At 40.1% G+C, this 42,971-nt stretch carries 40 protein-coding genes, 1 tRNA gene and 2 pseudogenes; 7 read left to right on the forward strand and 36 right to left on the reverse strand.

Going from position 1 to position 42,971, the window contains the following annotated elements; all coding sequences use genetic code 11:
- The 7 genes from M1R56_RS06465 to M1R56_RS06495 all read right to left on the reverse strand — a co-directional run.
- Positions 1–3,865 (reverse strand): SIALI-17 repeat-containing surface protein (locus M1R56_RS06465; RefSeq protein WP_248035147.1); only part of this gene is annotated, 3,865 nt, incomplete at its 3' end.
- Positions 3,866–4,233: 368 nt separating this feature from the next.
- Complete coding sequence (locus M1R56_RS06470; protein ID WP_248035149.1) at positions 4,234–5,217, reverse strand: acetylxylan esterase; 984 nt, start codon at positions 5,215–5,217, stop codon at positions 4,234–4,236.
- Between the two features lie 469 nt (positions 5,218–5,686).
- Positions 5,687–6,613 carry an ATP-binding cassette domain-containing protein gene (locus M1R56_RS06475; RefSeq protein WP_001291283.1) on the reverse strand — a complete coding sequence of 309 codons (927 nt, stop codon included), beginning with the start codon at positions 6,611–6,613 and terminating at the stop codon, positions 5,687–5,689.
- A 10-nt stretch (positions 6,614–6,623) separates the two neighbouring features.
- Positions 6,624–7,691, reverse strand: a complete 1,068-nt coding sequence (locus M1R56_RS06480; RefSeq protein ID WP_248035151.1) for an ABC transporter ATP-binding protein — start codon at positions 7,689–7,691, stop codon at positions 6,624–6,626.
- 8 nt (positions 7,692–7,699) lie between these two features.
- Entirely contained in the window at positions 7,700–8,626 is a 927-nt protein-coding gene (gene oppC, locus M1R56_RS06485) for an oligopeptide ABC transporter permease OppC (protein ID WP_248035153.1), read from the reverse strand.
- Positions 8,626–10,122, reverse strand: a complete 1,497-nt coding sequence (locus M1R56_RS06490; RefSeq protein ID WP_049502738.1) for an ABC transporter permease — start codon at positions 10,120–10,122, stop codon at positions 8,626–8,628. Before M1R56_RS06490 ends, oppC begins: the two co-directional genes overlap by 1 nt.
- Before the next feature lie 65 nt (positions 10,123–10,187).
- On the reverse strand, positions 10,188–12,167 hold the full coding sequence (locus M1R56_RS06495; protein ID WP_248035155.1) for a peptide ABC transporter substrate-binding protein: 1,980 nt from the start codon (positions 12,165–12,167) through the stop codon (positions 10,188–10,190).
- Between the two features lie 182 nt (positions 12,168–12,349).
- On the opposite strand from M1R56_RS06495, the gene M1R56_RS06500 reads away from it, so the two are divergent.
- A tRNA-Cys gene (locus M1R56_RS06500) sits at positions 12,350–12,420 on the forward strand.
- 86 nt (positions 12,421–12,506) lie between these two features.
- Here M1R56_RS06500 and M1R56_RS06505 read toward each other — a convergent pair.
- The 11 genes from M1R56_RS06505 to M1R56_RS06555 all read right to left on the reverse strand — a co-directional run bounded on the left by M1R56_RS06505 (position 12,507) and on the right by M1R56_RS06555 (position 21,573).
- On the reverse strand, positions 12,507–13,838 hold the full coding sequence (locus M1R56_RS06505; protein ID WP_248035156.1) for a hemolysin family protein: 1,332 nt from the start codon (positions 13,836–13,838) through the stop codon (positions 12,507–12,509).
- 252 nt (positions 13,839–14,090) lie between these two features.
- On the reverse strand, positions 14,091–14,921 hold the full coding sequence (locus M1R56_RS06510) for a DNA/RNA non-specific endonuclease (RefSeq protein WP_248035159.1): 831 nt from the start codon (positions 14,919–14,921) through the stop codon (positions 14,091–14,093).
- A gap of 206 nt (positions 14,922–15,127) precedes the next feature.
- A complete protein-coding gene (locus M1R56_RS06515; RefSeq protein WP_282434683.1) occupies positions 15,128–15,316 on the reverse strand; it encodes a DNA-directed RNA polymerase subunit beta in 189 nt (62 codons plus the stop codon).
- A complete protein-coding gene (murA, locus tag M1R56_RS06520) occupies positions 15,309–16,595 on the reverse strand; it encodes a UDP-N-acetylglucosamine 1-carboxyvinyltransferase (protein ID WP_248035163.1) in 1,287 nt (428 codons plus the stop codon). The genes M1R56_RS06515 and murA overlap by 8 nt, the downstream gene beginning before the upstream one ends.
- 25 nt (positions 16,596–16,620) lie before the next feature.
- Positions 16,621–16,851, reverse strand: coding sequence for a DUF1146 family protein (locus tag M1R56_RS06525; protein WP_248035165.1), 231 nt, complete (start codon positions 16,849–16,851; stop codon positions 16,621–16,623).
- 56 nt (positions 16,852–16,907) lie between these two features.
- Positions 16,908–17,945: a SepM family pheromone-processing serine protease gene (locus M1R56_RS06530; protein ID WP_248035167.1), complete on the reverse strand. Its 1,038-nt coding sequence runs from the start codon at positions 17,943–17,945 to the stop codon at positions 16,908–16,910.
- Positions 17,929–18,417, reverse strand: coding sequence for a pantetheine-phosphate adenylyltransferase (gene coaD / locus M1R56_RS06535; RefSeq protein WP_248035169.1), 489 nt, complete (start codon positions 18,415–18,417; stop codon positions 17,929–17,931). Before coaD ends, M1R56_RS06530 begins: the two co-directional genes overlap by 17 nt.
- A complete protein-coding gene (gene rsmD, locus M1R56_RS06540; protein ID WP_248035171.1) occupies positions 18,407–18,946 on the reverse strand; it encodes a 16S rRNA (guanine(966)-N(2))-methyltransferase RsmD in 540 nt (179 codons plus the stop codon). The genes coaD and rsmD overlap by 11 nt, the downstream gene beginning before the upstream one ends.
- Before the next feature lie 60 nt (positions 18,947–19,006).
- The gene (gene asnA, locus M1R56_RS06545; protein WP_248035173.1) at positions 19,007–19,999 is read right to left on the reverse strand and encodes an aspartate--ammonia ligase; all 993 of its coding nucleotides are present in this window, start codon (positions 19,997–19,999) and stop codon (positions 19,007–19,009) included.
- Positions 20,000–20,095: 96 nt separating this feature from the next.
- Entirely contained in the window at positions 20,096–20,779 is a 684-nt protein-coding gene (locus M1R56_RS06550; RefSeq protein WP_248035175.1) for a Bax inhibitor-1/YccA family protein, read from the reverse strand.
- A 53-nt stretch (positions 20,780–20,832) separates the two neighbouring features.
- Positions 20,833–21,573, reverse strand: coding sequence for an RNA methyltransferase (locus tag M1R56_RS06555; RefSeq protein WP_248035177.1), 741 nt, complete (start codon positions 21,571–21,573; stop codon positions 20,833–20,835).
- A 33-nt stretch (positions 21,574–21,606) separates the two neighbouring features.
- Here M1R56_RS06555 and M1R56_RS06560 point away from each other — a divergent pair, with 33 nt between their 5' ends.
- Together M1R56_RS06560 and yidC are read left to right on the forward strand one after the other, a co-directional pair.
- Positions 21,607–21,885 carry an acylphosphatase gene (locus M1R56_RS06560; protein ID WP_248035179.1) on the forward strand — a complete coding sequence of 93 codons (279 nt, stop codon included), beginning with the start codon at positions 21,607–21,609 and terminating at the stop codon, positions 21,883–21,885.
- 77 nt (positions 21,886–21,962) lie between these two features.
- Positions 21,963–22,889, forward strand: coding sequence for a membrane protein insertase YidC (gene yidC, locus M1R56_RS06565; protein WP_248035181.1), 927 nt, complete (start codon positions 21,963–21,965; stop codon positions 22,887–22,889).
- A gap of 83 nt (positions 22,890–22,972) precedes the next feature.
- Here yidC and pflA read toward each other — a convergent pair whose 3' ends face one another.
- The 14 genes and pseudogenes from pflA to M1R56_RS06640 form a co-directional block, all read right to left on the reverse strand.
- The gene (gene pflA / locus M1R56_RS06570) at positions 22,973–23,767 is read right to left on the reverse strand and encodes a pyruvate formate-lyase-activating protein (RefSeq protein WP_001287990.1); all 795 of its coding nucleotides are present in this window, start codon (positions 23,765–23,767) and stop codon (positions 22,973–22,975) included.
- A 133-nt stretch (positions 23,768–23,900) separates the two neighbouring features.
- On the reverse strand, positions 23,901–25,154 hold the full coding sequence (locus tag M1R56_RS06575) for a diaminopimelate decarboxylase (RefSeq protein WP_153225131.1): 1,254 nt from the start codon (positions 25,152–25,154) through the stop codon (positions 23,901–23,903).
- A 72-nt stretch (positions 25,155–25,226) separates the two neighbouring features.
- Entirely contained in the window at positions 25,227–26,051 is an 825-nt protein-coding gene (purR, locus tag M1R56_RS06580) for a pur operon repressor (protein ID WP_045762704.1), read from the reverse strand.
- A gap of 102 nt (positions 26,052–26,153) precedes the next feature.
- A complete protein-coding gene (locus M1R56_RS06585) occupies positions 26,154–27,095 on the reverse strand; it encodes a 3'-5' exoribonuclease YhaM family protein (protein WP_248035183.1) in 942 nt (313 codons plus the stop codon).
- On the reverse strand, positions 27,085–28,341 hold the full coding sequence (locus M1R56_RS06590) for a DNA recombination protein RmuC (protein WP_248035185.1): 1,257 nt from the start codon (positions 28,339–28,341) through the stop codon (positions 27,085–27,087). The genes M1R56_RS06585 and M1R56_RS06590 overlap by 11 nt, the downstream gene beginning before the upstream one ends.
- Position 28,342: 1 nt before the next feature.
- A complete protein-coding gene (locus M1R56_RS06595; RefSeq protein WP_248035187.1) occupies positions 28,343–29,005 on the reverse strand; it encodes a thiamine diphosphokinase in 663 nt (220 codons plus the stop codon).
- Positions 28,968–29,624 carry a ribulose-phosphate 3-epimerase gene (rpe, locus tag M1R56_RS06600; RefSeq protein WP_248035189.1) on the reverse strand — a complete coding sequence of 219 codons (657 nt, stop codon included), beginning with the start codon at positions 29,622–29,624 and terminating at the stop codon, positions 28,968–28,970. Before rpe ends, M1R56_RS06595 begins: the two co-directional genes overlap by 38 nt.
- Positions 29,625–29,634: 10 nt before the next feature.
- Positions 29,635–30,513, reverse strand: a complete 879-nt coding sequence (gene rsgA / locus M1R56_RS06605) for a ribosome small subunit-dependent GTPase A (protein WP_248035191.1) — start codon at positions 30,511–30,513, stop codon at positions 29,635–29,637.
- 1 nt (position 30,514) lies between these two features.
- Positions 30,515–31,387: a 16S rRNA (adenine(1518)-N(6)/adenine(1519)-N(6))-dimethyltransferase RsmA gene (rsmA, locus tag M1R56_RS06610; RefSeq protein ID WP_248035193.1), complete on the reverse strand. Its 873-nt coding sequence runs from the start codon at positions 31,385–31,387 to the stop codon at positions 30,515–30,517.
- Positions 31,388–31,418: 31 nt separating this feature from the next.
- The gene (locus M1R56_RS06615; RefSeq protein WP_248035195.1) at positions 31,419–32,846 is read right to left on the reverse strand and encodes an SseB family protein; all 1,428 of its coding nucleotides are present in this window, start codon (positions 32,844–32,846) and stop codon (positions 31,419–31,421) included.
- Positions 32,847–33,372: 526 nt separating this feature from the next.
- Positions 33,373–33,852 carry a hypothetical protein gene (locus tag M1R56_RS06620; protein WP_223338769.1) on the reverse strand — a complete coding sequence of 160 codons (480 nt, stop codon included), beginning with the start codon at positions 33,850–33,852 and terminating at the stop codon, positions 33,373–33,375.
- 319 nt (positions 33,853–34,171) lie between these two features.
- Positions 34,172–35,084, reverse strand: a pseudogene (locus tag M1R56_RS06630) (XRE family transcriptional regulator).
- Positions 35,085–35,156: 72 nt separating this feature from the next.
- On the reverse strand, positions 35,157–35,717 hold the full coding sequence (gene rnmV / locus M1R56_RS06635) for a ribonuclease M5 (RefSeq protein ID WP_248035199.1): 561 nt from the start codon (positions 35,715–35,717) through the stop codon (positions 35,157–35,159).
- Positions 35,714–36,490 (reverse strand): TatD family hydrolase, encoded by a 777-nt coding sequence (locus M1R56_RS06640; RefSeq protein WP_248035201.1) that lies wholly within the window; start codon positions 36,488–36,490, stop codon positions 35,714–35,716. The genes rnmV and M1R56_RS06640 overlap by 4 nt, the downstream gene beginning before the upstream one ends.
- A gap of 154 nt (positions 36,491–36,644) precedes the next feature.
- Here M1R56_RS06640 and M1R56_RS06645 point away from each other — a divergent pair, with 154 nt between their 5' ends.
- Together M1R56_RS06645 and M1R56_RS06650 are read left to right on the forward strand one after the other, a co-directional pair.
- Positions 36,645–38,489, forward strand: a complete 1,845-nt coding sequence (locus tag M1R56_RS06645; RefSeq protein WP_248035202.1) for an APC family permease — start codon at positions 36,645–36,647, stop codon at positions 38,487–38,489.
- 81 nt (positions 38,490–38,570) lie between these two features.
- A complete protein-coding gene (locus tag M1R56_RS06650) occupies positions 38,571–38,741 on the forward strand; it encodes a hypothetical protein (protein WP_248035205.1) in 171 nt (56 codons plus the stop codon).
- 43 nt (positions 38,742–38,784) lie between these two features.
- On the opposite strand, the pseudogene M1R56_RS06655 reads toward M1R56_RS06650, so the two are convergent.
- From M1R56_RS06655 to M1R56_RS06670, 4 genes and pseudogenes are all read right to left on the reverse strand, one after another.
- Positions 38,785–40,753, reverse strand: a pseudogene (locus M1R56_RS06655) (peptide ABC transporter substrate-binding protein).
- 143 nt (positions 40,754–40,896) lie between these two features.
- Positions 40,897–41,031 carry a 50S ribosomal protein L34 gene (gene rpmH / locus M1R56_RS06660; RefSeq protein ID WP_000831905.1) on the reverse strand — a complete coding sequence of 45 codons (135 nt, stop codon included), beginning with the start codon at positions 41,029–41,031 and terminating at the stop codon, positions 40,897–40,899.
- A gap of 505 nt (positions 41,032–41,536) precedes the next feature.
- On the reverse strand, positions 41,537–41,875 hold the full coding sequence (gene cadX / locus M1R56_RS06665; protein ID WP_049549049.1) for a Cd(II)/Zn(II)-sensing metalloregulatory transcriptional regulator CadX: 339 nt from the start codon (positions 41,873–41,875) through the stop codon (positions 41,537–41,539).
- Positions 41,876–41,886: 11 nt separating this feature from the next.
- Positions 41,887–42,501 carry a CadD family cadmium resistance transporter gene (locus M1R56_RS06670; protein ID WP_348982768.1) on the reverse strand — a complete coding sequence of 205 codons (615 nt, stop codon included), beginning with the start codon at positions 42,499–42,501 and terminating at the stop codon, positions 41,887–41,889.
- Between the two features lie 28 nt (positions 42,502–42,529).
- Here M1R56_RS06670 and M1R56_RS06675 point away from each other — a divergent pair, with 28 nt between their 5' ends.
- Together M1R56_RS06675 and M1R56_RS06680 are read left to right on the forward strand one after the other, a co-directional pair.
- A complete protein-coding gene (locus M1R56_RS06675; protein ID WP_248035209.1) occupies positions 42,530–42,658 on the forward strand; it encodes a FanG protein in 129 nt (42 codons plus the stop codon).
- A 143-nt stretch (positions 42,659–42,801) separates the two neighbouring features.
- Positions 42,802–42,971 (forward strand): transposase (locus M1R56_RS06680; RefSeq protein ID WP_142352860.1); only part of this gene is annotated, 170 nt, incomplete at its 3' end.

Below are 42,971 nucleotides of genomic sequence, written 5' to 3' on the forward strand. Positions count from 1 at the left end.
GACTCTCTGACTTAGCTCCTTCTTCGCCATTGACACCACCTTCAAAGTCTGATGTGTCTGACTTAGCTGCTTCTACTCCGTTCACACCGCCTTCGAACTCTGGGCTCTCTGACTTAGCTCCTTCCTCGCCATTGACTCCGCCTTCGAACTCTGATGTGTCTAACTTAGCAGCCTCTACTCCGTTCACACCGCCTTCGAACTCTGGACTCTCTGACTTAGCTCCTTCTTCGCCATTGACACCACCTTCAAAGTCTGATGTGTCTGACTTAGCTGCTTCTACTGCATTGACTCCGCCTTCGAACTCTGAAGTGTCTGACTTAGCTGCTTCTACTGCATTGACTCCGCCTTCGAACTCTGAAGTGTCTGACTTGGCTGCTTCTACTGCATTAACACCGCCTTCGAACTCTGAAGTGTCTGACTTGGCTGCTTCTACTGCATTGACTCCGCCTTCGAACTCTGAAGTGTCTGACTTGACTGCTTCTACTGCATTAACACCGCCTTCGAACTCTGGAACTTCTAACTTAGCGGACTCTACTCCATTCACACTGCCTTCGAACTCTGGACTTTCTGCCTTAGCCCCTTCTTCGCCATTGACACCACCTTCAAAGGTTGAAATTTCATGAACTGCAGCTTCCCCTTTTGAAGTTTCCACTGGAATATATTCTGGAACTTCATGGACCGCGGCTTCTTCGCCGTTCACACCACCTTCAAAGGCTGGCACATCATGAACGGCTGCTTCGGCACCATTGACTCCACCTTCAAAGGCTGGAACTTCATGAACGGCAGACTCTCCTTTTGAGCTTTCTACTAGACTACCTTCTGGAACTTCATGGATCGCGGCTTCCTCACCGTTCACACCACCTTCGAAATCCAGAATCTCATGAATGGCTGCTTCAGCACCATTGACTCCACCTTCGAATTCTGGGACTTCATGAATAGTTCCCGGTGGATTTTCTTCAACCTCTATTTCTGGAACTTCATGAACAGCGGCTTCTTCGCCGTTCACACCACCTTCAAAGGCTGGCACATCATGAACGGATGCTTCCTCTCCGTTAACGCCACCATCAAAGGCTGGATCCTCCTGAACTGTACCTTCACCATTGACTGCACCTGTAAATTCTGGGACTTCATGAATTTCCGCTTTTGCACCATTTTTCCCACCAGGGACTCCTGCACCTTCAAGACTTACAGGTAAATTATGCATGCTCTCAATTGCACCATCAATGATTTCTGTAATTTCTTGACCAATATCTTCCTTGTTAACTGCAAATAGCAATGTTTTGGTATCGTATTGCGTCAAGAAAGCAGCAAAATTCCCATTTGCCAGTTTAAGAACTGGTGGCTGATTCACCAATACTTCAGAATCAAATTCTAGAGCAATGACATTTTTGCTCATCTCCACAGCATTTTTTACAGTTGCTTTTGTTGGAGCAATTCTATCCTTGCTTAAGAAATCCCAGTTGAATTTCTTATAAGACAAGGTGTATTCATTTTGAGTGGCAGTCGCATGCTCATAAAGCAAGCCAAATTCGCCATTTCCAAGATCTTGCAATGAGTTATAAGCAAATTTACCACTTTGAATTGGATTATGTTTTAGCCAAGTTAGGTCTCCATTAGCTTCCACACGTGCTAAGTGTACCAAACCATTGTAACGTCCTGGCCCACCTGCATTACTGAGGATGATATATTCCTTACCATCTTGTACGGTATGAATGGCAGACATTTGAACGTAGACATCTTTGACATCTGAATAGCGTTTTACATCTTTTTCCCAAGTTGCTCCACCGTCTTTACTCGTTGCAACTTGCAAATCCCCTGTCAATCCACGCATGAAGAGTTTGAGATCTCCATTATTCAACTGCACAACAGTTGACTCAGTATTTTGAGCACCTGGATTATTCATAGTTGAAGAGTGAATTGTTTGGTTGCCTACTGGGCGGTTATCATTGACCGCTTCACCAGCGTGCCAAGTTTCACCATGGTCATCTGAGTAAATGACGCGTGAAGACTGGGATCCACTTAGGTAGGATACGTTATTTGTTGTGTAGGCAGGAATAACCAGACGCCCTTTATGAGGTCCTGAATGTAAGGCAATACCTGTACCAGGACCTGTTCCTAAGAAATGCATCCAATCCTTACGAATACCGTATGTAATATCTTTTGGTGCAGACCAAGTTTTTCCATCGTCATCGCTATAAGACATCCAGAGATAGTTGGTGTTTGAAACTCTAAAGATATTCTTGTCGCTATAATCGAAGTAGACATTACCAATCAGTTCTTCACCTTTATACAAATCACCCTTATCACTATAGGCTGGTTTCTTAGGATCAACTACAACACGGTATTCTGTCTTTCTATTTTCAGGATCAAAGACTTCACCATTTTCACGGATTGTATATCGTCCTGCTTCACCTTTTTTGTATAGAACCTGATAAACCTTATCTCCAATTTGCTCATAGGCTTGTGGTGCTTTTCCTGGTAAATCTCTGACAGCTTCACCTTCTACGAACATATCAAAAATAGAGAAGATTCTCTTAGTTTTCGGATCTTGGACTAGGGCCATGTCAATGTTGACTGGTGATCCCGCATGAGCTCTTCTGGCATTCTCATTATCACGAGGATTTGAGATGACAATTCTATCTCCCCACGTTTTGCCCTTATCATCACTACGACGAACAACCATACCGATGTCGCCCCAGTCAGAGTGATGCAAACGTCTCTCGTCTGCTCCAGCAATCAAGGTTCCCTTATCAGTTTTCAGCAGAGCTGGAATGCGGTAGCTTGCGATACCATCTTTATTTGGCTTGCGGTTCTCACCACCTTCAAAAACATCCAGTTTATCAGTAACTTCTGCTCCTTCAGGAAGTTTCTTCTCCAACTCTCCTCTTTCAAAAAGTTGGCTACGTTTTTTAACTTCTTCTGGAGAAAGAGTACGATCATAAACCGTTAGATTACGGACTTTTAGATTAGCACCCCAGAAGTTTTTGCCTGTACGTTTTGTTGTACCGATTTGTACATGGTTGACATCTGGCATGTCTTGGATGAAGCGACCAGACTGAGGACTTGTTCGCGACAATACACCATTTACATAGACGCGAACCTGACCTTTTGGTTGGTCTGCATTTGGTCTTTCAACTGTAAAGGTTACAGAGTTCCACTCACCTGGCTTAATTTTCAAAGGAGCAGTTTTATAATCACCATAGAATTGGTTTCCATTTGCATCACGACCTTCAACGATAGCTGTGTTATCAAGGATGGCCATAGTGAAATACTCATTTACTTTGGTATCACTAGAAACTGAGAAAAGGTTGTAAAAACGTGGAGCAGATGCATCTGGCTTAAACTCCATATGAATGGTCGCATTTTGAAGTTTTTTAAGCTTGTCGAGCTCCTCCTTCATGTCAACTCTTTGACCGTTTGAAGGATTGGTTTCAACATCTTCCTTCTCTATAACAGTATTGGCATTTTCCAACTCTCTGGCATAAAAGTCACGGGGAATGTTTCCAACTTCTTCTTCGTCTTCACTCTCTGTAGCTGGAGTTTCGTTTGATGCTTCTGTTTCTGTTGGTTTTTCAGAGCCTGGGTTTGCTTGCAACTCTTCACGGCTCACTTCTGTTCCACTATTATTTACTGTGGTTACTTGACCTGCAAGCTCCTTATCTAAATTAGCTAGACTTCCTGTCTCTACTTCCTTAGGCAATTCTGGCAAAGATTGCCCCGCTGTTTCACCATTCGCTGATGGTACCTCTTGAGCCAAAGCAGGGGCAGCACCAAAAACAACCGCTCCAATCACTACTGAAGCTGCTCCAACTGCAAATTTCCGAATTCCATATCGCTGTTTTCTATCAAAATGTCTCTGTTTCATGTGTTCTCTTCCGTTATTTTAAAAAATAAAGCGCTTTCTTTTTTGCTTAAAATTTTTAGCCTTTCAGACTAGCTGCAAATAAGAAACTGTATTATTGAATGGAATTGCCATTCTTTGTAAATGAAATGCTGTTGCTCTTTTATAAATTCCAAGTTAAAAGATTCGCAACTAGCTATACTCCTTTCACTTTTTATCTTAACCATATTATATAATAAATATTCTAAATTTTAGACTTTATAATCCATAATAGATTCTACTTTCAAAGATATTTAGAAGTTTCAAACTACCTGAAACTACTTTCTCATTATCTGAGTCACATAAAGAAAAGACTGTAGTTCATTCGAAACTACAGAGCTTTTTTTCAATTTTTAGTGACCAAGATAGGTAAAAGGAATCTCACTACCACACAACCAATTGTAAACTTGATCATTGACATGAACATTCATGGCCTCATGAGCGTATTCAGGCATGATACGATAACTCTTTTCACAAGTCAGACGGTTGTAAATAGCAAACTGGGTGATTGGATAGCAGACATCATCATCAAGCCCAGTAATCATTCGAACTTCCCCCTTAATGCGATGGGCAAGATTTTTTACATCGATATAAGCGAGCGTCTCCATAATCTGCTCTTCTGTCTCATGGAATGGATCATGGAACTTAAAGTAACGAAAGAGTTCATCATAGGCTTCGCTGGTATTCCCAATCTCTAATACTCGTCTAAAGTCTGATAAGAATGGATAAATAGCAACTGTACGCTTGATACGTGGATTTAACCCCGCAGCCACTAGAGCTAGTGCCCCTCCTTGAGAAGCTCCATAGCTTGCTAATTGCCCCTCATCCACTTGTGGGAAGCTAGCTACAATCTCAACTAATTGATAAATATCAAGATAAACATCTTTATAGAAGAGTTGCTCTTTTCCTTCTACTGCACCACGAATGATTTGGCCCTTAACTGTATTGCCGAGTGGCGAGCGCAAGCCATCTTGCGAATAACCAGACTGACCACGGACATCCATAGATACGACACCATAACCAGCGACTGTAAAGGCTAACATATCTGTCCAATCCCAACAACGTCCCATATAGCCATGGAAGTGAAAAATAACTGGTACTTTATGTTCAGATTTTGGTAAGACCACGCGTGCATAAACAAGGCCTTCCCGAGTGCCCTTAAAGGTGAGTTCATAACACTTCACATTTGGAATACGAAAATCACGTTCCTCTAATTGATAGTCTGGTAACACTGACAATTTCTCAATTTCACCATCCCAAAAAGCATCAAAATCTTGTGGAACCTCATCTCTCCCTCTGTAAGTTTTCATTTCTTCAATCAATGCTGGATTTCTCATAAAACCCTCCTTAATTTTGTAACCGTTACCATAACTCTAGCACATAAAGGAAAGCAATGCAAGACTGATATTTTAAATAGAAAGTGATTTTAATTTTGAAGATTCATAAAAGCTTATCTGAAAGTAGTTTTATCCATTCCATTTTGTATTGATTCAATACACTTTCAAAGAAAACAGCTTCTTTGGTCTCTCATCCAATTGTCATTGAAGACTAGTCTTATACTCTTCGAAAATCTCTTCAAATTACGTCAGCTTTATCTGCAACCTCAAAGCCGTGCTTTGAGCAACCTGCGGCTGGCTTCCTAGTTTGCTCTTTGATTTTCATTGAGTATTAGCATGTTCTCGGGTATATATAGTAGATTGAATCTAGAACAGTACACTATAGTTGTCTATCTTTAAACTAGTTTTTTTACAAAAAAAGCTTCATAACCTTAATAGAATTGTTCTACCAAGATTACAAAACTCTTTCTTATTTCAAATCTTTTTTATAGCGTTCCAACTCTGCTTGGTTTGCCCAAACATAGTGACCTGGACGAATTTCTACCATAGAAGGCTTATCAGTTTCATAGTCATGTTGATCTGGATCATAGACTTTCAAAACTTTTTTACGTTCCAAGATTGGGTCTGGAATAGGAACAGCTGATAGAAGTGCTTGCGTATATGGATGAACTGGATTATTAAACAATTCTTCAGTTTCAGCCACTTCAACAATAACACCCTTATAAATTACCGCGATACGATCAGAGATGAAACGAACCACTGACAAATCGTGGGCGATAAAGAGATAAGTCAAGCCTAATTCCTTTTGGAATTTCTTGAGCAAGTTCAAAACTTGGGCACGTACTGAAACGTCCAAGGCTGAAATCGGCTCATCCGCAATAACGAAGTCAGGTTGCATAACCAAGGCACGGGCAATCCCGATACGTTGACGTTGTCCACCTGAAAACTCATGTGGGTAACGTGTCAAGTGTTCAGCCAAAAGTCCCACTTCACGAATGATATTTTGAACTTTTTCTTTTCTTTCTTCTTCATCTTTAAATAAATGGTGGTTATAAAGACCTTCAGAAATGATATAGTCAACCGTTGCACGTTCATTCAAACTTGCAGCAGGGTCTTGGAAAATCATTTGGATACGACGGATTAATTCCGAAGCTTGTTCACGTGATTTTTTACCATTAATTTTTTGACCTTCAAAGATAATATCACCTTTGCTGGTATCATTAAGACCGATAATAGCACGACCAATTGTTGTCTTACCACTACCAGACTCTCCAACAAGTGAGAAAGTTTCTCCTTTGTTGATAAAGAAGTTCGCATTTTTAACAGCGACAAACTTTTTGCTTCCTTCACCGAAGGAAATTTCTAAGTCTTTAATTTCTACTAATTTTTCAGACATTTCCTTCCTCCTAGTCCTCAAGATGTGTAAAGCCCATCTTTTCACGAATCTTGTCGTGTAAATCTGCAATCACCGATGGTTTTTCAACTTTTGGAGCTTGTTCATGAAGCAACCATGTCTTAGCCCAATGAGTATCAGATACTGCAAACTGAGGTGCTTTTTCCTCGAAGTCAATCTTCATAGCATAATCTGAACGAAGAGCAAAAGCATCTCCCTTCAATTCAGTATAAAGCGATGGAGGTGTTCCAGGGATTGAGTATAATTCACCTTTGTCATCCGCAAGTTGAGGCAAGCTTGACAAGAGGCTCCATGTATATGGATGACGTGGGTCGTAGAAGATTTCTTCAACAGTACCATACTCAACGATTTCACCAGCATACATAACCGCTACTTTATCAGCGATACTTGCTACGACACCTAGGTCGTGGGTGATAAAGATTGTTGTAAAGTGGTATTCGTGTTGAAGTGACTTCAACAAATCAATAATCTGTGCCTGAATGGTCACGTCAAGAGCTGTTGTCGGCTCATCACAGATAAGAATGTCTGGACGACAAGCAAGAGCAATCGCGATAACAATACGTTGACGCATTCCCCCAGAATATTGGAAAGGATACTCGTCAAAACGTTTCTCAGAATCTGGAATACCAACTTTATTCATATAGTCAATAGCCATCTCTTTAGCTTCTTGAGCAGTCTTACCTTGGTGTTTAACAATAACTTCTGTGATTTGACTTCCGATTGTCTTGATAGGGTCTAGACTGGTCATCGGATCTTGGAAGATAGTTGCAATCTTGGCACCACGAATACTTTCCCATTCTTTATGAGAAGATAAGGTTGTCAAATCTTGTCCACGGTAATTAATACTACCTTGTGCAATACGACCATTTTCTTCCAACATTCCTGTGAATGTTTTTGTCAAAACTGATTTACCTGAACCTGACTCCCCAACTAACGCGAGGACCTCTCCCTCAATCAAATCGATGGAGACACCTCGAATAGCTGTCAAAATCTTGTCACGAACATCAAATTCCACGACAATATCTTGAGCAGTCAAAATTACATTTTTTTCTTTTGTCATTTCTACTCCTATCTATGTGTACGTGGATCACTAGCATCTGCTAGGTTTTGACCTACTACGAAAAGGGACAAGGATACCAAGACCAAAGTTGTCAATGGAATCCAGAAGAGGTATGCATTGGTTGTTACGTTCTGAGAATAATCTGAAATCAAGCGTCCCAAACTAGGAACTGTAATCGGCAATCCTAGACCAAAGAATGAAAGGAAAGCTTCATATGAGATAAAAGATGGAAGCATTTGCGACGTACTCGTAACAATAACAGATACCAATTGGGGCATAATGTTTTTCATAATAATTTTGTAGCTTGGTGTTCCCAAAGTACGTGAAGCAAGGTTGTACTCTAAATCACGGTAACGTAACATTTGGATACGAATTGAATGGGCAACACTAATCCAAGTGGTTACACTCATGGCAAAGATCAAATTCCAGAAACCTGCACCGATAGAGTAAGTCAAAACAATAACGATCAAAAGTGATGGAATATTGTTGATAACGTTGTAGACTTCCATCATGATGCGGTCAACTGATTTTGAGATCCCCCAAATTCCACCAATAACAACACCGATAAAAAGGTTGACAAAGGTCGCAATGACAGAAATCAAGATAGAGTTACGAGCTCCAAACCAGACACCATCAAAGAGAGATTTACCATTACTGTCTGTTCCGAACCAATGCTCAGCATTTGGCTTAATGTAACGAGCGCTAAAATCATTTACCTTACTTACATCATTGAAGTCAAAATCAGAGAACATTGGATAAATGAAACTCATCAAAACAATCGCAATCAAGATACCTAGCATGATTACTGTTGATTTTTTCTTCAAAAACTGTCTAAAAACAGAACCCCAGTATGAATAGGCAGGAGCATCAATTGCTTCAGAGGCATAATCATCACGTTTTACAAACTGAAATTTTTCATTACTAATTGTAGACATTATTTGCCTCCTTTCTCTGTCAATTTAATACGTGGGTCAATAATGGTCATCCAAATATCTCCGATAAGGTTTGAGAAGATTGAAACACAAGTGAAGATAAAGACAAGACCAACTACCATATTATTGTTTGAAGCTTTTACAGAGTCGATCAACATTTTACCCATACCTGGGAAGGCGAAGACTGTTTCAGTAAGAGTTGCTCCACCAATAACACCAATAATTGAGCCTGGGATACCAGAAACGAGTGGCACCATAGCATTTTTAAAGATGTGCTTATCAGAAATCTCTTTCTCAGACAAACCTTTAGCACGAGCAAAACGAACGAAATCTTGTGATTGCAAGTCAATCATATAACGGCGAATCCAAATTGCCATAGTAGGTGCTCCTAGCAAGCCCAGAATCACTGCAGGAAGGACATAAGAACGCCAATCACCAGCACCCAAGATTGGGAATGAGTCTGGGAAGCCGATTGAAGAACCAATCAAACGAATAATATAAACTAGGGCAATCGTTGGAAGAGCCAACAAGAACGTTAGAGTCCCTGTTGCGAAACTATCGATCCAAGTGTTTTTGAAACGAGCCATTGCTGAACCAAGAGGAATCGCAATCGCATATGAAATCGCAAGACCAATCAAACCAGTGATAGCAGAACTTGCAATCATAGATGGGTACTGATAGTTGCTTTCAGTAGCTGTATATGGATCATCTTTACCGTAGTTGGCTACTTCACGAGCATCAGCTTGACTCGGAGATTTATAAGTTCTTGAGTAAATGTTAACTGATGATGTTTTCTTACCAGTTGGGAATTGAACTTCAGAAGTCTTCGTTTGTCCTTGTCCTTGTGTAATAACTTGAAGAACAGGAGTATTGGCATAAGTTGGATAAGAATCTCCTAGGTTCAAGTTGACAAAGTTTTGGTGAACAAATGGGAACTGACTATTGAAGTACAAGAGGTATTTGTGTTTAGTACCTGAACCCACAAGAGACCAACCGATAGCAGGGTCATTCTCAAAGCGCAAATAACGCTCTAAGTTAGGATTCTCAGGGTCTTGGATCTTGTTTGTATGGTCAATATCAAGCAAGTTTGCATAGAATTTGAACACACGCTCAAAAATAGGAATTTCACGTGTAGCGTAGAATTGTCCACTCTCTGTAAACTCACCTAGAGTCCAACCATTCCCAAGTTGTTGGATATATTTTTCATAGATTGCTTTATTTGTATCATTTGCATCTACTGTAACAGAAGAGTCAATGCTACTAGCTTTTTCCTGCAACTCTTTCGTATCGTAATATTCGATATAACCCATACGTTCAAAGACGGTATTTTCATAGTTATCACGTTTATCAGCTGTGGTTGCAATTTTATTGTAGTTAGTATCTTGTTTGAAGATCAACTTCCGTGGAACCATCGTATAGATGATTGTGTAAATCAAGGTCGTTACTAAGAAAATAGAAACCAACGACCGCAAGATACGCATAAAAACATATTTTTTCATATTATTTCCTTTTAAATCCCAAAAGAACCTTCTCCTTTAGGAGAGAAAGTTCTGATGAGCATTATTTATTTCACATGACTCGCTAACTCTTTTTGAGCTTTTTCGTTTGATTCAGCTTTTTCTTTGAGCCATTTTTCACGAGCTTCTTTGTACTCTTTGGTTGTTACAGTGTTAGCTTGCAATTTAAGGTACTTGAAGTATACATCTGAACTTTTATCACCAGATTGAGTGTAAGAGGCTGAGAATGGTACTACACGAGAAATAACTGGTGCTGCTCCTGAAGATGACATAGCTGGAAGGAAGAGTGAGCTATCTGTCAACCAAGCTTGAGCTGCTGCATATTTCTCATAACGTTTGTTAAGGTCACTTGTTTCATTACCAGCTTCTTCAAGCAACTTGTCGTAGTCTTTCAAACCAACTTGGGTAACTGCTGGATTTGATGGATTGTCATAACCCATGTAAGTCTTTGTTTGCTCGCTGTTACTTGTTTGCAAGATATCAAGGTAAGTTGATGGGTCTTGATAGTCTGGGTTCCATCCAACGGCACCTGAAAGATCCCAATCCTCAGCTGCTGCATTTGGAGCATAGTAAGTGATGTTAAATAATTCATCTTTTGTTACTTGTTGGATATCGATGACTACATTTTCTTCACCAAGAACTTTTTCAACAGATTGTTTGAAGGACTGAATACGAGCAATGTAGCTCTTAGCAGTTTGGTCAACTGGAATATCCAAGTGAATTGGGAATTTCACGCCATCTGCTTCCAAAGTCTTCTTAGCTTTAGCTAATTCTGCTTTTGCTTTATCAGCATTATAAAGACCATCTTGACCATCTGCAAAGTTTACATCTTTCCACTCATCACCATAAGAAACAACTTTCTCAGTAACCAAGTCACCAAATGTTTTCTCACCTGCAGAAACAAAGTCTGGTTTTACAAATAGGTTACGAACAGCAAGGGCTGCTCCATCTTCACCATTCAGCTGAGCAGAGTATGATGTACGGTCAAATGCAAAGTTCAAAGCTTGACGGAAGTCTTTGTTAAGAAGTGCTTTCTTAGTAGAAGTCTTTTCTTCATCAGTTGTTTTTGATGTATATTTATAGCTTTGACGGTCAATATTAACACCCAAACCAGCAATACCGGCTCCTTGTGGAGTATAGTAAATATTGTCTTTGTATGTTTCTGCGATTTTAGAATAATTTGAACTTGTTGGGAAGAGACGGGCGTAGCTGTATGCACCACTTGTAAAGTTACGTTCGATTGATTCTTGATCTGAACCATCATAGAATGCAAGCGTCACAGTGTCTAAGTGAACATTATCTTTATCCCAATATTGCTCATTCTTCACAAACTCAACAGAAGACTTAGCAGTTAATCCTTTAAGCAAGAAAGGACCATTGTAAAGCAATGATGTTGGATCTGTTGACTTACCAAAGTCTGAACCTTTTGATTTTTCAAACTCTGCATTCAAAGGCCAGAAGATTGCGTAAGACATTTTAGAATTCCAATATGGCTCTGGTTTGTTCAAAGTGTATTGAAGAGTGTAGTCATCAACAGCTTTTACACCAACAGTTGAAAAGTCAGTTGAGTTCCCAGCCACATAATCTGCCAAACCTTTTACAGAATCTTGAGCAAGATACAATGCTTCTGATTTCTTATCAGCTGCGTGTTTCAAACCTGTAACAAAGTCATTAGCAGTTACTTCTGCATATTCTTCACCATCAGCTGTGAGCCATTTTACACCTTTACGAATTTTATAAGTGTATGTCAATCCATCTTGAGACACTGACCAGTCTTCAGCGACTGCTGGAGTCAAGTTGCCATATTGGTCATTTGTAAAGAGTCCATCAATACCATTTGAAGTGACAACTTTTGTACTTTGTTTCCCAGAGGTAAGGTAGTCCAATGTTTCTGGATCAGCAGTGTATACATAACCATATGCTTTTGGCGCTTCAGCATTTGATGATTTTGAAGAGCCACAAGCTGCGAGAACACCTGTTGCAAGTAGGGCAACCCCTGCTACCGCAAAAATCCGACTTTTTTTCATGTTTAGTTAACTCCTCTATTAAAATTAATGAGATACTGTTGATTATACCATAATCCCTTTCAAAAGTAAACGAATTTTCAGAATATTTTGTCGCATACCATCTGATAAGCAGGAAAACTTACATTTTCAGAAAAGAAACTATTGACGAGATTTAATTTAAAAGGTATAATAATAAAAGTTAAGGCGGTATAGCCAAGTGGTAAGGCACGGCTCTGCAAAAGCTTGATCGTCGGTTCAAATCCGTCTACCGCCTCTATATTATCCAAGGCTCCTACAGGAGTCTTTTCTTTTTTACTACTAAAAAAGCTTTATCAGTTCTACTCTGATAAAGCTTTTGTTTTATTCTGTTTCTTCTTCTGATTCGAGTGCTTGGATTTGAACCTTAAGCTTGGTTACACGTCCATTTTTGACTTTGTCATTAGTCAATGTAATATGTTTGTTGGTACTTTCCAATTCATAGCTAAGTTTTTCAGTTGTTGGAATAGTCCCGACACCCGTCAAATAATAACCAGCGATTGTATCTACATCATCACTTTCAAGTTCAACATCGAAATAACTATTGAAGTCGTTCAAGTTCATCGTACCTTGAACAATGTAGGTATTCTCACCAATAGTGTGAACATAAACCTCAGCACGGTCAGTTTCGTCGTCAATCTCTCCGACAATCTCCTCAAGGAGATCTTCTAGTGTAACTAGACCAGCCATACCACCATACTCATCCAAAAGGATTGCCATCTGTCTTTGAGTGTTTCTGAACTCTTTTAATAAATCATCCACAAAAATCGTTTCAGGTACAAAGAGTGGATCTTGCAAAATTCGCTTCCAGACGATATTGTCAAACCCACTGACAAAGGCTTCTTTAAGGAGGCTCTTGGTGTGAACCAAACCAATGACATTATCCTTGTCTCCATCATAAACAGGAATACGAGAAAAGTTCTGTTTCAAGATACTTTGGATAATGGTTTGAGTATCATCCTGAATATCTACCATAAAGGCATCTGTTCGGGGAACCATGACTTCACGTGCCATGAGCTCGTCTAGCGAGAAAATCCCTTGTAACATTTCAATTTCATCAGCATCCAAGGTTTCTTCACTCTTAGACAACATGTACTCAATCTCATCACGAGTCATTTTTTCATCTGCATCGTCAAATGTCATCGGTGTCAATTGACTCAAGAGATTAGTTGATGCTGAGAGCATCCAAACGAAGGGACTCACAATCTTACCAAGTCCAATAATAAACGGTACTGTTCGGATAGCCAAGGCATCCTTAAGATTTAGAGCAATTCGCTTAGGATAAAGCTCACCAAAAACAATAGAAATATAGGTCAAGAAAGCTAATGATAAGAAGCTAGCTACCGCATAGGCAGTTTCGCTATTTCCCATCCAAGAGGCGATCAACTCTCCAAGTGAATCTGCTAGTTTAGCCCCTGACAAGATCGTAATTAAGGTGATACCAACTTGAATGGTTGATAAAAAGTGATTAGGGTTTTCAAGCACCTTTAGCAAACGGATATAGCGTTTATCTCCCTCTTCAGCTTTTTGCTCAACACGTGAACGACTAAGTGAAACCATGGCCATTTCTGTTGCAGAGAAAAAGGCATTTAAAAAGGTCAAAACAACTAATAAAACAAATTGCAGTAACAAATCCTGACTGCTCGGGTCTTCCATTTTCCTTCTCCTAAAAAGTATAATTGAAACCATTATACCATATTTTCCAATTTTTACACATTAATTTTCAATTTCTATGATAAAGGGGCGCTGAATAGAGAGCTGCAATCCAAGTCCTGACACCCTAGCTCAAGCCTTGTGAATCTTCAAAAAGGCTCTTTAAAATCAGAAGAGCAAAAAACAAGCAATCGTTTCTACAGTTCATGACTAATAAAAAACGAGGTTGGGATTTTTCCTCAACCTCTTGATCAATTAGCTATTTTTTGTGACTGTGACCTCACCTGTTCGGTAATCTAACTGAATTCCCTTTTGGACATTTGGAATAACGACATTAAACTCCAACTCCCCATCAGAGGACTTGGCTTCAATATGAGAAGCTGACGGCACCAAATCTTGCTCAGTAGCATAGAGTAATGTTACGCGGTAACGCACTCGTTTGTTTTGATCTAGAGCTTTTCGAACCAGACTTTCATAATAGTTTTGGCCTGTAGAATCTTCTGCACGCGCTTGGTTGGCCCAAGCTGTCTGTACGGCAATGTTTTTAGGATTGCTAGTAGAAGCATCAAAGCCATCTAACCCACCGATTAAGGCATAGCCCAACAAATGCCCTCTATCGACCGCATGGTTGTAACTTCCCTTTAGATTCTTAACCTGATGCCAACCCGCAGGCGTCCAAGATGTTGAACCATTCCCAGTCTCTTCACGATCTTTGTACTGTCTTGTCGCTTTTGACATGAGGGCGTTAGCGACAGTTGGAACCGTCTCCCCACCTACAGTTTTTGTCTTGTTATCGGCATAGGGTTTACCTGAAACCTTTGCGTCTAGATTAGTCTTATTCCCATTGACGATAAAGGCTCCCGCTCCATTCCATTCAAGAGAACCCTTAATTTGTTTTTTGATAGAATCTGTCAGGACACTTTCAGCTAATTCTTGACTTGGAGCATCCGATGCTTGCGACTTCTGCTTTACTTGCGTCTGAGGGGCAGAGTTGGAAGCTTGCATCTCCTTGATATAATAACTTCCTGCTGACAAGAGCAGAAAAAGCAAGAGACCTACTAGAGTCTGTCTAGTTTTTTTATTCATATTTTCTCCTTATACTCTTCGAAAATCTCTTCAAACCACGTCAGCGTCCATCTGCAACCTCAAAGCAGTGCTTTGAGCTGACTTCGTCAGTTCTATCCACAACCTCAAAACTGTGTTTTGAGCAGCCTGCGGCTAGCTTCCTAGTTTGCTCTTTGATTTTCATTGAGTATTACATTCACTTCCTAGAAAAAGACTGGTCTCCCAGCCTATTTTCCTGTAAATTTTGTGATGAGTTCTTGCCATTTTGCTGGCGCCAAAATAGCCCAAGGGTCTTCCCCTTTTCCTAGTATGCCATAGCCAATCATCAAACCAATAGCAAGAGCTAAGACTCCTAGTAGTAATACTACAATTACTAGGATAAAGCGACGTAAGACATATTTGGATTGTTTATTCATCTTCATCAGCTTCCACACTTACCCGTTCAATCTTAGCTCCTAACTGGGCTAATTTTTCATGAAAACGGTAGTAACCTCTATCTAAATGGACAAGCTTTCCTACAACTGTTTCGCCTTCAGCTACCAAGCCTGTCAAAATCAAGGCTGCACTGGCACGTAAGTCTGTCGATAGAACTTCTGCACCTTGGAGTCGCTGTCCGCCGATAATACGGGCTGTATCACGGATGATTTCAGAGTGCAAACCCATACGACGCATTTCCTCTAAATGTTGAAAACGATTCTCAAATACAGTTTCTACCATAGTTGACTCACCTTGAGCAACGGTCATTAGAGCAGTGAACTGCGCTTGCATATCTGTCGGAAATCCTGGATGTGGAAGTGTCTTAACGTGAACAGCCTTTAATTTTCCACGTTGAGAACGAATACGAATTCCTTCGTCCTCATCAATGACTTCAACACCCATTTCCTGTAATTTAGCAATCAAGGGGCGATTGTGTTCCCAGATAGCATCCAGAATCAAGACATCTCCACCTGTAATGGCAGCTGCTACCATGAAGGTCCCTGCTTCAATACGGTCTTGCACAACATTGTGGGTTGCACCGTGTAGTTGCTCAACACCAGTAACGGTAATAGTTTCTGTTCCTGCCCCCTTGACTTTGGCACCCATTTTATTTAGGAGAACAGCCAAGTCGACAATCTCAGGTTCACGCGCAGCATTTTCAATGACAGTTACGCCGTTGGCAAGAGTTGCTGCCATCATCAAGTTTTGAGTAGCACCTACACTTGGAAAGTCCATGTAGATATGTGCACCGTGCAAGCGTTCCGCCTTAGCTTCAATATAACCTGCCGTCTGAGTAATCTCAGCCCCCATTGCTTCGAGTCCTTTTAGGTGAAGGTCTATCGGACGACTACCGATAGTACAGCCACCTGGCATCGAAACTTTAGCATGTCCCACACGAGCCAAGATTGGCCCCAATACTACAATTGAAGCACGCATCTTGCTGACATACTTATAGGGAGCTTCTTCTGTGATATCTCCAGTCGCATCAACTTCGACAATATGGGCATCCTGATCAAAGTCAACTTGAGCATGCAATCCACGAACCACTTGATTCATGGTAAAGACATCTGATAAGATTGGAACATTTTTTAAAACAGTTTTTCCTTCACTTGCTAAAATAGTTGCCGCTAGCAGAGGCAAAACTGCATTTTTTGCGCCCTCGATGGTGACACTTCCAACCAAGCGATTATCGCCACCTCGAACTACAATTTTTTCCATAAAATATTTTCCTTTACTTACAATTTTAGAATAGCGCTCTAATTGCTTCTTGCCAGAGTTGGTAGAGATTTAGGAAAAAGGAACTAATTAGATATCCTAAACCGATACTACACAATACTACCAAGAGTCGAATCTTCCCCGCATTGTCCTTGGTCACCTTCAAAATCCGATCCCATTTAACCAGGTCTTTCAAAAGTTGAAAGACTAGATAGATAAAAAACATATGACTACTAAGGGTAAAAAACAATTGAATCATTTGCCTATTATACCATCTTCTTTTTTTCTACGCTAGTTTAGGGATTTGCCTACTGTTTAGGGATTGTTTTTCAAATAGTCAATCGCATCTTGAAGCGTTTTGACTGGAACGATTTTCATGTCTGTTTTAATCATTTGAGCTGCTTCTAGAGCTGTGTCATAATTACTCTTAGCATTTGGATTTGCTTTTTTAGTTTCTTCAGTTACTGGATTGTTAGGAGCAAAGAATACAGTTGCTCCTTTCTTAGCTGCGGCCACAACCTTTTTATCAATTCCACCAATATCACCAACATTCCCATCTCTGTCGATACTTCCTGTACCAGCAATGATGCGTCCATTTCGAAGAGTGGGATCTGCAATTTGCGTATAGATGGATAGACTAAACATCATCCCAGCACTAGGACCACCAATGCCAGCCGTTGAAAACTTGATTGGAATATCACTAGATACTTCAGTACGGTCAATCAAGCCGATTCCGATACCATTTTTCCCATTTTCCAGAGTAATGATCTTTCCTTCGGCAGTCTTAACTTTCCCATCCTCCTCATAAGTAACCTTAACCTTATCTCCCAGGGTTTGAGAATTGACATACTCAACTAAATCCTTAGAACTCTCAAAAGTCTTGTCATTCACAGCTGTTACGGTGTCAGCAATATTAAGAATTCCCTTGAAAGTCGAGTTATCTGTTACAGTCAAAACATAGACACCTAAGTATTTAAGCTCAATTTCCTTACCGGCCGTTTTCAAGCCTTGATATTTGGCCATGTTTTGCGAAGTTTCCATGTAAAACTGGTTGATTCTCATAAATTCCGCATCTGATGAACCACCAGTCATCTCTTTGGCACTATGTATGTCCGTGAAAGGTGTTAGCCAAGCATAGACTAAGTCCACCAGTCTAGCGTGCTTAACTCCAACTGTCACAAATTGATAGGAACCTTCCTCTTGGTCAGGTTGGTTATTAACTTGTAAAACCTTTCGAATATCTTCAGAAGTTCCTGGCACCTCGATATAATAAGGCAGGGGCACTGTAAAAGCGATAAAAGTGATAATGAGCCCAATAATGAGATATAAGGGCCATCTAGTTTTTTTCTTCATTGTTTAACTCCTCTAGGACAGCATTTGGTACATACCCGCTGATATCTTGACCAAATTTCAATAGTTCTCTCACAGCTGAAGAGCTGATGTATACATGCTCTGGGCGACTGTGGAGATAGATTGTCTCCATTTCTCCTGCTAGTTGATGGTTGTAAAAATCAAAACTGGCTTCATACTGAAGATCTGTTGCATTACGCAAGCCACGCACCAAGACCTCTGCACCTAATTTTCTAGCAACATCAACGACTAATTCATCGTGAGAAGCTATGACTTTGACATTATTCAGATGGGCCACTGCTTTTTCAACAGTTTTCTTTCGGCTCTCTATCGCCAAAAATCCTGTTTTATGAGGATTATAAAAAATTCCCACATACAATTGATCAAAGAGCTTACTTGCACGCTCAATGAGATCCAAATGTCCATTGGTCATCGGATCAAAGGAACCTGTAAATAGCCCAATCTTATCTGACATAAACCGTCACCTTACTAATCCCATATATTTTTTCCTTCCAGATGCCCAAACAAGCGATTTCTTCTGGAAGTTCTACTGATTTATCGGTCTCACATACCACCATGACATCTTCTGAAAAAAGATTTCTCTCTGCCATTCTTTCAATATCTGACACGATTTGCTCCTTGGCATAGGGAGGATCTAAAAAAATTAGATCAAAGACACCATCAACCTGTTCTAATGCACGACTGGATTCCATTTTCAATAATTGAAATTTAGAGGTTTCCTTAGTCATCCGAATATTTTCTGCGACAATACTCTGGGCCCTGCGATCTTTCTCAACCAGTACTGCACTGGACATTCCCCTTGAGACAGCCTCGAGGGATAAACCGCCACTACCAGCATAAAGATCTAACACACGTCCACCTTCAAAGTAGGGACCAATCATATTAAAAATAGCGCCCCTAACCTTGTCTGATGTTGGCCTTGTCGTTTTACCGTCCAGCGTCTTTAACGGACGCCCTCCGTAGATTCCTGATACGATTTTCATACCGTATATTATACCAAATTCTTATCAAAAAAAGAAAATCGAACCTTACGGCTCGATTGATTAAAGAATATTTTCGTAGGTATCTCTCACTTCTTGCGGCCAAACACTGGTTTGGACTTCACCGATGTGCTTCTTACGAAGCAGGAACATAGCCATACGAGATTGGCCGATTCCTCCACCGATTGTCAATGGGAAGAGTCCATTTAGGAGAGCCTTATGCCATTCTAAAGTTAAACGGTCTTCATCTCCTGTGATAGCTACTTGGCGACGGAGGGTGTCTTCATCGACACGAATGCCCATTGAAGACAATTCAAAGGCTGCACCCAAATTATCATTCCAAACAAGGATGTCCCCATTCAAGCCATGATAGCCATTTTCAGACTCAGTTGTCCAGTCATCATAGTCTGGTGCACGTCCGTCATGAGGTTTTCCATCTGACAATTCTCCACCGATACCAATTAGGAAGACCGCACCGAACTCCTTACAGATAGCATTTTCACGTTCTTTAGGTGTCAAGTCTGGATAGCGTTCCACCAACTCTTCAGTATGGATAAAGGTAATTTGTTTAGGTAGAATTGACTCAATATCGTAGCGTGCTTCCACTGCTAACTCTGTCAAACGAATCGCCTTATAAATCTTTTCTACCGTTTCTTTAAGATAGGCAAGATTGCGCTGTCCGTTTGGAATGACCTTTTCCCAGTCCCACTGGTCAACATAAACCGAGTGAGTCGCATCTAGTGAATCTTCGTCTGGACGAAGGGCCTTCATGTGAACAAAGAGGCCTTCACCCTCGCCAAAACCAAAACGAGCCAAGGTATGGCGTTTCCACTTAGCAAGCGAATGTACCACCTCATAAGATTCATCTGGAATTTGCAAAACCTTAACAGAAACTGGATGTTCAATCCCTGAAAGGTTATCCTGCATCCCGTCCCCAACCTTACTCAAGATTGGACCCTGCACTTCTACAACTTCTAACTTATCTTTCAAATACTGGGTAAAGGTATTTTTTACAAAGGAAATTTCTTCCTGTTGATGGATAAAACTTTTCTTCATACATCTCTCCTTTTGAATAATAAGATGATTATACCCTTTTGCTAGTAAAAATAAAAGTAAAAATTTAAAAAAGAGCTCATTTGAGCTCTAAAAGTATTAATCGTCACTTCCAAAGATACGCAAGAAGCTAAGAAAAAGGTTGATAAAGTCAAGGTAGAGGCTAAGCGCCAAAGAAATTGCCCAACCTGTAGCGACTTGACCATTTGATTCTTCATAAACATAGCGAATCTTTTGGTTATCCCAAGCAATCAAACCTGCAAAAACAAGAACCATGACAATACTGATAATGTAGTCGAAGAGACCACTGTTTAAGAATACATTAACAATCATAGCTAAAATGAGACCTACCAAGGCTGCAATCAAAGCACGCCCGATACCACTCAAGTCCTTTTTAATCACAACTCCGATAATTGCCATGACAAAGAAGAGGGCAGCGCTAGAAATGAAAGCCGTTAGAACTGTTCCTGGTAGATAGAGTGATACGATGAAACTCAGTGAAAAACCGTTCACTACTGAATAGATGAGAAACATCGGAAGAGCTGCTGGGCTATTTTTATAAGCCATATTACTTGCTGCAATTACAAGAGCAACTTCAACTACTCCTGTCACGATTAGCCATATGCGGGCATTAAACATCAACTGAACAAGAAGGTCTTGGAAAGTTGTTAACATCAAGGCTGAAACAAGTGCGGATAAGGCAATCCCAACTCCTACAAAAGCATAAACTTTTGCATAAAATTGATTCAAACCTGAACGTTCTTGAATAATTGTTTGATTCATATCTTTTTCTCCTTATGAAATCTTTTTACTGATTATAACAAAAATCAAATCATTTAACTCAAATAAAACATGAGTATGCCTGCAGCAATAGCGACATTGAGGCTTTCCGCTTGTCCTTTCATGCTGATGTGGACCAATTGATCTGCCTGGTCTGTCATGAATGGACTAATGCCTTGACCTTCATTTCCCATGACCAAGGCGAAATCCTCTTGACGAACCAGTTCACGATAATCTTTAGAATTTTGAGACAAGGTGGTGGCTAGAATGGGCAGGTGATTCTTTTTAGCCTCTTCAACAAATGTTTCAACAGGCATACGATAAATCGGCAAATGGAAATGACTGCCTTGCATGGAGCGAAGCGTTTTGAGGCTATAGATATCTGCTGACTTGCTGGAAACGATGACTCCAGAAAAACCTGCTGCATCTGCCGTCCGAATCATGGTCCCAACATTTCCAGGATCCTGCACATCTTCTAAAAAGAGATACTTTCCTTGGCTCAAATCTGGTAAATGCTCCTCCTCCTTTTGAACAATGGCAACAATGCCTTGAGGCGTTTGAGAATCTGCTAAATCGAGCAAGATTTCTTCTGTCACAAGGACAGTCTGAGGATAGTCTACTAATTTTTCACCATACTCTGCGAGAGCAAAAATTTTCTCAATCTTTGCACCTGCTTGAATAGCTTCTTCAAACAGATGCCATCCCTCAATTAAATAAGAAGATTTGCGATATTTTTTTTGATGCAATTTCTTGGCATTTTTTACCACAGAATTGGCTTTAGAGGTTATAATAGTCATAGAAATATTATAACACAATCAAGGAGGTTTGGTATGCAAAAGGTTAAAATGATCGCCCAAGGTCGCGTCCAAGGAGTGGGCTTCCGCTGGGGTGTCTATACCCTAGCTCTAGAACTAGGTGGCATTACGGGTCGTGTCTGGAATAACGATGACGGAACCGTTGAAATCCTTGCCCAAGCAGAATCTTCAGCCATCATGGCCAAGTTTATCCAAGAGATCCGAAAAGGCCCTACCCCATTCTCTAAAGTAACCTATCTTGATGTTCAATTGAGTAACTTTCCATCTTATTCAGACTTCAAAATCGCAAATTAGGTCTCCAGAACTATTGTATATTTTCTAAAAAAACAGTAGAATAGAAAGGTATAATTTTTAAAGAAGGAATAAAAACAGTGAAATCAATTAAACGAATCGCTCTCTCAGTCATGGGAGTGACTATGCTATTAGTCTTAACGGGTTGTGTCCAGGTTGATAAATCAACAGGACTCCCAACTGGACCTGTTTGGGATTTCTTGGGTGCTCCGATGGGAGAAGCTATCAAATACTTCGCCAATGATCAAGGCCTCGGTTTCGGTGTTGGAATCATCATCGTAACCATTATCGTCCGCTTGATTATCCTCCCACTTGGTATCTACCAATCATGGAAGGCAACCCTCCACTCTGAAAAGATGAACGCTCTCAAGCATGTCCTTGAGCCACATCAGACTCGCCTGAAAGAAGCAACAACTCAAGAAGAAAAATTAGAAGCTCAACAAGCTCTCTTTGCTGCTCAAAAAGAGCACGGCATCAGCATGTTTGGCGGCGTGGGATGTTTCCCTATCCTCATTCAAATGCCTTTCTTCTCTGCTATCTACTTTGCTGCCCAACATACTGAAGGAGTTGCCCAAGCAAGCTACCTAGGAATTCCTCTAGGCTCACCTAGTATGATTTTGGTTGCCTTTGCTGGTATCCTTTACTATCTTCAATCACTCCTTTCTCTTCATGGAGTTGAGGATGAAACTCAAAGAGAACAAATCAAGAAGATGCTCTATATGAGCCCTCTCATGATTGTCGTGTTCTCTGTCTTCTCACCAGCCAGCGTTACACTTTACTGGGTTGTCGGTGGTTTCATGATGATTCTTCAACAATTTATCATCAACTACATCGTTCGTCCAAAACTTCGTAAAAAAGTACGTGAAGAATTTGCTAAGAACCCACCAAAAGCAAGCAAAACTTCAAGCACTCGTAAAGATGTAACCCCTGAACCAGCAACAGCTATCACAACTTCTAACAAGAAGAAAAACAAAAAACGCAATGCTGGAAAACAACATTCTAAATAAAAAATAAAAGGCTTAGCTTAAATGCTGAGCCTTTTCTATAGTCAAAAAGAGGCCGAGAAAAAATCCCGACCTCTTCTTTCATTTTATCCATGTACACGTTTCATGTAATCTTGATAGCTTTCTGTATCCATCAATTCCTTAGCGTTTTTGACACGATCTGCTGTTGGAGGTTTAACTCCTTCAAGGGAATATGGAATCCCAAGTTCACGCCATTTGAACTCACCCATAGTGTGATAAGGCAAGATTTCAAACTTATCAACATTTTTGAGAGTTTTTACAAACTTACCAAGTTCAATCAAATCTTCATCGCGGTCTGTCAATCCAGGTACAAGAACGTGACGAATCCAAACAGGTTTACCGATTTCTGACAAGTACTGGGCACAAGCCAAGATGTTTTTATTGGTTTGACTGGTTACAATCTTGTGTTGTGCTTCGTTGATTTCCTTGATATCAAGGAGAACCAAGTCTGTCACGGCCATTAACTTGTTGAACTTTTCTAGATAGCGTGGTTTGTTACGGAATGGAAGGGCACAAGTATCCAAGGTACAGTGGATACCTTTTTCTTTTGCCTTAGTAAAGAGAGCAATCAAGAAATCAATCTGCAAGAGGGCTTCTCCTCCGCTGACTGTGATACCTCCCTTGTCTCCCCAGAAACCACGATAACGAAGCGCTTCTTCTAGAACATCATCTACTGTTCGTACACGAGATTTATTGGTTTCCATAGCCCAAGTATCAGGGTTATGGCAGTATTGGCAACGCATCTGACAGCCTTGCAAAAAGACAATAAAACGAATTCCAGGGCCATCTACCGCCCCAAAACTCTCTGTCGAATGCACCATTCCTGTCACTTGTCCATAGTCAATTATTTCCTCAGACATATCGTTACCTTCCTTGAAAACGTTTTATAGTCTTTATTATACCATGACTGAAAAGAAAAACCACAGATTTTGCCTATTTTTTAGAAAACAATCTGTTTTTCACTTTCAACTTTCATGATTTTCAAAATATTTATTAATCCTTGTCAAAGTCAAACCCATAGAGAGTCGCAAAATAGTCCTCTGGTCGCTCTGCTCTACGGATTAGTCGAGCACCACCGTCCTCTGTATAGAGAATCTCTGCCGAACGAAGTTTAGCATTGTACTGGTATCCCATAGAGAAGCCATGGGCACCTGTATCATGAATGACTAACAAATCACCAATTTCTGTTTGAGGTAGTTCACGATTAACTGCAAACTTATCGTTGTTTTCACAAAGAGAGCCAACAACATCAACTACTTCAGTCTGACCATCAGGATGCATCATATTAGTAATGTGGTGGTAAGCACCGTACATAGCTGGTCTCATCAGGTTAACAGCTGACGCATCTACTCCTAGATAAGTACGGTAGGTTTTCTTTTTATGAGTTACTTTTGTGACTAAAATTCCATGAGGTGCCAACATAAAGCGTCCTAGTTCTGTAAAGATCTTAACTTGACTAAGACCTGCTGGTGTCAAAACCTCTTCATAAACCTGACGAACTCCCTCACCAATCAAAGCGATGTCATTAGGCTCTTGATCTGGGCGATAGTTAACTCCGATACCTCCAGAAAGGTTGATAAAGTCCAGTGAAATACCTAACTTTTCCTTGATTTCTACTGCCAATTCAAAAAGCTGACGTGCTAATTCTGGATAGTAGAGATGGGTCACTGTATTGGAAGCTAGGAAGGAATGAATCCCAAAGGTTTTAGCTCCCTTTTCCTTCAAGATGGCAAAGGCTTCAAAAAGCTGTTCCTTAGTCATCCCGAACTTAGCTTCACCAGGATTATCCATAATGTCCGTACCCAGTTCAAATACGCCACCAGGATTGTAACGGCAAGAGATGATTTCTGGGATGCCTGCTGCACGTTCCAAATGCTCGATATCTTCAAAGGCATCTAAATTAATCGTCGCACCTAATTCACGAGCATAGGCATATTCTCTATCTGGAGTATTATTAGATGAGAACATCATATCGGAACCTGCAAATCCTAGTTTATGACTCATTAAGAGTTCGACATAACTAGAACAATCCACTCCACATCCTTCTTCTTGCAAAATCTTCAAGATAGCTGGTGTTGGGGTTGCTTTAACTGCGAAGTATTCTTTAAAGCCCTTATTCCAAGAAAAGGCTTTGTTTACTGCGCGTGCTTTCTCACGAATCCCTTTTTCATCGTAAAGATGGAACGGGGTTGGAAACTCCTCAACAATCTTTTCTAAGGCATCACGTTTAATAAATGGTGTTTTCATAGGACTCCTTCATATTCATTATCAAAGAAAGGCTGGGACGAAAGTTCCAACCTTTGTATTTCAAGTCAATTCTTATTTTTCTGTATCGAAGATATTTCCAACTTCAACAGCAATTTGTTGGTTCTTCACATCAATATTTGTGACTCTCAAGAGTGACTTGTAGTCGAACTGTTGTTCACGGTCTTCCTGTGCATTATCAGCAAAGACAGCTACACCAGCCAACTCTGAATCAAACTCAGACAAGAGGCTAATCATCCCGTTAATGGTTCCTCCACCCTTCAAGAAGTCATCGACGATTAAGACACGACTTCCTGCTTTGAGGCTACGTTTTGAAAGGAACATCTTTTCGATACGGTCACTAGAACCTGAAACATAGTTGACACTAACAGTTGAACCTTCAGTGATTTTCAAGTCGCGACGGACAATGACAAATGGTACGTTGAGGACATTTGCCACTGCATTTGCGAGCGGAACCCCTTTGGTCGCAACAGTCATAACGGCATCAATCTTCTGATCCATAAAGCTCTTGGCAATAATGCGACCGATGTTTTTCAAAATAGCTGGAGTGCTCAATAGGTCAGATAAATAAATGTAGCCACCTGGAAGAATACGGTCACTCTCTGAAAGTTTATCACGAAGCTCTTCGATAATCGCTTTAGACTCAAGGGTAGAGATCGATGGTGTAAAAATAACACCACCACCAGCACCTGTCACCGTTTGAATATGACCGATTTCAATTTCTTCGAAAGCACGCTTAATGATGACGATATCTTCAGAAATAGACGATTTGGCAGATTCATACTTTTCCGCAAAAGTGTTGAGACTGGTTAATTTGTATGGATTGTTAATCAAGTAATTGGAAATGACAACCATCCGATCACTTCTTCTTAATTTCATTATATTTTTACCATTCTTTTTTATTTAGTCTTTTTCTCATTATATCACACTAAAGCAAAAAAACGAACTTTATTGCCTAAATAAAGTTCATTTTTTTAGTTTCTAGTCTAATTTCGGCTTGTAGAAGGAACGATTGTCCATAGCAAAGACTTTATTAGTCATTTCTCCCTCATCAACAAGGGCCAGAGCTGTTGTCATCATCATCATGCTGGCATCCAAATTATCAATCATATGAATAATTTCTGCTTCCATCACTCGAGGACGAACTGGACTACCATACTCAAGGAGACCATGGTGACTGAGAATGACATGGCGAAGAAGTACAACTTCTTCTCTGGTATCATCAACGCCAAGTTCCATTACCGCTTTGGTAATTTCGCTATCAATCAGAGCGATATGACCGATAAGATTTCCTCTTACTGTGTACTCTGTCTGGTCAGGACCTGTCAACTCGATAACCTTGGCAAGGTCGTGCAACATAATTCCCGCATAGAGCAAACTCTTATTGAGCTGAGGATAAATATCTGCAATTGCTTCTGCCAAACGAACCATAGTGGCAGTATGATAAGCAAGACCTGTTTCAAAAGCATGATGGTTGGTCTTAGCAGCTGGATAGGAGTAGAATTCCTTGTCATACTTGGTGTAGAGATTCCGAACAATTCGCTGCCAAATTGGATTTTCAATTTTGAAAATCATCTGCGCCATATACTCACGAATCTCTTTGGCATCTACTGGAGATTTAACCTTGAAGTCCGCTGGGTCATTTGGTTCGCCAGGTTGTGGTAAGCGAAGGGTGATTTGATTAACCTGAGGCGTATTGTTGTACACTTCACGACGACCTTGCATATGGACTACTTTCCCTGCTGTAAAGGTTTCAACATTGTGGGGTTGAGCATCCCAGAGCTTCCCTTCGATTTCTCCACTATCATCTTGGAAGGTGAAGGCTAGGTAGTTTTTCCCAGCCCGTGTCTGTCTCAGGTCAGCTGACTTGATCAGGTAAAAGCCTTCAAAAAGCTCATCTTTCTTCATGTGACTAATCTTCATATTCTTCCTCATCTTCTTGGAATTGGAGCAAATCAAGCGCAGGCTCACCTTCTGATAACTCAATGTGACGAAGCGTTCGCTCGATAGCTGTAGTACGACGGTTTAATAAATCATCAATATTGCCAGAGGCATGTTGGAGATGCTTTTGTGCCTTAACCAGAATCCCACCAAACTTGCCAAACTCGGTTTTGACACTAGCAAGGGTTTTACTGATATGGTCAGCACTCTTTTGGATATTGAGAGTTTTGAAGCCAACCGATAGAGAATTGAGTAGGGCTGATAAGGTACTTGGACCTGCAACGATAATTTGCTCCTCCCGTCTCAAATCATCAAAGAAAATTGGATTGCGAACAATTTCTGAATAGAGACCTTCTGTCGGAACAAACAAGACTCCAAAATTAGTTGTCCGAGGTGGCGCCAGGTACTTACTCTTGATATCCTTGGCAAAACGCTTGACGCTTGCTAAGAGAGACTTACGGCAGCGTTCGATTTCATCCTTATCACCTGCTTCATAGGCTTCTTCCAGACGGTAATAATCCGCCAGGGGAAACTTAGAATCAATCGGTAGATAGACATATTCCTGGTCACCTTGCCCAGGTAACTTGATGGCGTATTCCACACGTTCACTAGAATTTTCAACCGTTGCAAATTCTCGTTCATACTGGGCAGGTGTCATGATATCTTCAATAATCTGCCCCAGTTGTAATTCACCCAGAATTCCTCGGGTCTTGGTTCCAGAAAGAACTTTATTTAGCGCACCGACATCTCGCGCAACAGTTTGCATTTCACCCAGACCTCGATTGACAGATTCCAGTTGTTTAGAAACCGTTTCGAAGGAGGCCTGCAAGCGTGTCTGCAAGGTCTTTTCTAGCTTTTCCTCGACCGTTTGGCGCATCTGTTCCAAGCGTTGCTCATTTGATTCCTGCAAGGCTTGGAGGCGTTGGTCAGTCTTGTCTCTGGTTTGGAGGAGATTCTCAGTCATTTCTTGACGAACTTGAGTTAAGCCTTGGTGCAATTCGATTCGCACCTCCTGCAAACGGTCGCTGACAGCCACTTCCAAATCTTTTTGGTCCAACTGGCTGGCTTGTCTGGCTTGTTCAAAACGGTAATCCAACTGGTCTGACAAGTGATCTGCCTGATCCTCCAAGCTCTTGGTCAGATGTTTTTCCTGCTTATCCTGTCTCTGCCAAATCAGAAAGAGTCCAGCTAGGTTGGCAATCAATAATAGAACAAGTAAACTTTCCATCCTACCTCCTGTCCTTACTATGTAGCACGACCACATAGCCATCTGGGCAAGTCACCGAAACTTCCCTATCTATATATTCGTTAGAAGCGTACACTTTTTTAAAGAAAAAATTGTCCTCTGTCAACTCATACTTGGCACCGAGAATAGTCAGCTGGCTATCCCGAACCGGCATAAAGGCTAGATAGTCATAGTCCAAGCGGGGTTCTAGCTGACTGGTCCCTTCTGGACAATAGGCAATCAAATTTTGCCCATCCTCAATTTCTATCTGGCGCATATAAGGCGCCAACTTGGGATTGCTAGGAAGAAAAACATTGGCCAGCATGTGATCAATACGGCCACCCAAAGCACCGAAAATAGTAACCTGAGCCTGAGGATTTTGCTCAAAGATGGTTAAGAGAGCCAATTCCAAATCGGTATCATCTTTTTCTGGTCGGGCTTGGACAAAATGCTGGGCACATTTTTGAATCACCTGTCGCTCTTCTTCGGTCACAGAATCAAAATCTCCGACTGCTAGAGCAAGAGGCAGATTTTCTTCCAAGACCCAGAGCGAGCCTCGATCTACACCAACAAAGCAATCAAAATCCGTTCGATAATGACCGCGGTCTCCGCCAGCAAAAACGGCAACCCTAGTCCAGTTGTTTTCTGAGAGTTTGTACTCGCTCATTGACTTCTCCCTTAAAGACATAGGAACCTGCTACAAAAACGGTCGCACCAGCTTCTTTAGCTTGAGCAATCGTTTTATCATCAATCCCGCCATCCACTTCGATTTCAAAGTTCAAGCCTTTTTCACCACGAAGGGCAACCAGCTCACGGACCTTGTCCATGGTTTCAGGCAGAAAAGCTTGCCCACCAAAGCCAGGGTTAACCGTCATGACCAAGACTTGGTCAACTAGGTGAAGGACATGCTTAATCGCCTCGACAGGCGTACCAGGATTGATAACAACAGAAGGTTTGACACCAAGAGAGCGAATTTTTTGGAGGGCACCATGAATATGAGGCGTTGCTTCTACATGGATACTGATGATATCTGCCCCTGCACGCGCAAAATCTTCTAGATGGTGTTCAGGATTAGAGACCATCAAATGACAGTCAAAGACCATCTTACTATGAGGACGAAGACTTTCGACCACACCTGCGCCAAAGCTGATTTGTGGCACAAAGTGACCATCCATGATATCGATATGGGCATATTCTGCCCCAGTTGCTTCTAGGCGTTTAATTTCACGTTCAAAGTTGGCATAATCTGCTGCCAGAATTGACGGAGCAATCTTGTATTGAGACATAGGTTTCTCCTTATTTTGGTATTTTTTTGCTGACTTTTTTATAGGTTTCTCTGCGATTTTCAATCTCACTGAGGAATTGCAAATAGTTATCAAAACGAAAGGTAGCAATAATCCCCTCTTCTACTGCTAGCTTGACCGCGCAGGAAGGCTCATGAGTATGCGTACAAGTACGGAACTTGCAGTCTCGACTAACAGAGGCAATTTCTGGAAAGGCCTGATTAAGGTCTTCTGCTGTTGACACTTCATAATCCAGAGATGAAAATCCTGGTGTGTCTGCTATTTTCCCACCATTGAGATTGTAAAAACTAACAGCTCGAGTAGTATGGCGACCACGACCCAGACTGTCTGAGATTTCTCCTGTTTCGAGATTGAGGTCAGGTGCAATTTTATTAAGGAGAGTTGACTTCCCAACACCTGTCTGCCCCATAAAGACTGTCACTTTGTCTGTCAACAAGGGTAAGAGTTCCTCTTTACTCATCACAAAGTCGTAACCAATAGCACGATAGGTCTGCTGGTAAAAATCCAGCTCTCCTCGTTCTGACAAAAGATCCATTTTAGAAATATAAACGATGGGATGAATGCCCTTGTGCTCTAAAAGAACCAAGAAGCGATCCAGCAAGTTGCTATTAAAGTCAGGTTCTTTAACGGACATAATGACAACGGCTTGGTCAATATTGACAATGGGTGGACGAACCAGACTATTTTTTCGTTCGTGAATCTTGAGGATATAACCCTCGGAATTTTCCTCCGCAGAAAAATCTACCCAATCTCCAACATAGGGCGTATGGCCTTTTTTTCGAAAATTCCCACGAGCGCGTGTTTGATAAACCTGGCCCTCACTCTCCACATAGTAGAAGCCAGCCAAGGCTTTAATGATTTGTCCCTGCATCTTAGAGTCCTTGTCCTTTAAGCGCATCTGCTAGACTAGCAAATTCTTCTAAGCCAAGAGCTTCACCACGTACAGATGGTGACAAGCCTGCCTGGTCCAAAGCCTTGGTCAGCTTGTCCTTGATTTCCTCAGTTTTCCCAAAGTAACCTGTCAAGTTGTTCCACAAGGTCTTGCGACGATGGGTGAAACTAGCCTTGGAAACCTTAAAGAAGAAGTTCTCATCTTTTACTGCTACAGCCGGTTCTGGGCGACGTACCATTTTTAAGATAGCTGAATCCACATTGGGTGCTGGCACAAAGACCGTACGAGGTACAATAAAAGCAACCTTGGCTGTCATGTAATACTGAACGGCAATGGACAAGCTGCCGTAAGCCTTGGTATTTGGCTTAGCAGAGATACGATCTGCCACTTCTCTTTGCATCATAACCACAAACTCACTAAACGGAATGCCACTTTCAATCAAGTGCATGAGAATAGGTGTCGTGATATAGTAGGGTAAGTTGGCTACTACCTTGATTGGCAAATCAGGATTTTTAAAATTCTGGATGTGCTGCGTCAAGTCAACTTTGAGAATGTCTTCGTTGACTACTGTCACATTGTCAAAATCACGTAAGGTATCCGCTAGAATTGGTACCAAGCGGTGATCAATCTCAAAGGCCATGACTTCAGCTGCACGCTCAGCTAAGAATTCCGTCAAGGCACCTATCCCTGGCCCGATTTCGATAACATTGACTTGATCATCAATCTCAGCCGTATCCACAATTTTTTGAAGGATATTGGTATCGGTCAAGAAATTTTGCCCGAAGGATTTTTTAAAGGTAAAACCGTGACGCTCCAGCACTGCCTTGGTCACGCTATAATCTGCAATTCTCATTTATTCTCTTTTCTATTTATTAAAGCACTCTTTAACCGTTAGCTCTGCCTTCTAGTTTCTCACTGAGCTTTTGCATGTCTTTAAAAGCTGTTAGACTAACATAAGCACCCGCTTCATAGTATTCAGTTGGGTTTATGGCATAGTCAAAGCCTTCAATCATGCCTCCAGCTTCTTCAATCATGCCATTCCACTTTTCATCAAAGACCATTCGTAGACGTTTCCAATCAGTAAATACTGGAACAGAATTTCGTCCATCTTTTCCTTCTCTGGTCGGAATATTAAAGCTTGCATCTTTTTCCAAGACAAAGGAGTTACCTTCTTGCCCATTTTCTGGGAATCCTGATTCCGCATCCAGTGGCAGCAAGAACTTTGCTTTAGGCATAGCCATAGAGAAGAACTTGTAGTAAAGCCCATAAACTAGTTCTTGCTCTTCTGTCGTCGGGCTATCCAATTGTCCCATCAACAACATCCATCTTACTAAATCAGGATTCATGACAGGAACTTGTATTTCTGGTAAATCAGAAAAATCTGGTTTTTGAACCAAGGCTGAGGCACTGATGCTGACTTCCTTGGAATTAAAGATTGCTCCCAAGGCACCATTTAAGTAAAAAGCTGTCCCTAGGAAATTTTCAATCCCTTTTTTATCTTCCGTATTTTCAATCAGTTTGACGACTGAGTTTGGTCGACTATCAATGGTTTCCTTGAATTGGCGATACCAAGATGGTGTCAAAAGCATGATCATGGGATCAGTACACAGATAACCTTCCTCACCTCTATCATAAGTAGTTGAAAAGAGGTAAGGTTCTCCTGTTTTTTCCGAATAAACTGCATAAACTGAATCTGCTGCTAACAACTTGTCCTTGACGATTTCCGCTAGACCTTCCAACTTGCGAGTGTTGGATTGATAGCTTTCTTCACTTTCAGTTTTCTGATTTTGACGGCATTTCCATAAAAAGAGACGTAAAATCTCTACGCTGTCATCAAGGCTAGCTGCCAAATAGTCTTCATTTGTTAACTGACCCTCTTGGATGGCTACAAAAGCACGATACAGAGCATCCGAGTAGCTAGATAATTTTTGTTCTTCCTCAATACCTGAGCTAAAGAGCACACTTCCCTTTTTCAGTTTATCCAAAGAAGGAGTCCTATCAACCACTAGATGGGCAAGAACTTCATCAGTTAGACTATCTGCATCTTTGTTTTGACTGCTAAGTTTTTTAACTTCTACAGTACCAAGACTTTCCATTCCTTGGTCGGGATTGCAAAACTGCAACTGATCCCCAACCTTGAGAGTCCCTTCTAAACTCCCAACAATCAATAATTGATTCGTTTCCTTCATAGGGAGAAAGTCCAAAACTCCCACACATGCATTGTTTTTAGATTCTTCTCTTTCATTCTGTGCTTTAGTTATTTCAGTTGCCTCTGCAGTTTCCGTCTTTTTTAAAAAATCAAAGATTCCCATAACTTTTCCTCATTAACTCCACACAAGGCTAATACCGTGGAGCACTTTTCTAATGCTTGCTATCAAGCCTGATTAAACCGTATATGATTACTTCTATTGTATCATATTCCCTTGGTATTTTGGGGTGAAAATCACACTAAAACACTATCTTCCCTCGTGAAGGAAGATAGTGTTTGGTAATCTTTAAAAGCTGGCTTACTGATTCTCCTGAAACATACATTCAAAAAAATCAGCTTCTTTATGGCTTCGATTTTTTAAAGTTCATTATTTATCACTCGCAAATGGTAAACACGAATTATTCATACTATGCACAAGAACAACTAAATAAGACTGACTACAAAATTCTTTCTTTAAATTATTCGTTTCCTTCTTTATAAAACGGATATGTGACTATTATACCCAAAGTACTAATTATAATTTTAAAAATTGCACCTAAAATATTTAAAGTGTATAGATCAAGTATTCCGTTTATTAAATATAGTAAACAAAAGAAGAATGGGATATATTTTATTAATTTTTTCATAAACTATAGTGCTATTAAGGTCAAGGCTTTAGCTACTGTCCAAGCCATCCAATCTGGCATACCTGCACTCTTACAGGCCTGGTAGATTCCGTCTTCAATCCAACCAGTAAAGTGATCTAGTGTTCCCAGTATCGCATTTAAACCTATATATTGATTTATCCATCTTTTAACATTTGAAGGGACTCTATTATAACCTTTTCGAATAGCTTTAACTGCAGTAGACCACTTCCCTCTGTCCATTTTGGCAGCTTGAATATCCTCTTGTGAAACAGTGTCCTTATCAAACTCTAAGATACGTCCATTATCTACATAGATATGCTTTCCTTCACTATTAATTGCCTTAGAACGTTTTGAAAGTTGAGTTGCTTTATCTGAAACCGAAGATGTAGTAGCAAAAACAGTTGCAGAAGGAAGAGCAACAGTACTTAAGGTTAAAAAACAACTTAAAGCAACTACTGTTTTTGTTATAATTTTGTTTTTCATTTTGTTTTCTCCTCTGATTTTATAGCAAGATTATTGAGTTACTTGCTCCTCTTTCCATTATCAACGTTGATACTATTATATTATCAAATGATATTCTAAAATTATTTGTTTTTATCTAAATTGTTAAAATAACACCCTGAAATGATTTTTTATAATTATTATACTCCATATTTATCACACTACCAATGACATCAATGTCCTTCAAATCTAACCATTTCTTGTCATTTTTAGCTTATATCTAAAAAAACAGCTCTAAAGACGAACTTTAGAACTGTTTTGCGATAACCGTAGTGACATTTTTGTCATTGTCCCACTATTTTTATAAATATTTTTTTAAATCTTCTTGCCATTGTTTTTCCAACATGGTAACTAAATAAGAATTCCCTATTATATCAGCGAATATCTTTGATTTTTGATAGAGCTGTTCGGCAGAGACATAATCTTTCTCTATTATCAGGGATAATTTCCACTCCAACATTAATACTATTGGTTTTTTTTTGAAAATCTTGTGTCTTTTCCATTATCTGATTAAGGCTGAATATATAAGTTGATAGCGAATCATAAGACGATAAATTATCCAAGCAAGCTAGACCTGAAAACAAAGTATTACTTAACGCAAAAAGATATTCTGGTGCAATTAATTCTACGTGATTTGTCAAACGAAATAAAAACGAATGAATTCTGTCAATTTCTAAATTCTGATTGTGACCTTGTTTTATCTTTGTAAGCACCGTAGCAAAATACAAATTTATAACCTCTAATTCATTTATCAAAAACAATTCCTTATTATAAATTCTTTTAAAATAGTCGTCCAGCACAGTCTCCCCATATTCCGATCGTCCACTTCGAATAACATCTATCGTTGCTCTAGTAGCATCAAACCATACTTTTTCCTCACTAGGAAGTTGCTCATAAAATAAATTCTCTATCTCTTCCAAGCATGCTTCTTTCTTATCGTATTCCTCTTCTTTACCATAGATTGGTTCACGTAAAATCTGGTATTTCAGCTCCAGGTAACCAGAAGGAAGGGCTGTAAAATCTGGCATAAGGCTATAAGCTGGAACTCCTAAACGGCGTGCAATGTAGTCTAACTTGGGAAGACTTGGTTGTGAAGCGCCACTTTCGATTCGTGATAGTTGACGAACCGTCAGTTCTTGCTCATCTCCACAAAAATCTGGACGGCTAATGCCTTTCCCCACCCGAATCTCTTTAATTTTTTGACCAATTAACATCAGACGCCTCCTCTTCTACCTGCTTCGAAAAAAACTTTGAAAGCAAAGTGATTTTATAGGCTACATTCACACCTACTCATACGATTTCATGGCATCTTCAACTTCAGCTAAACGGATGCCAAATAATTCTAAACGCTTGAGAAGTTGTTTCCCATTGGAATAACCAATACGTAGACTCTCTCCTAGATATTCTCTGCGTTTTCGGCTATCTGCGCCTGCTAGAAAACCAAGACGAATCAAGTCACTACGGCTAATGTCAAAGTCGCTTTCTGCTTCAAATTGCTCTGTCACTTGCGCCAAGGCTATCTTCAAGTCTTCGTAGCTAGCGTGTTCAATTCCTAGAGAACGTCCCTTGGACTTAGATTTAGGAACTGCCTCATCACGTTTGAGAAAAGCGTGTTGCACTGTCGGAATGGCGGTCATAATCATCCGACGTATGCGTTCCCCGTTGAAATCAGGATCTGTAAAGACAATCACCCCATGATGTTGGTGTAGACGTTGGATACGCTCAAGATCCTGCTCATTAATAGCGGAGCCACGAGTCTCATAGGTCTCCACATCAAAATAACGTTTGAGATTGGCCGTATCATCACGCCCTTCGACTACGATGACTTGGGAAATTTTCTTTTTCATGATTTACGTTCCAATCCAAAAATTCGTTCCGCATTTGCACTTGTCGCAGCAGCTAATTCTTCTGTTGTCATGCCACGCAAATCTGCAATAAAGTTCACTACATAGCGTGTGTAAGCTGTCTTGTTTTCGCGACCACGCTTGGGAACGGGTGCCAAGTAAGGCGCATCTGTCTCTACCAAAATCTTATCCAAAGGCAATTCTTTGGCCGCCTCTTGAATGTCTGTCGCTTTTTTAAAGGTCACCACTCCAGAAAAGGAAATAGTCATCCCAAGCTCCACGAACTTCTCTGCCCAATCCAAAGAACCTGAGAATGAGTGCATAATCCCGCCACGAGGACCAACTCCCTCACTCTTAATAATCTCATAGGTATCTTCTAGCGCATCACGGGTGTGAACCACAAATGGTAAGTCTAGTTCCTTAGATAGCTGAATCTGACGGCGGAAAACTTGCTCCTGCACTTCTTTAGGGGCTGTCATCCAATGATAATCCAAACCAATCTCACCCAAGGCAACCACTTTAGGATGTTTTAGTTTCTCCAACAGGTAATTCTCAACATCCTCTGTATAGGTCCCTGCCTCTGTTGGATGCCATCCAATTGTCGCATAGAGTTGGTCATACTTGTCCACCAATTCTAGAGCACGCTCAATAGTCGGTTTGTCAAAACCAACAATATTCATCCGAGTCACACCCATTTCAGCTGCTAAGGCTATTTCTTCTGCTTCTCTTCCTGAAAATTCTTCCACATTCAAGTGGGTATGTGTATCAAAAATCATTTATATTCCCTCGTTTTTTCTACCTTCTATTATACCAAAAAACTAGTCTCATTCTTATAGGAAAAAATATTTTGAAATCATTCATTTTTTCTTGACGACCTTTTTTCATAGCAGTATAATAACTCTTGTTGAAATTTTCAGAAAAGGAAAGAAAATGTTTGCAAAATTAAAATATACCTTTATTGGTCGTCCCCTTAAGTCCTTAACTGAAGGCGAGGGAGGACTACTTGGAAAAACACAGGCACTTGCAATGCTTTCAAGTGATGCCCTATCTTCTATTGCTTATGGACCTGAGCAGGTCGTTCTTGTCTTGGCTAGTCTTTCTCCCCTCGCTATTTGGTGGAGTCTTCCTATCGGCATTTTTGTCCTCTTGCTACTTGCTAGTCTAACCATTTCTTACCGACAAATCATTCACGCCTACCCTCAAGGTGGGGGTGCCTATATGGTTACTCGAGAAAACCTCTCCCCTGAGTTAGGTTTGATTGCTGGGGGAAGTCTGCTTGTTGACTATATGCTAACAGTTGCCGTATCCGTGGCTGCAGGTGCGGATGCGATCACAGCAGCACTTCCTGCTCTCCATCCCTACAACCTCCACATCTCCATTTTTTTGGTCTGTTTACTCATGCTTTTAAATCTGCGAGGCTTGAAGGAATCTGCTAGTTCTCTGATGATCCCTGTCTATCTCTTTATCTTTAGTACGGTCTTCCTCTTATTGTTTGGTATTTTCCAACTATTGACAGGTTCTCTCAGCTATCATGCAACTTCTGCAATTGGTCAAACTGTCCCAAGTCTCTCAATTGTCCTGATTTTAAGAGCCTTTACCAGCGGTTCAGCTTCATTAACCGGGGTTGAAGCCATCTCAAATGCTGTTCCATTTTTCAAGACCCCAAAAGAGAAGAACGCTGCTCAGACACTGACCATCATGTCTCTGATTCTTGGATTTCTATTTGCAGGAATTACCTTCCTAAACTACTGGATGGGGATTACACCTCAACACGGAGAAACAATTCTCTCACAAATGGCTAAAGGAATTTTAGGGGATTCAACTATCGGTCAGATTGTTTATTATCTCTTCCAATTCTCAACTGCTCTAATCCTAGCCGTTGCTGCAAATACTGGTTTTTCTGCCTTTCCGATGTTGGCTTACAATATGGCTAAAAACAAGTACATGCCCCATCTCTTTATGGAAAAGGGAGACCGCCTGGGTTATTCAAACGGTATTTTGACCTTAGCCTTTGGCGCTATGATCCTTCTGCTCATTTTCAACGGAAATACAGAACGCTTGATTCCTCTTTATACTATTGGAGTTTTCGTACCTTTCGCACTTTCTCAAACAGGGATGATTCGCCACTGGAAAAAAGAAAAAGGCTCTCATTTCTTAAAATCTGCCTTTGCAAATATCCTAGGTGCCATCATTTGTTATGCCATCGTTCTTATCTTACTCTTCTTCAGACTTGGAGATATCTGGCCCTTCTTCCCAATTATCCTAGTCTTAACCTTCCTCTTTTTGTCCATCCACAGTCATTACCAAAAAGTGGCCAAACAACTTCGACTTTATGAAGGAATTCAAAAGAAAGCCTACGATGGCAATGTCGTCCTTGTCTTAGTAGGAAATGTTACTCGAGTCAGCGTTGGAGCGATTAACTATGCTCAAAGTATTGGAGATGAGGTTTTGGCGATGCACATTTCCACCAAGGAAACTGAAGAAAAAGACCAAGAAATTCTCCACGAATTTGCCGACTATTTCCCAAATATTACCTTAAAGAATATTAATACTAGCTATCGCGATATCATCACACCTACAGTTCGCTATGTTCGAAAAATCTCTCAAGAAGCCAAGAAAAAGAACTACACAGTTACAGTTCTAGTACCCCAATTTATCCCTAACAAACCTTGGCAAAATATCCTACACAATCAAATGAGCCTCAAATTAAAATATGCTCTCAGATGGCACGAAGATGTCGTCGTTGCCAGCTATTCATATCATTTGAAAGAATAAAGAAAAGGCATTACCAGAACCAACAAGCTACTGGTAATGCCTTTTTTCTGAATCTAGTCCCTAAAATTAGACTTATACTCAATGAAAATCAAAGAGCAAACTAGGAAACTAGCCGCAGGCTGCTCAAAGCACTGCTTTGAGGTTGTAGATGAAACTGACGAAGTCAGCTCAAAACATGGTTTTGAGGTTGTAGATAAGATTGACGAAGTCAGTTACCTATACCTACGGCAAGGCGACGTTGACGCAGTTTGAAGAGATTTTTGAAGAGTATTAAAATTTTATTGATAACCTTCTTCTATTGAACGTGGTTAGCCAAACCTTCTTGGGCTTTTTTATTAGACTCCGCTTTTTCTTTTTGCCATTTTTCATAAAGTTCTTGATACTGTTTAGCAGTCACAGGTTCCTTTTGCAATTCAACATATTTGTAGTTATCCGCATCTCCCTTGTGTCCTACAAATGAGAAGGCCCCTGTAAACGGTACAGTCTTACGGAAGATTGGATTAGCTCCTGCACTTTGAACTGGTAGGAAGAGAGCACTATCTGTCAACCAAGCTTGAACTTCGGCAAATTTTTCATAACGTGTTTGCGTATTTTCATTCTCACTATCTGCCGCATCCAACAACTTCTTGTAGGTAGCTAAACCGATTTTTTCCTTGATCTCATTGTCTTTTCCTGGAGTCAAGCCAAGATTTTTCAACTGAGAACCTGAGTCTGGATCCAAAAGGTCAAGATAGGTTTTCGGATCTGAGAAATCTCCACTCCACCCTGAGATATCGATGTCATAGTCCTTTTGATCGGCGGTATCCGCAAAGAAGGTAGCATTGTCTTTCTCATCTGGTGACAATTGAATGATATCAATAACCACATTATCTGATCCAAGCGTTGCTTCAACGGTCTGCTTGAAGGAGCTTGCCTGCTGAACGTCCAACTTAGCAGTCTGGTCAACCAACATATCCAAGTGGATAGGGAAGGTCACGCCTTCTGCTTGCAAACTTTCTTTAGCCTTGGCAAATTCAGCCTTGGCTTTTTCATGATCCAAGAAAGCAGCTTGAGCATCGTTCAGATTGATATTAGACCACTCTGTACCATAGTTGACTATCTTTTCATTGACAGCATCTCCAAAGTTTTTGCCACCGATTTGAACAAAGTTACTTGGTGTGACTGTGTTTCGAAGGATTCGATCAGCCCCATCTTCTCCATTCGTCTGGGCAGCATAGGCATGACGGTCAAAGGCAAAGTTAATAGCCTGACGGAAGTCTTTGTTTTGCATTGCTAGACGAGAATCCGTCTTTTCTTTGTCCGTCTGTTTCATGGTTTGCTTGTAGCTTTGACGATTGACATTGAAAAGATAGTAGAAGGTTATAGCATTTTGAGGAGTATAAGTAATCTTGTCCTCATTCCCTTTTTTCAGCTGGTCAAATACAGAACTTGTCGGGAAGATACGTCCGTCTGTATAGTTGCCTTCCAAGAATCCTCTAGCCAAACTGTCTTGATCTGAACCATCATAGAAGGAAAGTTTTACTTTCTCAATCTTCACATTATCCTTGTCCCAGTAATTAGGATTCTTTTCAAACTCAATCAAAGATTTTGATGTGAATGATTTGAATAAGTATGGCCCATTTGACAGGATACTAGATGGAGTTACACTTCCAAATTCATCCCCCTTAGATTTCAAAAAGGCTTCATTAACTAACTGGACTTAAAATTCCACCTGTTGTCTTAGAATTCCAATAGGACTCTGGCTTGTTCAAAGTATATTGGAGAGTATAGTCATCGACTGCCTTGATACCGACAGTTTCAAAGTCTGATGATTGACCCTCAACATAGTCCGCCAAACCTTTGATAGAGTCTTGCACCAAGTACAAGTTTTCTGCCTTTTTATCCGCCGCATACTTTAGGCCTGCCACAAAGTCATGAGCTGTTACCTCTGCATATTCTTCCCCTTCAGAGGTATACCACTTGACACCTTGACGGATTTTATAGGTATAGGTCAAACCATCTTTTGATACTGTCCATGATTCAGTCATGGAAGGAACCAGATTGCCATACTTATCATTTTCCAACAAACCATCAATCAAGTTTGTCGTAATGCTGGATGTCGAGCCACGTGTCGAAGTAATGTAGTCTAGTGTATCTGGATTGCTAGCAAATACATAAGAGTAGGTTTTATCAGATGCATTTGACTGTGTCGAGCTACAAGCTACCATCAAGAAGCTAGCACTCAAAATTCCAGCCCCTAGTAAGAGAGCTTTTGATTTTTTCATAAATATTCTCCATTTATATAGTATATGAAATATTATACACTATTATAGAAAAAATAGAAAGCTTATACAAACTATTATTTTAGAGCAAAACAAAAGCCAGTAGACTCGAGTTCCTACTGACTTCTTTGTTGAATTCGTTTGGATTATGCAGCCAAAACTTTGCGTCCTTTACGACGACGAGCTGCCAATACGCGACGACCGTTTTTAGTTGACATACGGTTACGGAATCCGTGTTTACGCGCACGACGTAGTTTACTTGGTTGATAAGTACGTTTCACGATGAATACCTCCTCATAGATTTTGTATTCGTTTAGCCGGCTATAAAGTGATCAGTTACTAAACATACTTTACTATTCTATCTGATTCTTTCGCATTTGTCAATAGCTCTGACAAATGTTTCCAGCTTTTTTGCTGAGGGGATAATTTGAAAATCCTTCCAATTTACTTTCGAAATCTATAAAATATCTAATGTACTAGTAATTTACCCAATTGGTACACTCAAAGTTCCAAGTTTTTCCTCTTGAACCCTTCCGCCTGCCTATTAAATGTAAAAGGTGCTTTCTATATTTTCCTTCTGTCACTTCTTGCATTTAAAAAGCAACAACACCGTAGGATGACGATTCTATCGTCTTTTAATTGGCAATAAACAAGATATTTAGCAATAATCCTTTCTACTTATCAACAATTAAATCTTGTTTTAAAAATCTGAAATGTGTAGTTATCTAAAACCAACATCTAATTTTCTTAAACAACACAAAAACGCTCTAGACGTAAAAATAGTTGTTATCCTAGTTGATTAAAAAAATCTCTGATTTCCTCATCTTTTATAAAATAATATATAATTTTCCCCTCTCTTCTAGTGTCCAAGATGTTTTGATTGGCTAGTTTACGAAGATGGTGGGAGGCAGATGCCATACTGAGATCTAGTAAACAGGCTATATCACAGACACAGAGTTCTTCAACAGCAAGGAGATAAAAGATGATATTTATCTGTTTATTATCGGTAAACTTTGTTAAAATGCGAAGTGATTTTTGGACTTTTTCCTTTTCAAGGTAGTTCATTGCGGTTGTAACATTTTGTTGATTTATAATATTCACTTGGCAGATACTATCTTTTTTCATAATATTTTCTCCTAGCCTAACATAGTCCATAGCATGTCAAAGCTGTTGTTTTCAATCAGGATATACATCCCCAATCCTAAATAAACAACGGCAATAAACCATCTGCTATATTTTTCCAAAGTTTCTCCAACAGAAGGGACTTGTGCCAATTTTTGGGCAGAAAAAACCAAGAGATAAATCATGACTAGAAAAGTAAGTAAAGCCACTATCAAATTCGCTAAATTTAAGGTAATAAAATATGGGACAAAAACACCAATATTATCAGCACCACAACTTGCAAAAGTAATCATAGCGACTAAAAAAATCAGGTTTTTATCATCTTTGCGCAAACCATCTTTTGCAATAGCTTCTCCATCAGAATCTCCTAAAAGCAAAACTTTGAGTCCTAGGAAAATTGGAATCAAACCGAGCAAACCTAAAATCTCTTTACTAGGAATATAATTTAAGACAAATGCAAAAAGTAAACTTAGCAATATTAGACTAACAGAGCCTAGAAATTGTCCTAAATAGATGTTAATGATGTCTTTTCTGCTTTTTCTTTTGGCAAAAAATAACATTAGGATAATAAGTAAGTCTACGGCTGTCCCAGAATACAGGATTATTGAAGTAACAACATTTTGAATCATAAAACACCTCATTCAAATATATTTTTGAATGTATTTTAACATTAAACTTTGTAGATGTCAACTTCAGCTCCATCAAAATATAGATAAGAAGGTAGTGTACCAAACATTAAAAAGCTCTGCCATCGAAATGATAGCAGAGCTTAATTTCAATATCTAAATGATATATTTATCTAAAAAAGGTAGTGAAAAAGGTAGAGATTGAACTGAAATATAGTAAAATTAACAAAAGAAAAAAACGCTTGGAATGAACTGCACCCCAAAAGTTAGACATAAAAATCTAACTTTTGGGGTATTTTTATTATGAAATTAACTTATGATGATAAAGTTCAGATCTATGAACTTAGAAAACAAGGCTATAGCTTAGAGAAGCTTTCAAATAAATTTGGGATAAACAATTCTAATATTAGGTACATGATTAAATTGATTGATCGTTACGGAATAGAGTTCGTCAAAAAAGGAAAAAATCGTTA

The organism is Streptococcus sp. oral taxon 431 (assembly GCF_023115445.1).
Lineage (GTDB): Bacteria > Bacillota > Bacilli > Lactobacillales > Streptococcaceae > Streptococcus.

Excerpts from the sequence above, each read along its gene's own strand:
- M1R56_RS06470 (WP_248035149.1), bottom strand. The coding sequence starts at position 5,217 with ATGAGAAATCCAGCATTGATTGAAGAAATGAAAACTTACAGAGGGAGA.
- M1R56_RS06475 (WP_001291283.1), bottom strand. The coding sequence starts at position 6,613 with ATGTCTGAAAAATTAGTAGAAATTAAAGACTTAGAAATTTCCTTCGGT.
- M1R56_RS06480 (WP_248035151.1), bottom strand. The coding sequence starts at position 7,691 with ATGACAAAAGAAAAAAATGTAATTTTGACTGCTCAAGATATTGTCGTG.
- oppC (WP_248035153.1), bottom strand. The coding sequence starts at position 8,626 with ATGTCTACAATTAGTAATGAAAAATTTCAGTTTGTAAAACGTGATGAT.
- M1R56_RS06490 (WP_049502738.1), bottom strand. The coding sequence starts at position 10,122 with ATGAAAAAATATGTTTTTATGCGTATCTTGCGGTCGTTGGTTTCTATT.
- M1R56_RS06495 (WP_248035155.1), bottom strand. The coding sequence starts at position 12,167 with ATGAAAAAAAGTCGGATTTTTGCGGTAGCAGGGGTTGCCCTACTTGCA.
- M1R56_RS06505 (WP_248035156.1), bottom strand. The coding sequence starts at position 13,838 with ATGGAAGACCCGAGCAGTCAGGATTTGTTACTGCAATTTGTTTTATTA.
- M1R56_RS06510 (WP_248035159.1), bottom strand. The coding sequence starts at position 14,921 with ATGAATAAAAAAACTAGACAGACTCTAGTAGGTCTCTTGCTTTTTCTG.
- M1R56_RS06515 (WP_282434683.1), bottom strand. The coding sequence starts at position 15,316 with ATGAATAAACAATCCAAATATGTCTTACGTCGCTTTATCCTAGTAATT.
- murA (WP_248035163.1), bottom strand. The coding sequence starts at position 16,595 with ATGGAAAAAATTGTAGTTCGAGGTGGCGATAATCGCTTGGTTGGAAGT.
- M1R56_RS06525 (WP_248035165.1), bottom strand. The coding sequence starts at position 16,851 with ATGATTCAATTGTTTTTTACCCTTAGTAGTCATATGTTTTTTATCTAT.
- M1R56_RS06530 (WP_248035167.1), bottom strand. The coding sequence starts at position 17,945 with ATGAAGAAAAAAACTAGATGGCCCTTATATCTCATTATTGGGCTCATT.
- coaD (WP_248035169.1), bottom strand. The coding sequence starts at position 18,417 with ATGTCAGATAAGATTGGGCTATTTACAGGTTCCTTTGATCCGATGACC.
- rsmD (WP_248035171.1), bottom strand. The coding sequence starts at position 18,946 with ATGAAAATCGTATCAGGAATCTACGGAGGGCGTCCGTTAAAGACGCTG.
- asnA (WP_248035173.1), bottom strand. The coding sequence starts at position 19,999 with ATGAAGAAAAGTTTTATCCATCAACAGGAAGAAATTTCCTTTGTAAAA.
- M1R56_RS06550 (WP_248035175.1), bottom strand. The coding sequence starts at position 20,779 with ATGAATCAAACAATTATTCAAGAACGTTCAGGTTTGAATCAATTTTAT.
- M1R56_RS06555 (WP_248035177.1), bottom strand. The coding sequence starts at position 21,573 with ATGACTATTATAACCTCTAAAGCCAATTCTGTGGTAAAAAATGCCAAG.
- M1R56_RS06560 (WP_248035179.1), top strand. The coding sequence starts at position 21,607 with ATGCAAAAGGTTAAAATGATCGCCCAAGGTCGCGTCCAAGGAGTGGGC.
- pflA (WP_001287990.1), bottom strand. The coding sequence starts at position 23,767 with ATGTCTGAGGAAATAATTGACTATGGACAAGTGACAGGAATGGTGCAT.
- M1R56_RS06575 (WP_153225131.1), bottom strand. The coding sequence starts at position 25,154 with ATGAAAACACCATTTATTAAACGTGATGCCTTAGAAAAGATTGTTGAG.
- purR (WP_045762704.1), bottom strand. The coding sequence starts at position 26,051 with ATGAAATTAAGAAGAAGTGATCGGATGGTTGTCATTTCCAATTACTTG.
- M1R56_RS06585 (WP_248035183.1), bottom strand. The coding sequence starts at position 27,095 with ATGAAGATTAGTCACATGAAGAAAGATGAGCTTTTTGAAGGCTTTTAC.
- M1R56_RS06590 (WP_248035185.1), bottom strand. The coding sequence starts at position 28,341 with ATGGAAAGTTTACTTGTTCTATTATTGATTGCCAACCTAGCTGGACTC.
- M1R56_RS06595 (WP_248035187.1), bottom strand. The coding sequence starts at position 29,005 with ATGAGCGAGTACAAACTCTCAGAAAACAACTGGACTAGGGTTGCCGTT.
- rpe (WP_248035189.1), bottom strand. The coding sequence starts at position 29,624 with ATGTCTCAATACAAGATTGCTCCGTCAATTCTGGCAGCAGATTATGCC.
- rsgA (WP_248035191.1), bottom strand. The coding sequence starts at position 30,513 with ATGCAGGGACAAATCATTAAAGCCTTGGCTGGCTTCTACTATGTGGAG.
- rsmA (WP_248035193.1), bottom strand. The coding sequence starts at position 31,387 with ATGAGAATTGCAGATTATAGCGTGACCAAGGCAGTGCTGGAGCGTCAC.
- M1R56_RS06615 (WP_248035195.1), bottom strand. The coding sequence starts at position 32,846 with ATGGGAATCTTTGATTTTTTAAAAAAGACGGAAACTGCAGAGGCAACT.
- M1R56_RS06620 (WP_223338769.1), bottom strand. The coding sequence starts at position 33,852 with ATGAAAAACAAAATTATAACAAAAACAGTAGTTGCTTTAAGTTGTTTT.
- rnmV (WP_248035199.1), bottom strand. The coding sequence starts at position 35,717 with ATGAAAAAGAAAATTTCCCAAGTCATCGTAGTCGAAGGGCGTGATGAT.
- M1R56_RS06640 (WP_248035201.1), bottom strand. The coding sequence starts at position 36,490 with ATGATTTTTGATACACATACCCACTTGAATGTGGAAGAATTTTCAGGA.
- M1R56_RS06645 (WP_248035202.1), top strand. The coding sequence starts at position 36,645 with ATGTTTGCAAAATTAAAATATACCTTTATTGGTCGTCCCCTTAAGTCC.
- M1R56_RS06650 (WP_248035205.1), top strand. The coding sequence starts at position 38,571 with ATGAAAATCAAAGAGCAAACTAGGAAACTAGCCGCAGGCTGCTCAAAG.
- cadX (WP_049549049.1), bottom strand. The coding sequence starts at position 41,875 with ATGAAAAAAGATAGTATCTGCCAAGTGAATATTATAAATCAACAAAAT.
- M1R56_RS06670 (WP_348982768.1), bottom strand. The coding sequence starts at position 42,501 with ATGATTCAAAATGTTGTTACTTCAATAATCCTGTATTCTGGGACAGCC.
- M1R56_RS06675 (WP_248035209.1), top strand. The coding sequence starts at position 42,530 with ATGTATTTTAACATTAAACTTTGTAGATGTCAACTTCAGCTCCATCAA.